Source organism: Allolucifera butyrica (assembly GCF_900476375.1).
In the GTDB taxonomy this organism is placed as follows: domain Bacteria; phylum Bacillota; class Negativicutes; order Sporomusales; family UPPP01; genus Lucifera; species Lucifera butyrica.
The window spans coordinates 1-57,671 of sequence record NZ_UPPP01000105.1 but is presented as its reverse complement, the minus strand read 5'-3'; the positions used below and the strand labels follow the sequence as shown (position 1 = coordinate 57,671).

The following is a 57,671-nucleotide window of genomic DNA, read 5'->3' as shown; positions in this document are numbered from 1 at the left end:
GGATAAAGATACAGCGAAAAAAGCGGTCATGGCTGCCGTGGATGCCCTGGCCCCTGAACTTAAGGAAATCAGTCTCTTTTTGCATCAAAACCCCGAACTGGGGGGAAAAGAATATCAGGCAGCCGGGCTGCTTATGAAAGCAGCCCGGCGCCGTGGCTTTACCGTAACCCAAAATATCAGCGGCTATGAGACAGCCTTTATCGCCGCCAGTGGCAGCGGGGGGCCAAAAATTGCTTTTTTGGCGGAATATGATGCGTTACCGGAATTGGGGCATGCCTGCGGCCACAATCTCATTGCCGCTATGAGCTGGGGCGCGGCGGCCGCCTTTGCCGCCGTAGCCGGCGACCGGGCTGTCTCGCTGTTGATTGGCTGTCCGGCCGAGGAAACCAGCGGCGCCAAAGTGGCCATGGCGGCGGATGGTGTTTTTGACGGCTTAGCGGCGGCGCTGATTGTCCATCCTGCCGACACCAACTGCCTGGGAGGAACCTCCTACGCTACCCATCCCTTACAAGTAACCTTTGGTGGGCAATCGGCCCACGTAGCCGCTAAAACCAATAAAGGCATCAACGCGTTGGATGCCCTTGTCCTGTTTTATCAGGGGATCAAAACCCTGCGCCAGACCTTTACGCAGGAAACCATTCTGGCCGGAATCATCACGCAGGGAGGAACGGCGCCCAATATCGTACCGGATAAAGCCGAAGCCCGATTTACCGTCCGGGCCTTGTCCTCGGACTATTTGGAAGAAACCATGCTGCCGGCGATAAAACGCCTGGCCGCAGGAATCGCTCTGGCTACCGGCACTACCGTTGAAACCGTGCATTATGAACCGTTATTCAAGGAACTGCTGAATAACCGGCATCTTATGGGACTATTCAGGCAAAATATGAACCGGTTGGGTGAAACGGTTATAGAGCTTGCACCGGACGAAGCGGACGGATCCACTGATGTAGGCAACGTCAGCCACGCTGCTCCCACCATCCATCCCGACCTCGGTATCGGCCCTAGTCTTGCTGCCCATACGCCGGAGTTCGCCACGGCCGCAGGGTCGGACCATGCCCAGGAACGACTGCTGATAGGGGCCAAAGCCATGGCAATGACTGCGATTGATCTTCTGGACTAAAGTTAAAAATACCCTCGAATGAATCAATAAAAATGCGGCAAACTATTTTTCGGGAGGTGTTATAATGGGATTAAATCGTTTTCGTTGTAGACGCAAGTCCAATATGGACGAAATGATGGATTCGCCATTATTAAAAACAGTAGCAGTCGGAGCGTTAGTATATCTTGGTACTAAAGCTCTACGGCGCATCCTGGATTGAAAGCACCTCTTATGCCTGGGCTATCCGCCCGGGCATTTTTCTTTACATGTTATTTAGAAATAACCCGAAAAGTTATACTTTCGATTCCATGAAAAAAAATAATTGAGTGAATTTCAATTCCCGTTTTCCGCCATGCTAATAATGGAGGAGGTTGATAAGAATGCCCACGATAGCCGTTGTGTTCTCATCCCAAAAGCAAGCGGAAGGAGCTGCCAATGAATTGTCGGCCAGAGGAATCACCGAAGTTTCCGTTGATGCGTCTCAGAACAACAGACAGCCCGTATACGATGCGTCCAGTGTAGCCGGTATTCCCGTGTTTTCCCTCTCCCCCGCCGATATTACCGGTACGGTACCTGTATCCGGCTTTGTCCTGACTGCTACGGTTCCTGATGACCGCATGGACGAGGTAGACAGCATTATCAAACAGTACACGGATTAAAATCGGGAATATCTTTCTGTCAACTTTCCATACTAAACAATAACAAGGGAGGTGCAGATAACTTGGAAGACAGACTAACCAAAGGATTTACCGCCGGTATTATTGGCGGCATTACTATGAACATATGGGCCTGGATTGCCAGCTCCTTGAATTTAACCACTCTAACGATGGCAGAATGGGCCGGAATTATGATATACGGCCGTACGCCTCCGTTTAATTTTGGCGAAACTGTCTTTGCCCTTTTGGGGCAGGTGCTATTTTCCGGGGCCCTGGGAGTCGCCTTCAGCTATTTAGTCCCCCGGATTTCCAGCCGCAACCTGTTATTTAAAGGGTGGTTCTTTTCCATTATGACCTGGTTTGCCATTTATGCCGTTACCACGTTATTCAAGGTGGAAGGAACCCTTAACCTGCCGCTAAAAACAGTTATCGCCAATTTTACGGCGGCTACCATATTTGGTCTGGTGACGGCCGCCGCCTTAAAGACCTACACGGTAGAAACCGCCCCATCCGCCCGGATGTCCATGGCTCCTGCCATGAAACCCCTGGATACCGAAAAGGATGATGATGACCCGAATACGCTTTAATCTTTATACGGCAACCTGGAATACCCAGCCAGGTTGCTATTTTTATTAAGCTGCATTTCTCAATTTTTCAGCGAATAGCCTTAAATTCCAAGTTTATCTGGGAAATAACTTTTTCGACACATTCTTCCACCGTCAGTTTATCGGTTTCCAGAACAATATCCGGATGCTCCGGTTCCTGGTAAGCATCATCCAGTCCGGTAAACTGGTAAAGTTCCTTATGGCGGGCTTTTTGATACAACCCTTTGGGATCCCTTGTTTCACAAACCAAAAGAGGACATTTAACGTAGATTTCCACAAATTCCCCGGCAGTAAAAAGATTTCTCGCCAAAGTGCGGTCCTCAGAATAGGGCGAGATAAAGGCCACAAGCACGATCACGCCCGCATCGACAAATAATCTGGCAACTTCGGCAACCCGGCGGATATTTTCCTTGCGGTCATTCGCCGAGAATCCCAAATCTTGATTCAATCCCAAGCGAACATTATCCCCATCCAATACATAAACCTGGTATCCATCCCGGAATAAATGCTCCTCCAGGTTATGCGCGATAGTGCTTTTGCCGGCTCCGGACAATCCCGTGAGCCATAAAACCAACGAATGGTGCTGATTGCGGCCGCGGCGGTCCTCTTTCGTAACCGGACCCTGGGTGGGATACAACAGTTTACTGCGTTCCTGCCAAAAATCGCCGGTCTGGTATTTCTCAGCCGGCATGGTGATAACACCGCCGCCGGTGATTTGATAACCATCAACCAGGACAAACCGCCCCATAGCCGGATTTTCATCAAAAACATCAAATATAACCGGCTGATCGGTCATAATCAGGCCTTCGGCGATAAAACCGGCTGGAACGCACTCCGGTGGCACCTCACGCAAACTGCCCGTATCAATGACCCGGTTAAGGCTTTCCATCCAGGCTGCGGTTTCCTGGAATCCCACCTTCAGTTTGTAGCGCTGCCCGGGAACAAGAGGTTGCCGCCCCAGCCAGACAACCCGGGCATAAAAAGCCCGGCTAACCGAAGGGGAACTGTCCGGGGAAGTGATAACCATCCCCCGCTCGGCAAATAAAGGATCGGTAAACTCCAGGGCCGCGTTTTGGCCTGTCAGAATTTGCGTTACCCCGGTTTCCGGCCAGCGCTCAACCGATTTGACCGTTGTCTGCTCACGGGTCGGCCAAATCGTTATCGTCTGTCCCGCCGTCAGCGCGCCTGTTTCCACCCGTCCGGCCAGCAAGCGTCGTTTACCGGAACGGTAAATATCCTGGACCGGCATTCGCAACGGAAACTCCTTCCGGGCGGCCGGTTGAAACCGTTCCAGTTGTTCCAGCAAGGTGGGCCCCTGATACCATTTTATCCGTGCCGACCGGACAGCAATGTTATCGCCGGTATGAGCAGCCGCGGGAATAACATTCTGCGCCGCAAACCCGATGGAGGCAAGAAAGGCCTGATACTCTTGGGCTATGCTGCGAAAAATCCTCTCGTCCCAGCCGACAAGGTCCATTTTATTCACCACTACGGCCAGTTGCTTAACTCCCAGCAGAGTCAGCAGGTAGCCATGGCGCCGGGACTGTTCCTGCACTCCTTCGGCAGCGTCAATAACCAGGACAGCCGCTTCCGCCCGGCTGGCACCGCTAAGCATGTTTTTTAAAAATTCACGGTGTCCGGGAGCGTCGGCCAAGATAAAACGCCGGCCGGACGTAGTAAAACCGGTTTGGGTAAAATCAATGGTAATACCCTGTTCCTGCTCTTCTTCCAAGCCGTCAAGGAGGTAGGCAAACTCAAGATTCCGCCCTTGTTCCGCGGAACGGGCACGGGCAAAGTCCACCCGGTCGGCGGGGACCTGTCCCGTATCATATAATAAACGGCCAATTAAAGTCGACTTGCCGTGGTCGACGTGACCAAGAAATACAACTGTCATTTCCGGTAAGGATGTGACAATGCTTTCCATATTGACTCCTTTCCTGCTTTCCTACATATACCCTTTGGCTCGCAGCTTTTGCATGGCATAGGCATTTGCCTGATCCTGAGCACGGCCGGCGCGCTCCGACTGGCCAAGCGACTTTAGTTCGGCAATAATTTCTTTTACGGTGGCGGCCTCGGAATCAATAGGTGCCGTGCAGGGCCAGCACCCCAAGCTGCGGTACCGTTTGCCGTTGCGGGCAAAATAAAGGGTAACAACCGGTATTTTCTCCTGTTCGATATATTCCCAAATATCCACTTCCGTCCAGGCCAGCAATGGATGAACCCGTACATGGGAACCGGGCGGAAAATCGGTATTGTACTGATTCCAGATTTCCGGCGGTTGTTCTTTGTATTTCCACTCGAAGCCGGCGTTTCGCGCACTAAAAACCCTCTCCTTGGAACGGGATCGCTCCTCGTCCCGCCGTATCCCCAGCAGGATCACGTCAAAACCGTGCTCCTTTACAGTTTGACGCAAGGCCTCGGTCTTTAAGGCGGTACAACATTCAAGCCGGCCTTTTTCCGGTCCCATCCCCGCCTGCAAAGCAGCATCATTCCTGCCGATTATAAGCTGCAAACCCCATTCCCGGACCAAACGGTCCCGATGCTTGATCATCTCCGGTATTTTAAACGCCGTATCGATATGGACCAAAGGGATAGGCGACCGGCCTAAAAATGCTTTCCGGGCCAGCCATAAAAGTACCGTGGAATCTTTGCCGATTGACCATAACATGCCCGGTTTCGTGAATTTGGCATAAGCCTCACGAATAATGTAAACACTTTCTTCTTCCAGCCGGTTCAATCGATCGTCCATTTGCTCTCCTTTTTACTCTTTGTTCCAGTTGCTCCTCCTGCAACAAATACAATTTTATTCGAATGACAGAGGACTGCAAAAAGTGGATATAATACAATATATGAGTTACAAGCTGTCCAAGTGTATACTAAGAAAGACCGCCTAGAGCCTAGGGCGGTCTTTTGGTAATTGGAAATTTGTTTCCCGGCCTGTAAAACTTTAAAAAAACAACGGCAGGATTTCGTCCGGTCTGACAAACTTATGGCTGGCCTCTAAAGCCGGCGTTTTACTTCCCCACAATGCCAGGCCGAAATCAACCCCGGCGCTGCGGGCACACTGTAAATCATATTCCGTATCGCCGATATAAATCGAGCTTTGACGGTCCGCATTGGCAATTTCCAGAAACTTTAACACCGGTTCCGGCTCCGGCTTATGCTTGATTGTATCATCCGCACAGACAATAAAAAATAAATATTTCATCAGCCCAAACGGAGCAAAATCGGTTACCAGCTCAGCTTTCGTTTTGGAAGTTACAATACCGGTCTTCACGTCACGATAAGCCAGGTAGGCTAGCACTTTAGTCATTCCGCGAAATACGCCAACCGTGGCAGAAAAGTCCTTCATATAAGAATTCCATTTTTCACTCGCCTGGGGAATATCATAAATTCCCAGGCGGGGTAATGCCGCTGCTCCTGGAATGCCCAAAACAAAATGCAGTTCCTTCAAATCATAATACCTGCCATAATCGTCATTAAGCATCTTTTGTAAAGAACAAAGCACAGCCCGCTCGCTATCAATTAAGGTGCCGTCCACATCGAAAATTGCCGTCCTGTACATCGGCTCACTCCTTAAAAATCAAAATCAGTTTTCCTGGGCGACAATCAGTTTTATCCCCTGGCCTTCAATGATTTCCTGTAATTCCCCGCCTACCGGCTGATTCGTAATAATCATGCCGATTACCGAAAAGTCCAGTCCCTTGAAAGCGGAATAGCGGCCGAATTTCGTATGGTCGGCCAGAATAATCGCCTCCCCGGACCGTTTTACCAATTCCCGCTTGAAATACATGTCATCTTCGTCATAGTAATAAATTCCTTCATTTGTTATGCCGGCAGCACCAAGGAACACCTTGGAAAACCGGTAATCCTCCAGTTTTTTTAAGGTACCGCAGCCGGTTAGATGCCGTAACTTCCGGTTTATCATCCCGCCTAACAGATGCGTTTGAATCCCTTCTTTATCCAACAAGGCCCAGGCATTATCGAGCGAATGGGTAACAACGGTTAAGGACTGGACATTCAAATTGGGTATCATACAGCGGACTGTGGTGGAAACGTCCAGAAAAATCATCTCGTTCTCCCGGATATAAGAGGCCGCCCTTTTTCCAATATGCAATTTCCCTTCCGGCTCATTTTTCAGACGCAAAGCATACTCTTGCGTCTTCTGAATAAATTTGGCGAGGGCAATTCCTCCATGAGTTCGGACCACAGTCCCTTGTTCCGCCAATTTAACAATATCCCGGCGCGCCGTATCCCGGGAAACCTGGAACAAAGAACAAATATCGCTAACCGCCATGGACTCATGTTCTTCCAGATAATCCATAATTCGAAACAGTCTTTCCTCCTGATAAATAATACCTCACCTCCCTCCTTATTATAAGCAATTATAAGCATAATAACAATCGCATGTAAGTATTTTTATTAAATTTATAAGCACTTGCAATGCAAGAAGACCGCTAACGCGGTCTTTGGGTCCATAGCGCAGGGCTCAGAGCGCAGAAGAATCCGAACGCTACTCTTTTTGGCACCTCCAGGCAGAAGGATCGTCTTGTCAATAAAAATCCCCACGCTTTTAGTGTGGGGTTAATGAACAGCAGTCAATGTCCGGTAACATTTGGCTATCAATAAATTGCCGCAAAATATCATAGCCAACATGGACTACGGACTTTCCATCGGTACTTACTTCATAGTCCGCGGCTTCTTCGTATAAGCAATACCGCTTACTGAGCATACTCATAATTTCTTCAATTCCCTTGCCGTTTAATAATGGCCGGTCATGCTCCTGTTTCAGCCGATTGTAAATCGTCTCAGGGTCCGTTTTCATCCAAACAAGTTTCCCCCCCTTTTTTAGGTTGGACACGTTGACGCTGTTTAAAACGACCCCGCCGCCACAGGCAATCACAGCGTGTTTGGCAGCACTTACCTGTTTAATAATCTCCTGTTCCCGGTCCCGGAAATAAGCTTCCCCATACCTGTTAAAAACTACCTGCACCGACTGCCCCATTTGCTGTTCAATCATATGATCCACATCATAACAGGTAAAGCCGGTGACCTCGGCCAGATAGCGTCCAACCGTAGTTTTGCCGCTGCCGCTAAAGCCGATCAGCACGATGTTGTGCGAAAGAAATTGCCGGCAATGCCCTTGAAATTCATCGAATATCATAATCTTGTCCACCTTTCATTGCAGGCTTTTTTCTACCAGCGGCTGAAGATACCGGATGGTCTTTTCATAAAGTTCCTGCTCCGTTTTCCCCGGTAATACCGAATCGGTCCATATTTGATTGGCCGCCACCGCCTGATAAAACAACATTGGCAGCCCGTTAACAGTCATACAGCCGCGGCGCTTGGCCTCCGCCAGCAATTTTGTTTCAAAGGGATTATAAACGAGATCATAGACAATAGAAAACCGGCTCAAATACGGGGAATCTATGGGGGATACGCTGCGATTCGGCTCCATTCCAAGGGAAGTGGTATTAATCAGACAGTCATATCTTGCCTGTAATTGATGCCAGTCACTTATCACAGTGAGTAGTCCGGGAAAATTGCCGGACAATTCCCGTTGCAGGCTTTTCGCTTTTGCTTCTGTACGATTAATAACCGTAACGCTGCAATGATGCTGCAGCAGCTCGCAAAGAACAGCCCTGGCGGCACCGCCTGCACCAATTAACAGGACCTCTTTATGGGCCATTTCAATATTAAGTTTTTGAAACGCTTTCATAAAGCCGTAGCCGTCCGTATTATAGCCGGTTAATCGCCCGTTATCATTTTTCACGGTGTTCACTGCACCGCACAGCAGCGCTTTCGGCTCAATAACATCCAGGTAATCCATAATGGCCTGTTTATGAGGAATGGTAACATTAAAGCCCCGGAAATTTTCTTTTAAAACTGTAACGGCTTCTTTTAGGCTTTCCGGACGAACGGCAAGGGTAATGTATTTACTATTACACTGCTTGGCGGCAAAAATACTGTTCTGAATAACCGGTGAAATACTGTGGCTGACGGGATAACCCACCAGAGTATACAGTTTAGTTTGGCTGTTAATCGAAGTATCCACGTCGTTCCTCCTTGTAAATTTTCCTGCATCACAACAAGAAAAGAGAAGAGGCTTCCCATGTGAAACCTCTTCTCTACCCTAATTCTATTCATTTGGGCCCCGAGCCATCTATGATGCATATTTCATAGCGAGATTTCTCATATATTCGGTTTTTCCGGGAAAAGCAAAATAACCAACGCTAAAATAATAGCCTTGGTAATAAAAGCTAAACCAGAAATCTCTATGCCCTTGCAATGTTTTTCCCGTCCTGTCCATAATATCCTCCGCTATGAGCAAAGCCGTTATTACTATCTTTGTATAGTATAATATTACTAAATGTGTAAAGATGTCAAGATAAATTCTTAAATTTTCACGCAGCCTGTAAAGCCATTGCAACGTATTCAGGAAATTGCCTATTTTCTTCGCAAAGCATTATATAGTTTAGCCGATTCAGCCGCAATAAAATTGCTGGAGTACTCGTGATCCTGCGTCGCGGTATAAAAGCTGATAAGAATCGGGTCATGACCGTCCTGAACCACACCCACATCACAAAGCACATCATCCAGTTCGCCTACTTTATGAAAAACAGGCGTCAGCATATAACGGGGAATTTCATCGTTATAAATTGTATTGGCCAGTTCGTCCTTTAACTGCTCGCTTTTGTTTTTGTCCAGATATTTGTCTTTATAGATTTTCTCAAATACCTTGGCCATTTCATAAGCAGTTGTCACACTATGATACCGGTATTTATTAAAAGCTTCTTCACTATGGATTTGGGTCCGGTGAAGCCGGAAATCTTTCACAACCTGATTGAGGACCTCCGGGTGGGTAGAATCAAATTCGTTTAACAGTTCTTGGAATGAATTGTTGTCACTAACCGTCATCATTAAGGCAATGTCCTGGTCATATTGGCTGGCCTTAGCCGTTTCCGCCTGCGGATACAAATATTTATAAGTAGCTAAGGCGACAATTAATTTACTTGTTGAAGCCGTGGGAAAAACGTCATCCTGGTTAAACTGTATTGTCTTTCCGGTATCTAAGTTTTTGGCAAAAACCCCAACTTTGCCGTTAAATCCCTGTAAATCATTCTTTATCTCTTTCTCAAGGGAAGATGCCGCTAAGGCATTGGTCGTTACGACGGTTAACACAGTAAAAATCAACATAATCTTTTTAAACATTTAGTTACCCCTTAGGCCAAATTACGGAAAATAGATACATCTATGGTCCCGTTTACCAAAAGGATACTACGGGGTTGTGACAAAACTATGACATTGCCCCGCTATCTACACTCTTACCGGCCGGGGTTCAGGCTCCCTGATAAACAGGGTAAGGACAAAACCAATTGCCGGCAATAAAACCAATATATCAAATACCCAGGTTATTCCCCAAAGATCCGCAACCTGTCCCAAACCTAAAACACCCATGGTGCCAAGGCCGACACTAAAGCCGAGTGTAAATCCGGAAGCCATTCCCACGTTCTTGGGCATCATTTTTTGCGTCAACACTAAACTGCTGGTAGCCGTAGCCGACAGCAGAATATTGGCTAATGCCAAGATTACAAATACCCAAACGCCGCTGGCCGATAAAAACCAATACATTAAAAGGGCAATCGGCAGAATAGAGAAAAGCATGACCTGCTTGCTGCCAAATTTGTCGCTTAAAATTCCCCCGAACATCGTGCCGACGGCTCCGGCCGCCAGATAGACCGTGAGCAGGGAACTGGCGTAAACCTCACTGCCGCCTAAATAAGAAACATAATATAAAGGAACAAAGGTGCTGATCCCCGCCGTAACCGTTGCCCGGGTCAGAATCATTCCCAACAAAGCCAGCAAAGGCCAATTCACGCACTCCCTAAGGGTTCCCAAACTTCCCCGGCCTCTGATTTCAGGCCGTGGGATCTTGGCTATCTCATAAAACAAGGCAATACTAATTACAATGCTGGGTATAGTGTAAAGAAGAATTTGGCTGCTTTGCTTACCCCAAAGCAGGGCCGCCAGAAACAAAGATCCCAGCGCTACTCCGGCATAACCGCCCACCGAAAAGAGACTGACCGCTTTCCCCTTTTCCTTGCCGCCGATAAAGTTCACCGTCTTCGCCGCTTCCGGATGGAAAGCGGCATTCCCCAGGCCGCTGAGGGCAGTGCACACCATTACCAAGTAATAATTGGGCACCAATAACGAAGCCGCCAGAAAAACCCCGGTAATCAAACAGCCGGCCGGCATCAGCCAAAGGCGGTGTTTTTGGTCGCTCAGATAGCCAAACAGGGGCTGACTGACGGAAGAAGCCAAATTCTGCAGCAGCACAATGGCGCTGACTTCGGCATAAGACAGGCTAAACTTGGCTTTCAAAAAAGGCAGCGCCACGTACAGGGCCCCCGGCGACAAATCGGCAACCAGATGGCCGGCAGCGATCAGCCAGATTGCCCGGGGAACGTTTTTAAATAAATTTAGACTCACCAAACCCATTCACTCCTACAGCCGCCTAACGGATCAAAATTTGAAAGCCAGCCTGAAGCTGGCACAAAAATAAAATCAAATTATATTCAACCAGAATCCCGCGGCCTTTCTTTGTAGATTCATTATAATCCCGCCGGTAAGCAGAAGCAATTCCGGTTTTTCAGCGATTATACAGATTTATCCTTACGGCGCGCCGTTGTTTTAATAGGGACTAAAGGAAATCAAACCTTTTGTTTGTCATAACCGCCAAAGACCCGCTGATAGAGCCCCGCACTAATTAATTGCATTACCGCGGTCAGTGTTAATGGCAACGATAATTGACCGGCGTCAAATAAATAACCGGTGATTGTAGGTCCGACAGCGGAAGGCAACCGGTTGGACAGCGCATTGATGCTCGCTGCCAGTCCCCGCCGGGATTCACGGGTGAGGCTGACCGTCAAGGCGGACCGGTTGCCTTGGGTCCCGCGGCTAATGGAGTTCCGCATAATGTAAATCAAGGAAGCCAGCGTAAAACTCGGCACCCATGGCAGGATCAACATCAACAGGGAACCGGCTACTCTCATCCAGGACACGGACTTCACCATGCCGAACCGTTCTGCCAAAAAACCGTTAATAACAGCGAACATTCCTGTCAAAAAGAATCCTGCCGCCATCATTAATCCGATCTCTTGTGTGCTTACCTCAAACCGAAGACTAAACCAATACGCCATCATCGGCCCCGTAAGGCCAATGGCAAGTCCGTTCAGACTATTCACCAGCGCCAATTTAAGCAATGCCCAGTTTTCCTCATACCAGATGATATGCTCTTTCTCCGGATTGGCGCCGGGCTTTTTCTCCGGTCTTTGCTCAACCCCCGGCACAGAAACTTCCGCCGGTTCGTCCCGGTCTTGCATGCTTAGTAAAATGACTGTGCAGAGTAACGAAATCACGGCAATTAAAAAGAAAACCGGCCGGTAAGCCAATAGGGGAGACCCGGAATTATATAAGCCCGGCAGTCCCCCGATCACAGCACCCAAAGCCATCCCGGCAAAACCCACGGCAGTATTTAAACTAAAGATTTGACCGCGGCGGGATTGTTCTGCATAGCAGGACAGCCAGGCCTGTTCCGCCGGGCTGAACGGACCGGCGGCACCGCTTTGCCCGCGGCCGAATCCGGTAATAACAATTGCTAAAATAAGCACAAGCGTTTGCGTTGTAAAACAAAGCCAAAGGGCTGAAAAAAAGGTAATCAGCTCATATAAAACCAGAAACCGTTTCCGGCCAAACCGGTCGCTCAGTATTCCCACCAGCAGAATGAGCAGGGCGCCAAAAAGGCCGGCGGCCGACGTAACACTGCCAATTAAAGAACCGCTCCATTGGAGATCCTTCAAATACAGCGTCAGGTCCACTACCATCGCCCCTTGGCCGATGCTGCGCAATCCACGGATTGCAATCAATTTGGCGGCCGTATTGTGAATCATAAGTTTCATGAATTTTATAGCTCCATTAATAATTTATATACTTTCTTCCACATAAAGACCCCTTGGGTCCGTGCCCTATCTTTTTCCTATTACCAAATTCCTATTACCAATTACCGAAAAACCGCGTAGCGGTTTTTCTTATCAAGCTTCACACTCGGTCAGCCTTTTCAGCATCGCCCGGTAAACCCACAGGGCATTTAGCAGCAGCAAGGTGCTGGTAACAAAAAACACGTAATGAATCCCGTAGGCAGCCGCTATCTGCCCCCCCAGCACCGAACCGGAGAACATTCCTAAAAACTGGGCGGCCTGGTTATAACCAAAAGCCCGTCCGGCAACCTCATCCGGCGTGTTCCGTTTCAGCAGTGTGTTAATGGACGGCAGCAGGGCGGCTGTAACAATCCCCAGCAGTAACCGGAGGCCACCCAACTGCCAGGCGTTTTGCACCCAGGCCTGCGGAATGAATAGTAAACCGCCGGCAATCAGAGCTGTCAGAATTACCTTTTGCGGACCGATCCGGTCGGACAGCTTTCCCAGCCGGGGAGCAGCCAGCATGCTTGCGAATCCGGAGGCGGCGAAAACCGTGCCCGAAATCAGAGCGATATGCGCCGTGTTTCGTGACAACTGTCCAATGTAGACGGTAATGATCGGTTCTATGGAATACAAGGCCAATTGTAAAACGAACGTAGTGACAAACATGGCAACCAAGAGTCCGGGATTCGGCAGCAGCCGCCAGACCTCCTGAAAACCAAGCACCTTTCCCTGGGAAGCGGTGAAATCTTCCTTCACAAACAATAAAGATAACAGGAATGCGACCAGCAGTAATGCGCCGATTGATAAAAATACACTGCGAAAACCCATGGTTTCCGCCAAATAGCCTCCCAGCAGCGGCCCTAACAGCGTGCCGCCCACCGCTCCCGTTGCCAGCGTTCCCAACGCCCAGCCGGCCCGTTCCGTAGGCGTTTGCGTTGCAATCAGGGTAATTGAACCGGAGTAAAAACCGGAAATGGTTCCCTGCAAAAGACGCAGTCCCAATAATTGATAGACATTCTGAACGAAGCCCATGCTGCTGATAACGAGGCACATTCCCAAACTCGCTCTAAGCAGCATGGGTTTCCGCCCATACTTATCGGCCGCCCAGCCCCAAAGGGGCGAAACCGCCGCCATAACCAGCGTTGTAACCCCGAACGTGATACCGGCCCACTGTTCAATTTTCGCGGTATCGTGAATCCCCAGATGGGCTATATAGAGCGGCAAAATCGGCACAATCTGACTCAGCCCCAGGGATGTGACAAAAACACCGAACCAGCAAACAAACAAATTCCGTTTCCAAATTTCCATTTTAAATATCCCCACTTATCATTAACGTAAATTTCCAGTTCCAAGGCCCGCCCGAAAACCAGTCAGGCGCAGTCTAAAGACTCGATGCCCCGGATAAAAGTTTTAATTAACTGGGTATAACTCTCATCCCGGTCCACCGGAGCGGCAAACCAGCCGGCGGCTTCCAGCGCGACAAAGCCATGCATGATGCTGCGTAAACCCCGGACGGCGTGCCGGGTATCGTGGCCGCTGAAATTATACGGCTCGATGACAGCAGCAATGACCGCCATCAGGCTTTTTGTCGCCTTCCCCATGGCTGGGTCACCCCGGTCCGGTGTGGCCACAATTGCCCGGTACAGCCCCGGACGCCGATGGGCAAACTCCCGGTAGGCAACAGCTATGGCCATGACCGCATCCTTTTTGGCTTTGCCAATGGCTGCCGCGCCCATGCTGTTTTTCAACTGTTCTGTGCCCCAGATTGCCAAACCCCGCCTTAATTCGGGCAGTCCGTTTATATGATTGTATAAAGAAGGCTTGCGCACTCCCAGGTGTTCGGCAACCAGTGTCAGCGTAATATCTTCCAGTCCGCTCCGGTCGGCAATTTCCGCCGCCGCTTCGATAATCATTTGATAATTTAAGCCAATCCGTGACAAGTTATCACCGCTTTCCACCAAAAATAATGTGATGTGTTCAAAGTTATTCTTCCTTAAACCGGGAAACTAACAACATTAATTTTAAAACTAACGATATTAGTTTGTCAAGACAAAAAGACTGCTTAACGCGGTCTTTCGGCTCGTGGTGCAGGGCTCCGAGCGCTGGATAAGACGGGCATAACAAAAAAGCATCCCCCTGGGGAATGCTTTCGTAATTATAGTGGCAGCTTATTTTTCCACTTTTACCAAACCCTTAATTTGACCGCGCCAAACCCGGTATCCGGCATCACTCAGATGCAGACCGTCGCTGGTATAGCGGGCGGGCAGCCGGCCGTCGGGACCGCTAAAAGCGGGAACCAGGTTAATATAAGGATAATCATACTGCCGCGCCAACTGTTTAATATCCTTGTTCAGTTTCCGGATATTGTCATTCGTGCGCAGAAGGCGGGAAGGAAAGATGGTATCATTAAACGGCAGCACGCTCTGGATATAAACTTGAGTCTGCGGCAGTTCCGTCTGGAACCGGGTCAGAATACGGCGATAATTCGTTACGATATCAGGAAGCGAACGGCCAAAACAAAGGTCGTTCGTACCGATCATCAGAAAAATCTGGGACGGTTTCAAGGCAATGACTTCATCCAGCCGGTTCAGAACCCCTAATGTGGTATCGCCGCCAATGCCCCGGTTCTCTACCGGTGAATTAGGAAATAATGCCGACCAGTCCCCTTCATCAGTAATGCTGTCTCCCAAAAAAACGACCGGATGCGTTTCATGGGGGTCAACAGAAAAATACAGTTCCCGCAGACGGTAGTGTAAACTGAGATAAGGCGGGTCGTTCGGCTGCCGGATCATATCATTCGCCCATAAATATAATTTTTCCTCACTTTTCTGCGAGGCTGCGGTCAGGGTATGGTTCCAAGGCAGCGTAAATAATACAAAAGTAGCTAAAATAACTGGAAGCAAAATTTTTCTCATAAACTGCAACGTCTCCTAAATAAAAATTGATTATCTACTTTTGTTTATTTACGACAAATAACGTGGCTTTTCCTCCCTTATTGCAGGAATTCAAGCTTCTTACCAATTGTCACTTTCTCCGGGATAAGCGCTAAGAAACTTTGTGCCTATTCGGCCTGAAGCCCTTTTCGCGTCAGCGGCGAATTCTCAGCTTGCGGCCGTGTGGCCAGATATACGCCCGTAATAATAATAGAAGCGCCAATCAGTTTATAAAAGGAAAAGGATTCGCCTAACAGAAAGACGGACTGAATAATGGTAAAGACCGGAACCAAATTAATAAACATGGCCGCCCGGGCTGCGCCAATGTGTTGAATGGCAACCATCTGGAACAGGTAACCCAAAACAGAAGCAAACACGCTCATGTAGACAATCGACATCCAGCCGCCCAGGGTCGCAGACAACAAATAGGTTGCCGGGTTCTCCCACACCATGAAAGGAACGGCAAGAATGACGCAGATAAAAAAAGTATAGGCGGTTACCATAAAAGGAGTCAGTCCATATTCCTTCATATAACGCCGGCTAAGCAAAGAATAGACCGCCCAGCTGCAGACCGCCAAAAGCATCAGCAAATCGCCCCCGTTGAAACGAAAATCGCTAATCAGGCGCCAATCGGCATTGGTAATGACCAGAAAAACCCCGCAAAAAGACAGGATAACACCGGTAATTCGCCGTGGCGTTAGCTGTTCACTAAAAAATAAAGCAGCCAGCAAAGTGGTAACCATAGGGTTCATTGCGCCGATAAGGGAAGAATTAATCGCCGTAGTATATTGCAAGGCGGTAAAAAACAACGCGTGATAACAAAATGTGCCGACAAATCCCAGGATGATGAGCGGCCGCCACTGTTTGCCGCGCGGCAGCATATTTTCCGGCTCTCGAATGTATAAAATGGAAAAAATAAGCGGCAAGGCAAACAGAAACCGGAAAAAAGTAAGCGCAAAGGCAGGAAATTCCCGTACCGCTATTTTTCCGGTAATAAATGCACCTGACCAGAAAAGAGCAGTCAACACCATAAGCAAATTAATCCGTCTTTCAGACATTTACAGTCCCTCCTATTATGTTTGACCCTTGTATCCTGTTCTTGCCAATCCGGACGGCAGCATCTTTCGATTAAAAAAATCCTCCATCTGGGGCAGGATCCAGTGGTCAAGCTGTTCCCCCTGTTTCTCTACGAGCCGGTTCACCAGCACGTCATGCCAAACGTAATCTTCCAACAAATAAATATGTACCGCATCATCCGTATAAAAGGCATTCCCGTCCCGCTCAGCCGAGTGCCCGTATAACAGTTCACGGCGGTCAACAGAAAGGATGAACCAGTTTTCCGCCCGCAGCGTGGACATATATTCATTTAGGCGATGATTATACAGCCCTGCCAGGGGCCGGGAAACCTCGAAGGTAATGCCGCGCACCCGGCAGCCCTTTTCCACTGCCTCCTCCAGGTCCGGCAGCAGTTCATTGTACATGGGATTCCAAATGGAAAGCATGATTTGCTGCCGTGCCCGGCGAATCAAAATCCGGCAAAAAGCCAGAATGTTATCCCTGCCGCGCAGGGTCGAGATGTAATTATCCGGTTTGCCCCCCTGGCTTTCCAGAGATTTCAGTTCTTTCTCGGCGAAAGAAAAATCCGCCAGCCAGCTATTGCGCATTCTTTCAAGAAAAACGCTTGCCGGCAAACAGGTATATGTTTTTGCCCCCTCCGCACTTTCCTCCGTCATTACTATCCCTTGCTCAACCAGGGATTCCAGCGTGTCATAAATTCTGGCCCGGGGAATTCCGGATACTTTGCTGATATAGGACGCATTGGACGGCCCAATGCCAACCAATGCCTTATAGGCCTTTGCCTCATACTGGGTAAACCCGAATCGCTGCAGAATTTCACAAAGTTTCTCTTCCATTGCCAACGGCTCCTTTCTTACCCGGACAATTTTAAATCCCGCTAATGATACTACTGCAGTAGTATCATTAGCAGGATTATACCAGCAGACACCGTCCTTGTCAATATAAGGAAAGACCGCATTATCGGTCTTTTAGTTTATGGCAAGGTCTCATAACTTCGGGTTATCTGGTCACGATAACGATTCCGGACTCTGTCACCGTATAGCCCTTGCGCTTATCTTCTTCATGATTATAGCCGATTTCCGTACCGTCGGGAATTTTAATATTTTCATCAATAATTGCTTTATTAATCTTGACATACCGGCCTATTTCCACATTATCAAACAAAATTGAGTTTTCAACCAGACTATAGCTGTTTATTTTACAACGGGGTCCGAGAATGGACCGGCGTACCGTACTGCCGCTGATGATGCAGCCGCCGCAGATATAAGAATTGATGCTCTGTCCCCGCCGTCCTTCTTCATCAAAAACGGTTTTCGCCGGCGGCAGATTGCTCTGATTGGTAAAGATTGGCCATTTGTAATTATAGAGATTTAATTGGGGCACCACGTTTACAAGGTCCATATTCGCCTCATAATACGAATCAATGGTTCCCACATCCTTCCAATAGCCTCTTTCTCCCGGACGCATGCCGGGGACTAAATTGTCGACAAAATTGTAAGCAAAGACCCGGTCCCCCCGTTCAAGCATCATCGGAATTACGTGCTTGCCAAAATCAAGGTCGGCATGTCTCTTTTTACCTTCCTTTAATACTTCGATAAGCTTCCGGGTAGAAAAAATATAATTACCCATGGAAACAAAACAAGTATCCCGTTCAGGAATGGTTGCCGGTTCTTCCGGTTTTTCCTCAAAGGCGGTCACACGGCAATCTTCGTCGACGGAAAAAACACCAAAACGCTTTGCCTCCTCAACCGAAACTTCCAGCGCCGCCAGCGTGATATCCGCCTTGTTCAAAATGTGATAGCTTATCATCTGGCTGATATCCATTTTATAAATATGATCCCCGCCAAAGATCGCCACATAGTCCGCATCAGTGGCCTCGATGCAGTGCAAAAATTGATAGATTGCATCGGCAGTACCCCGAAACCATTCTTCGCCGGCATTGTTTGTTTCCGGCGAAATCGTGTCATAAAATTCCCCCATGCCGGTCCACTTGGCCCAGGAATCCTTGATGTGTTTATTTAACGAGTAGGCCCGGTATTGCGTCAGGACATAGACTCGCTTAATCCCGGAATTAAAAAGATTGCTTAATACGAAGTCGATTATTTTGTATTTCCCGCCAAACGAAACACAAGGTTTGGGCCGGTTTAAAGTAACCGGACTAAGCCGCTCCCCTTTGCCGCCTGCTAAAACCATAGCAACCGTATTTCTCGTGACATTTCCCATTTGGTACATAACCATCTTCCCCCTCCAATTAAAATCCAATCACTGCCGCTTTTCCTATTCCAATTAAAGATGCCTTACTGCCAAAACTGTTTCCTGATTCAGTCCCTATATATAAATTGGCTAAATTTTCAAACTTTTCCTGCTTTGTCCGCAAAAATTTTCACAAACAGTTAAGAAAAAAAGAGTGTCGAAATCCCTCAGGACTTCAACACTCTTTGCACTTCTTAATTGATTCTATTACCGCTGTACCCTGCCGGATCCGTCACCGGCCATCAGGGTTTTCACTTCACTAACGGTTACATGGTTATGGTCGCCTTCGATAGTGTGCTTCAGGCAGGAGGCCGCTACGGCAAATTCCAGGGCATCCTGCGCCGGGTAGCCGCTCAGCAGGGCGTAAATCAACCCGCCGCCGAAGGAATCGCCGCCGCCAACCCGGTCAACGATATGGACCGGATATTTCCTGGAAAAATGATAGGCGCCGTCTTTATACAGCATCGCCGCCCAGTTATTATCGGAAGCGGAAATGCTTTCCCTGAGCGTTATGGCCACGGCGCTGAAATCAAAACGGTCCGCAAGCTGCTTCGCCACCTGCCGGTATCCTTCGTGGCTTAATTTGCCGCCCGTAATATCCGTATCCGCCGCTTTTATGCCGAATACTTTTTCCGCGTCTTCTTCATTCGCGATACAGACATCTACATACGGCATAAACCCGTTCATGACCTTGCCCGCTTTTTCACTGGTCCAAAGGTTTTTCCGGAAATTGAGATCGCAGCTGACGGTCAGTCCCATCGCTTTCGCCGTCTTGCAGGCTTCCAGCGTGGCCGCCGCCACGTTGTCTCCCAGCGCCGGCGTTATGCCGGTAAAGTGAAACCATTTGGCACCGGCAAAAATCGTTTGCCAGTCAAAATCGGCCTTGTCTGCCTGCGATATGGCCGAATTGCTGCGGTCATAAACCACTTTGGACGGACGCTGTGACGCTCCCTTTTCACAAAAATAGATGCCCAGCCGCTCTCCGCCCCGTTCCATATAGCGGGTGTCCACGCCATAGCGGCGCATTTCGTTAATTGCCGCCTGGCCGATCGGATTGGCCGGCACTTTCGTGACAAAGGCGGCGTCGAGACCATAATTGGCCAGGGAAACGCAGACATTCGCCTCCCCGCCGCCATAAACCGCTTCGAAGGAATCGGCCTGTTCAAACCGCAAATAACCCCCCGGAGCCAACCGCATCATAATTTCACCAAAACATACTACTTGCGCCATTTTTATGTCCTCCCTTTATAGCCCCCGCGCCTGGCGGATCTTAGCAATAAACTGTTTGGCAATCTCCGTAATCGACTGATAGTCGCCCTTTTTCGCGCCGCCGGTCAAATTGCCGCCGGCGCCGACAGCCACACAGCCTGCTTTGATCCATTCACCCACGTTATCCAGGTTTACGCCCCCCGTCGGCATAAGAGGAGCCTGGGGCAAGGGCCCTTTTACCGCTTTAATAAAGGACGGACCGACCGTTTCCCCGGGAAATACCTTAATCACGTCGGCGCCGGCTTCCATGGCTTCGACAATTTCCCGGATGGTCATACATCCCGGCATAACCGGAACCTGATAGCGGTTGCACAGCTTTACCAGCTCCGCATTAAAGGCCGGGCTTACTACATACTGGGCCCCGGCCAGAATTGCCGTCCGGGCCGTTTCGGCATCAAGCACCGTGCCGGCGCCGATAAGGATCTCGCCGGAGGAATAGGTTTTGACTAAATCTTTAATTACCTCCACCGCTCCCGGTACGGTAAAGGTAATTTCAATACCGGCCACACCGCCGGCAATACAGGCATCGGCAATTTTGACGGCCTGTTCGGAGTTTTCCGCCCGCACTACGGCCACCAGACCGCATTCCATTATTTTTTGCAGCACTTGCAATTTCGGTATCATGTTGATTCCTCCCGGTATTCTTTATAGATATTTTTGCAAAGTTGTTCTCACTGCGCCGGGTCCGGCGATCATTTCCCGGAAATACCCTTCTATTTTTTCCCCCAGCCCAACACGGTAAAGATCCAAACCAAACAGGTCCGTATTGGCCAGAATCGCCCTTAAACGATCTTTTACCGTTCCGGTGTCACCCAGTTTGATGTCCGCTACCGAGGCTTGCAGGGTACTTAATAAAGGATCGGCGCTCAAATTCATTTCCCGGCCTTTATCATCCAGGCCCAGCAGGTAGCGGCACCAGCCGGCAATCACCAGCGGAATATAGGTAAGCGATTTCGCATCCAGATCCGGTCTTTCAGCGTAGGCCTTCAATGTCTCGCCAAACCGGATGCCCACCTTTTGCGAGGTATCCGTCGCGATCCGCTGCGGCGTATCCGGTATATACGGGTTGGGAAAACGCACATCAATGACTTCACGGATAAAGGCTGCCGGATTTAAAATCTGCGGATTCACGACTACGGGCATTCCCTCTTCGCCAACTTTTTCCACCAGCTTCTTCAGCTCTTGATCTTTCATTTCGTCGGCAATCAGGGTATATCCCAGCAAACAGCCGAAAACAGCCAGCGAAGTATGCAGCGGATTCAGGCAGGTACACACTTTCATCTTTTCAACCCGGTCCACAGTCTGCCGGTCGGTAAAAATCACACCGGCTTCCTCCAGCGGCATCCGGCCATTGGGGAAATGATCTTCAATTACCAGATACTGCGGTTTTTCCGCGTTAATAAATGGTGCAATAAAGGTATTTTTGCTGGTGCGAACAATTTCCGTGCTGTCAAAGCCGCTTGCCTGCAAGGCGTTTTTTACACTTTCCGCCGGCCGGGGCGTAATTTTATCAATCATGCTCCACGGGAAGGATACTTTCGCCGGATTATTGATATAAGCGGCAAAGGCTTCTTCCACCAGCCCTTTTTGAACCCACGCAGCGGCAATCGCCGCTACGGCGCTATACAGTTTATCGCCATTGTGGGAACAATTATCCATGCTGACAAAGGCGATAGGCAATTCGCCGTTTTTAAACCGCGTATAGGCAAACGACGCAATTTTCGCCATAACACTTTTCGGCTGCCGCGGGCCCTGGTCCATATCTTCCTGTACATCCGCCAAATAATCACCGGCCAGGTTCTTGAGATTATATCCCTTTTCCGTTATCGTAAAACTGGCCATCTGCAGGGAAGGACTGGCAAATATGGTTTGCAGCCGCTGCCAGTCATTTTGCCTGGCCGGGTCCCCCACCAGGCTCTCGCTGATACTGCCGACAATTTTCTTTTCCAGGCTGCCGTCCGTATTCATAATGGCCAGTAAGCTTAAATTATCATAAGGAGTATAGATTTTATCAATAATTTCATAATCGTAAGTCTCTACGGCAACAATTCCCGCAGCCGCTTTCCCCGCATTCAGAAGATTTTGCTGCAACACGGCGATGAAACCGCGAAAAATGTTGCCGGCGCCAAAATGAACCCATACCGGGTTTTCCCGGGACGAAGACATCATTTGTTCATAATCGAATTTCAGGGTCTCAATACCGGCTTGTTCCCACAACCTGCTATTCTTCATACTTTCCTTGTTTAAATTCATTTGCCCAAACCCTTTCTTTCATAATCTGATATTCATCCGGTCCAATTAGGAATAGAGTAAAATCATAGCAACACTATAATTCTACTCTATTCCACCAAATTATCCCTTTTTTATTTTCGTGTTAGGCTTTGACTCCCAGATAACTCTTGATGTTATTAAAACAGATCCCTTTTATTATATCACCCAAAAACACTAAATCAGGGTAAAAGCTGCCCCTTTCAACCCAGCCGCCGACAAGATTGCATAAAATCCGGCGGAAATATTCATGTCTGGGATAAGAAAGAAAACTCCGGGAATCCGTCAGCATGCCGACAAATCTTGAAAGCAGCCCTACATTAGCCAATGCTTTCATTTGGTCCAGCATACCGTCTTCATGATCATTAAACCACCAGGCCGAACCAAACTGAATCTTGCCCGGTATATCACTTTGGAAATTGCCCGTCATTGCCGCCAGCAGATAATTATCGCGGGGATTCAAACAATATAGAATTGTTTTGGGAAGAGAACCGGAACTGTCCAGCCCATCCAATAAATTAGCCAGCTCCTTGGCAAAGTTGGCATCAGCGATTGTGTCAAAGCCGGTATTGATGCCGATAGAGCGCAGCATTCCGGTATTGACATTCCGCAGGGCGCCAAAATGGATCTGCATGGCCCAGTTGCGTTTTGCATACTCTCCGCCTAAAAAGAGCAGCACCGCCGACCGGAATTTTATCTGTTCTTCCGCCGACAAAGATTCGTGAGCCAATCGTTTTTTAAATATATCACTGATTTCCTTTTCATTGCTTTTAAGATAACTATAGTCCGACAACGAATGATCGGACAGCCGGCAGCCTACCTGGTGAAAGTCATCGATTCTGGCCTTTAAGGCTTGCCGGTAATCGTCAAACGTTTGAATTTTAATACCGGTTATCGTTCCGAGCTGGCCTGCCCATTCTTCAAACCCTTTCTGGCTAATTTCCAATGCCCGGTCCGGCCGAAAGGTCGGCAACACCTTCACATCAAAGGTATCGTCGGCTTTCAGCCGCCGGTGATAATCTAACGTATCTATGGGATCGTCCGTTGTGCACAGAGCCTTCACATTGGAGCGTTTAATCAGATTTCTGGCCGAAAAACTTTCCTGTTGCAGCATGGCGTTACACTTTTCCCAGATTGTGTCCGCTGTGGACGGATTCAAAATATCCCGAATGCCAAAATAGTTTCTAAGTTCAAAATAGGTCCATTGAAACAAGGGATTTCCTACTGTATAGGGAACAGTTTCCGCCCACTTGCGAAATTTTTCCCGGTCGCTCTGCTTGCCGGTGATATATTCTTCGGCGACACCGTTGGCCCGCAACGCCCGCCATTTATAATGATCCCCGCTCAGCCAAATCTGGGTCATATTCTCGAATCTCTTATTTTCGGCGATTTCCTGAACCGGAAGATGGCAGTGGTAATCGAAAATCGGCATATCTTTTGCGTAATCAAAGAATAGTCTTCGTGCCGTTTCGGTCTCCAGTAGATAATCTTCACCCATAAACGCCAGCATAACCAATCATCTCCACTTTTATTTTACTGAACCCGCTTAAAAAGCGCATCTACGTTGTTGTGGCTGCGCGTTCTCACTCAACGTACGCCTGAGTACGCCCTTCGTTCGAATGCTCGCCGCGCCTAGTATCCACATCTTTTTAAGCAGGCTCTATTAAAAATATAGGGTTTAAATAAATAAACAGGGGGGCAGACTTTCGGATTCCCCCCCCCAACTCTTCCGGATGCGCTTATATCGGTTTTGTTTATGCCACTACTTCTTTTTTAGCGTCAGCCGGCGTTGCGTTGACAAAGAAAGCCACCGCCAAGGCGCCGATCATTGCCAGACCGGCCGCCAACACGAAGGCACTCGTAAATTTACCGGTGGTTTCTACCAGCCATCCCGTGATAGCTGGTCCAAAAATTCCCGACACGTTAGCCACTGCATGAATAAAACCACTGGTGCCGCCAACTTTTTCACTCGGTACAATGTCCTGGATAATAGCCCAATAGGTCGTAGCTTGCAAATACAGGAAGCAAATACCAATGGTCATCAGCGTTACCGCACCGGCAGCCGTGCTGGCAAAACCGGTAAAACCAACGCATAATGCCGCGAACATCAGACAGACTACCAGGACAATCTTCCGTGAATAAAGTAATTTTCCCGTTTTCCGGTAAATATAGTCGATAATAACACTGCCGGCAACTTGTCCAACCGCACCCGCTATCCACGGCAACATAGCGGCAAAGCCCATTTGAGCGATACTCAGGTGTCTCGCATCCACCAGATACGTTGGGAACCAGGTAAGGAAAAAGAAGAGCGTATAATTGTAACCGAACATTCCCACTAATAAAGCCCAAATCCGGCTTTGTTTTAAAACGGAGAGCAGGGAAACCTTAACCGGCGCAGCCGTTGTTTGCGGCCCGGTTACCAGATCGTTCCTGCCGGCGTGGATTTCCGCCACTTCTTCCGCCGATACCTGAGGATGCTGTTCCGGCTTATCGGCGCTTACCCGCCACCAGATCAGCGTCCAAATGATTCCGATTACGGCTAAAGCGAGAAAGGATGCCTGCCAGCCCCATTTCAACGAAATGAAGGCGACGATCGGCGCGGAAAGCGCACCGCCAACAGGAGCGCCGCCATTGCAGATGCCAACGGCGGTCGCCCGCTCTTTCAGGGGAATCCAGTTATTCGTTGTCTTATTGGTAGTAGAGGTAAGGGGGCCTTCCCCAAACCCAAAAATCAAACGGACGGTAAACAGGGACACAAAATTAAAGGTTCCTGCCGTCAGGCCGCAAAAGACCGACCAGACCGCCATAGCGTAACCCATAACCTTTTTGGGTCCCTTAATGTCGGAAAGATAACCGCCGACAAAATTAAAGAGAGCATAACCGATAAAAAAACTACTCAGAATTAAACCGGTTTCAAAGGGGTCTAAATGAAATTTTTTGTTCAATACAGGCAAGGCGACAGACATGGCTGACCGGTCAACATAGTTAATGGCATTGGCTAAAAATAGCATAAGTACAATATTCCATCTATACTTGCGAAACATTGATGACTCCCCCCAAATAATTATTCCCCTTAAACAAGTGATGCTTACGGCCGTTAAATACTATCTTCCTACCTTCTACCCTTATATTACCTCCTCTCTCATTCCGGCCGCCTTCCCGGCAGCAACCGTCCTTCTTATTTTACCGCCCTTCCTGTCGGCAGATTGCATCCCAAAGGCCCTGCAGGTAATTCGCTCCCAGCGCCCTGTCATACAATCCGTAGCCCGGACGGCCTGTTTCCCCCCAAATCATCCTGCCATGGTCAGGACGGATCGGACCGGTGAAACCAATATCATAAAAAGCTTTCATAATTTCATACATATCCTGGGAACCCTCAGCCGCCTTATGAGCTGTTTCATTGAATAAACCGGGTTTATGAATTTGAATATTTCTTACGTGACCAAAAGCCACCCGGCCGAGCTTGCCAAAATAACGAATGATTTCGGGCATGTTATTCTCGGGATTTGAGCCTAAAGAACCGGTGCAAAGGGTTAAGCCGTTGCTTGGACTGTCGACTAAATTGACGATCCGTTCCAGGTTCTTCTTGGAAGTCACAATTCTGGGAAGACCAAATATGGACCAGGGTGGATCATCCGGATGAATCGCCATCTTAATGCCGCATTCCTCGGCGGCCGGAATGATCCCCTGCAGGAAGTAGCGCAGGTTTTCAAACAGTCTTTCCTCATCAATATCCTTATATAACGCAAAAAGCCGCTGCAGTTCTTTCAGGCGCGATTTTTCCCAGCCCGGCAGTTCAAAGCCGTTTGAGCCTTTGTACATTTCTTCCACCAAAGTTTCCGGCGTCAGACCGCGCAAAACCGTTTCGTCAAACGACAGGGCATTCGATCCGTCACTGAGAACTTTAGCCAAATCCGTACGCAGCCAATCGAACACAGGCATAAAATTGTAGCAAACTACCTTAATCCCGGCCTTGCCTAAATGGCGCAGCGTTTTTACATAATTTTCAATATATTGATCCCGCGAAGGAAGCCCCAGTTTGATATCCTCATGCACATTGACACTTTCAATGGTTTCTAACAATAGCCCTTGTTCTTCGACCTCGCGTTTTAATTCCAGTATTTTTTCCAGGGGCCATACTTCACCAACCGGAACATCAAATAACGCACCGACAATTCCCCTCATTCCGGGAATCTGACGGATATACTGCAGCGGTATGGAATCATGCTGCTTACCATACCAACGGAACGACATTATCATGGTACCGCCTCCAATTAAATTAATAGAACTGTAAATTCTGCAGTTTTGCATACATCTTTTACACTAGTTATGCTACCATACTAGTATATTAGTGTCAATATTATATTTTCAAAAAATTTTTTATTGGGCGAATAAAAAAACAGCTGCCTCATAATTGAGAGAGGCAACTGTTTTTTCTCTTAAAACGCTACATCTTTACGGTTGGTTTAAAATAATGGGAATAATCGCTCATTAACTCCTTGATGTCAATTTTTACTTTGTTTAAGTGAAGCTCAATGGTCCGGCTTCCCAAGACTACATCCTTTTCCCGGATCGCCCGGACAAGATCCTGGTGTTGCTGCAACAGCAGGATTAAATCATGACCGCTGGTTACATTCAGCAATCTGACCCGGTTGTAATGGGTGTTCATTTGTTGAATCACCGACCAGACCCGTCCTTTCCGGCAGCCCGCGAAAATCGCGCTATGTAAGCTTTCATCCAGTTCATAGAATTTAACATAATTTTTTTCCTGCAGACATAGTTCCTGGAGTGTGACATAAGATTGCAGTTCAAATAATTTTTCCCGGGGAAAATCGGTACAGGCGAGAGCAATCACCGCCTTTTCCAGCGTTTCCCGCAAAAATCTGGCTTCTTCCACATTCTCTACTTCAATGAGAGAAACATAGGTTCCTTTTTGCGGCATAATATCAAGCAAATATTCTTGCGAGAGCTGAATAAACGCTTCCCGTACCGGAGTCCTGCTCACATTCAGCAGCACAGCGATTTCCTTTTCCGACAGGGCACTGCCGGGTAACAATTTTAAATTCATAATATTTATTTTTAAAAACCGGTACACATATTCGCGGGTCGACTCCTGCGGCAGCCGCTCTACCCTATAAACGTCCATCATAAACCCCAATCCTTATATTCAATACTACTTTTCGCAGTCCTTTGTCAGTCATAAATTCATCGGACGCGAAATGTAGTTCAATACTACTATACTAATGTACTAATGTGGCAGTGTCAACACTAACCCTTCCAGCAGTCATTCCTTCCCGCTTATGATTTATAATCCAGGGTTCCTGCGTATAGTTGATTCCTTTAAAATCATGGATAAACGCTTCCAGGGGAGTTAAATTATAAGTTCCGGTGGAAAAGCTGTCCATCGCCACGATGGCTCCTGTCCTTGCATCGTAAACCGTCTGACTTACGGTAATATAATATAAGTGCTGTTCCCGTTTTAATGAGGTGACGCTAAGTTCAGGCACCACCACCCAGTGATAACCGGCGGCAGCAGCCTTTCCCGGCCAGTCATCCGTATCCCCTTCGGGCGCCAGCGTACAACCGGGTAACTTCTCACGGTATTCATCCTGCAACGCTTCCTGCATATACCAGAACTCGGCCCGTAACGGCTCCGGGAGAGTATCTTTCAGGGGCGCAATATAAACTTTTTTGCCGCTGCCATGTTCCACAGCCACCGGCTCGGCTATCTCCACTCCCGCCTGGCGGGCTTCCCGGCGCTTGTCAAAATAATTCTTCAAGGCTAAGTCTACATATTCGGTTACCCTGTGAGGCTGATCGGCATAGTCCGGTAAAAACCAGCGTATTTCCCGGCCAAATTGCTTGTAGCCTCCAATCAGATCCTGCAGAACACCGGTTACGGGATCACCGGAAATAACAATTCGCGTCAAATTAAGGGTTGGGGCGAATTTTGCGGCAAATGCGGCATTGCCGACAGCCGGAGCCCCGAAGGTAATCACTTTAATTTGCGCCGGGTTTACACCCATACTGATCATTCCGGCTCCGGCCAGGGTAGCCGCGGCACCGCCCAGGCTGTGGCCGGTAAGATATATTTTACTGTCCTTGTCCTTCAAAAGAATGTCGGTCAGCAACCGGGGCGCAGGACCCGCACTTCGTGTTTTCGCCGCCAGCCCCTCGGCTACAAATTCGAAAAAGCCCCGGTGAACCTTCGGTTCGGTATCCGGTATGTTTTTCCTGGCGGCATTGGCCTTAAATGATTCTATACTGTTACCGTCAAAGTAAACCTTGCCTACTTGCAAGTCATAATTAATATCCGCCGCGTTTTCGGTTCCCACAAACGCAAGGATGTATGTAGTTCTCCCCTCGCTGTCGTCTCTTTTCGCCAGGAGAAACCGGGCGCCGTCATGCCCCTGCGTTTGGACATAACGGTCAATTTGCCAGCCGTTATGCTCAAGATAACGGCTGGCTATTTCGCCAATCCGGTCGCTATAGGCAGCCACACTGGCGGCAGCTGCAATCGATATATCATGGGCGCCTTCATAATCTTCCAATGCGCCGGCCCGGCTCACTGCCGGTATCGCCAAAATAACCACACACCATACCACAACCAGCAACCGTTTCACAATATCACACCCAGCATTTATTCAGAATTATATCCACGAATTCTTCATTTTCGACCTGTTTCTTTCTTTATTTTACATCGCCGTCTAGTTCTTTGTCTATTTAAGTATTAATCGGAAATATTTATCATCCAAATCAAATCAGGAATGCCACCGTTCTTCCACATGGCCAAACTTCCATATACTATAGGATATCGCCCAGGTGAATACAAACAAAGCAACCAATATATACCCTAACGATCCAAAGTCCAAATCCCGGATCCATTGCCAAATTCCGCCCGTTAAACCGAATTTTCCAATCATTACTTGCGTCAGCTCAATGATCCCGATAAATAAAGCCGCTACGACCGACAGACTGGTAATGGTAAGATTGTAATATACTTTACGCAGCGGTGTGCTAAAAGCCCAGTTATATGCAGTGGTCATGAAAATTCCGTCGGCCGTGTCCAAGAGGCTCATACCGGCGGCAAATAAAACAGGCAAAGCAATGATTCCGGTAATTTCAACATGGTTCTTAGCCGCCCCGGCGGATATCGCCAGCAGGGCAACCTCGCTGGCCGTATCAAATCCTAAGCCTAAAAGAAAACCAACCGGATAGACATGCCAGCTTTTATTAATAAATTTGAAAAAAGGATTTAAAAAACGGGCCATGAAACCTCTGTTATGAAGCAATTCCTCCAGCTTGTTATTATCATACAGGCTGTGCCGCATCCGGGAAAATACTTTATAGATATCGTGCAAAACAATTAAATTCAGCACACCGATCAAAATTAAAAACAAACCGGATACGGAGGTGCTGATCACGCCACCCGCATCTTTTATCTGCGGGAGGCTGGTTTGTACCCATTGGGCCGTAAAAGCAGTCGCTAGCGCCATCAGAAGCACAACCGTCGAATGCCCTAAAGAAAAGTAAAAACCAACACCCATCGGGTTCTTTTTCTGCTGTAATAATTTTCGTACCGTATTATCAATGGCGGCAATATGATCGGCATCAAAGGCATGCCGCAAACCCAGGGTATAAGCTAAAAAACCTAAGCCCAGGAGAGTTGGATGACTCCGCATAGAAAAAAGCAAACTTCCAAACCCGATAATGTGCAATATAACGAGATTAATACCATAACCCAGCCAGCTATATGTAGCAGTTTTACTAACCAAAATAACACTCCCCCGGTAATAAACATTACAAGAAAGACCTAAAGGGTCTTTAAGTGGAAGGAAAGTATTTTACTTTTCGGCTTTCTTAAGAAGAATGTGTTATTTTAGAAACAACCCGAAAAGTTATACTTTCTGATCCCATAAAAAAACCCCTGCGTTTTTCACACAGGGATAATTTTACAGGTCGAACCCCCTCCTCATCGCTCGTGAGTAAAACGGTGATTATCAGACAGGCAGTTCTTCTGACTTGGGTTCATAACAATTCCTGCGCCTTCCCAAAACCATAGTTTCAGTGACATAAATTGCAGGTTTGCTCCCCTTTACAGCGGCGGGACCGTGCTGGCTTCACACCAGTCTTCCCTATTAAGCCTTTCGGCACCTATCCTTCTATTTGCAATTGTCTTAACAAAATTCATGATAACTTGTCCTAAAAAAAATGTCAAACAAAATTACGGCTCAAACCCATAATCCCCGCTGCTCTAAAATGCGCCGCACTTCACCGGTGGTAATCCAGGTGCGCGGATCCTGCAAAGAATAGTATTTTTTCAGAAGCTTTTCCAAAATAGTGGTAATCGCAAAAAATTCTTTAGTTTTGGCTTTATGATAGGCTTCTACTATTAATTCTTCCATAACGTTCTCCTTCTTCCCTTAATTACATAGGTCCATTTTTATCATATCAGACCATTGTGAAGAAGCTATGAAGAACTTATAATAAACGGGATTTTTTTTATTCTTTCAATTCCTTTTTTATCTGCTGATACTCTTCTCTGGTAATTTCACCTTTGGCATACCGCGTTTGCAATATTTCCAGGGCGCCGTTTCTACCTTCCGTACGGTTTCCGTTACGGAAAACCGCCTTATACATCCAGACTACCGCCAGGATAACCAGAGCGGTAAAAGCAAGCTGAATGATCATGCCAAATCCCATTCCCAGCCAGGTCAACGGACCGCCGTAGCCGTAACTATATCCCATCATCATTTCGCTGACACCTCCTTTTGTTTCTATTGTAACCAATTCACCGGTAGAAATAATTCACTAATTTGACGCACCAGGTGTTGTTCAGCCGGTCGAAAGGATTGCTATTTTTTTTGATTTCATTTCATTTTTGGTTAAATATTCCAAAGGTGCACTCTGTTTCGTGTCGAATTTTTTAACAGATTGTTGTCAAAACTAACCAACACAACGGAAGGATGCTGTTGTTGTGCTAAAAAAACAATTTAATCCACGACTTAACATATTATTCTGCCTTATGCTGTTTGTCTTTATCTCACTGATAAGCCGTTTGACTTATTTGCAGATCCTTCACGGTGCCGAATACAAACGGAAAGCCGATAGAAACAGTATCCGCCTTATGCCGCTTGTTGCTCCCCGCGGTATTTTTTATGACCGCAACGGCGTGCCGCTGGTTACGAACCGGCCCGGGTTTTGCGTTTCCCTGTTTCCTATTTCCGGACCAATATCCGACGATGTCATCAATCGTCTGAGTGCTATTCTAAATATGAATCCGGCCGACATCCGGAAGAAAATCGAACAACATGGCAACTCACTTCAACCCATTCGGGTCAAAAACGATGTAGGTCCGGATATTGTCACTGAGATTGAAGAGCGGCGCAGTGATTTACCTGGCGTAATCATCGAAATCCAATCGGTCCGGAATTATATTTATAATGATTTAGGGGTTCACCTGTTCGGATATATTGGCGAAATCAGTGAAACAGAACTCCAAAAAATGAAAGCGGCAGGTTATAAAACCGGTGATATTATCGGAAAGTTCGGGCTGGAAAAAGTCTGGGATAAAGAAATCCGCGGTATTGACGGCGGAACCCAGGAGGAAGTTGACGTTACCGGTCATCCGGTGAAAATGCTGGCTAAAAAAGAACCGGTTATGGGCAATAGTCTGGTGCTGACCATTGATGCCAAAATCCAGGAAGCGGCCGAAAAAGCGGTGGATGACCGTCTGAATTATCTTCAGAAAAAATTGGGCAGGGTTAACGCCAAAGCGGCCGCCGTAGTAGTAATGAACCCCCAAACCGGTGAGATCCTGGCCATGGTAAGCCGCCCGGCCTTTAATCCGAATCTATTCAATGGCGGCATTTCTGAAAAAAACTGGCAGACAATCAGCCATAATCCCTTTGATCCAATGGAAAACCGGGCCATTGCCGGCGAGTATCCCCCCGGCTCCACCTTTAAAATAATAACCGGTACGGCGGCCCTTGAACTGGGAAAAGTAACACCGGAAGAAAAAATCTTCGATAGCGGTCACCACTGGCTTATCCCTAAAGGGAATGCCAATGGTGAAGCACTGGGCTGGATTGATTTCAAAACGGCTTTGGCTAAATCAGACAACGTATTTTTTTATGAGATGGGCAACCGCGTAGGAATCGATAATTTGGCAAACTACGCCCGGATGTACGGACTCGGAGTCCGCACGGGCATTAACCTGCCGGGAGAAGCTACCGGACTGGTCGCCAGCCGCGAGTATAAAGAAAAAGTCTATCACCAGCCCTGGTATCTCTCGGAAACCTTCGACGCCGCCATCGGCCAGGGATTCCAGCTGGAAACACCGCTGCAGATGGCTATGGTCATGAGTGAAGTAGCCAATGGCGGTCACCGTTACCGCCCCTATCTGGTAAGCAAAATTCTTGCGCCGGACGGCAAGGTAATCCGTACATTTGGACCGGAAGAGACCGGCAGCGTTCAAGTATCTCAACGCACTCTCGATATAATCCGGGATGGCCTGCATGAAGTGGCTTTGCCGGGAGGTACCGCCGGCGACGTATTTGACGGTTTTCCCATCTCCCTCGCCGCCAAAACGGGTACGGCGGAAAATCCGCACGGTCAGGACCATGGTTTATTTGTAGCTTACGCTCCTTTTGATAACCCAACCATTGTTGTAGCCGTTATTGTGGAACAGGGCGGTTTTGGCACGGATTCGGCGGCACCGATTGCCAAGAAGATTTTGGAAGCCGCTTTCCATATTCCGCCCAAAAAAGATGCCGCGAAAACAAAACTCTCAAACAGCACTGAGGTAAAAGACTAAGAAAACGATAATCTTATGAAAACTAAAATTAAATCGGCAAAAGGAGGCTGAGAATGTGTCTCAGCCTCCTTTTGCCGGATATTACGGTCTTTCATTAATTTTGTAACCAACCTCGAATTTGTCACAGACGCAGCCAGATGGCAATTGTCCTATTCAGCATATTCCCGTATTGCCCGCTGACTGTCACTCATATGTTTATATCGATCGTATAATTCAGCTTTCTTAGCATCGTTGAAATTATTTATATTGCTCAAATATCCGGTAATACGCCGGACTCTCATTATGGGTGATTTTTCAAATGCTTTCACAATCACTTCATTGCCGTCTAACCTCAGCACAACCCGGTTTAGCCTTTTGCCTTCAGCCTGCCAGCGTTCAATCTCTTCTTCGGCATACTGCCTGGCTTCTTCTTGCGACAAACCGCCCGCCGCTTCAACCAGTACACCATCAATCATCATCATTCATCATCCCTTCATTTGCATTTTGAGCCTTTTGTTAATTCTCCATAAAAGGATGATTTCCTTGCAAAATATACAATATATAGTGCAAGATTTACAAAACACAACAAAATATCGGAATATCAATCACCGCCATACTTTTTCAATACGTACCGGCGATACTCGGCAAGCGCCTTGCATCCTTCTTTGGCGGCATAATCCGATCCATTGGCATAGCCGGTAACATAACCGAACCAAAAAGCTAAAAGTAATAAAGGGATTCCCCAGACAACATACTCATTCATGGGCTTTTCCTCCCTATAAGCTTATCCAGGGCGGGTGCCGGCCACCCCGGCAATCATTGCTTTATATTGCCGCAAACCACCCCCAGACATGGTATATTCTCCGGCTTCGGCTTATTCTTGCAGCCATTTTTGTTGTATACGCAGTTCGTTTTACTTCCCATAATACAATTCATATTCTATCTCTCCGTTTCGTTGTATATATTCATAGTGTTCCCGTCTTCCATCCCCGGTAAAACTTGCTATTATAAATATTATAAGCTTGGTGGCTGAAAATAAGAAAAAACCGCTAACGCGGTTTTTTAAAAATTGGAATTTGAAAAAAGAACAACGGTCCATAAAAAAATATTATGTTATATCCCGGCATTGGAAAGAAGCGGATTGTTGTTATTTTCTAGTGCCGCAATTTGATCAAGCCGTTTTTGATGATGACCGCCCTGGAATTTCGCATTCAGCCATGTATCAATAATGGCTAAAGCGAGTCCTTCGCCGGTCACCCTGCCCCCCAGACAAATAATGTTGGAATTATTATGTTCTTTGGTAGCCCGGGCAGTAAAACAGTCGCCAACAACAGCCGCTCTTATACCATGAATTTTATTCGCGGCTATGGCTATGCCGACTCCCGTCCCGCAGCAAAGGATTCCTTCCGTACACTTCCCAGCTAGTATGCTATGGGCAACTGCCACCGCATATTGGGGATAATCCACGCTGGCTTCGGAATCCGTGCCAAAATCCTTGTATTCGATACCCAGCCCTTTTAGATGATTTTTTATGCTTTCTTTTAATTTATACCCACCATGATCCGCGCCTAGAGCAATCACGCCCACTCACTCCTTTGTAGCGTCTACAATCTCTGCCGCCGTTAACTTGTAATGCTCTAAAAGTTCACCCGCTTTTCCTGAGCGGCCGAAACAGTCCTTTAGCCCCAGCATTTTAATCTTTACAGGACATTCCTGGGATAAGACCTCGCACACCGCCGAACCTAAGCCGCCGATTATGCTATGCTCTTCCGCGGTTACAATTTTACCGCACTGTTTAGCCGCTTTGACAAGCAGCGCCCTATCAATCGGTTTAATGGTATGAATATTGATTACGGTGGCGGCGATGCCGTCCTTCTGCAGTTGTCCGGCCGCTTCCAAAGCCTTACTGACCATAATGCCCGTCGCAATGATGGCAACATCGGCGCCTTGCCGCAATACTTCTCCCTTTCCCAGCTCAAATTTGTAGTTGTCGTCATGGATTTGCGGCGTGGCCGCTCTCCCCAGGCGAATATATACCGGTCCGTAATACTCTGCGGCGGCTAAAACCGCCTGCCTGGCTTCGATGGCATCGACCGGATTCAGCACAACCATATTGGGAATGCTGCGCATAAGCGCCATGTCTTCGACCGCCTGGTGACTGCCGCCGTCTTCCCCCACCGTAACTCCCGCATGAGTGGCGGCAATTTTTACATTCAAACGCGGATAGGCCACGGAATTACGTACCTGCTCAAAAGCTCGCCCCGCGGCAAACATAGCAAATGTGCTGGCAAAAGGAATTTTGCCGCAGGCGGCCAAACCGGCGGCCGTTCCCATCATATCCTGTTCGGCGATTCCCATATCAAAAAACCGCTCCGGGCATACTTTCTTAAACTCAATTGTTTTGGTCGCTTTCGCTAAATCAGCGTCCAGAACCACAACATCCGGATTATGACTCAACTCAATTAAGGCCTGACCATAGGCTTCCCGTGTCGCAACACTCATGCTAACAAGCTCCTTTCCAGCTCGGCCATTGCCTGCCGCCGTTGTTCCTGATTGGGCGCAGAACCATGCCATCCCACCTGGTTTTCCATAAATGAGACGCCTTTGCCTTTTACCGTCTTGGCAATAATAGCAGTCGGTTTATTTTTAACCGTTTTGGCTTGCTCAACGGCCGCCGCAATTGCTTCCGGGTTATGGCCGTCAATCGCCAAAACCTGCCAGCCAAAGGCGGCAAATTTATCCGTAATAGGATTCACGTTCATAACCTCCTGATTGGTTCCGTCAATTTGGAGTCCATTGCAGTCGACAAACGCCGTCAAGTTATCCAATTTATAATGAGCCGCGGTCATGGCGGCTTCCCATATCTGCCCTTCCTGCAGTTCGCCGTCGCCAATCATCACATATACCCGATAAGCTTTGTGATCCAGCTTGCCCGCCAGTGCCATGCCATTGGCGGCTGACAAGCCTTGCCCTAAAGAGCCGGTGGACATATCAACCCCCGGGATTGCTTTCATATCCGGATGTCCTTGCAGATAGGAGTTTAGTTTTCGCAAACTCTTCAGATCTGCAACCGGAAAATAGCCGCGCTCCGCCAATACGGCATAGAGTCCCGGCGCTGCATGCCCTTTCGACAAAATAAACCGGTCCCGGTCTTCCCAACGGGGGTCATCAATGTGAAGATTCATTTTATCAAAATAGAGTACGGTCAACAGATCCACAATTGACAGGGAACCGCCGGGATGTCCCGATCCTGCCTCGGCTATCATGTCTATAATATTCATCCGGACCTTTATGGCAATTTGTTCAAGTTCCAACCTGGTCATTTAAATCACCTTCCTGCAATTCATTTCAAAAGTAATTGGTGAAATCAATATAAGCTATTTACCTTTTGGCCGCCAAGAATTTGAATCGCGCTGCTGGTGCCAATTCGCCCGGCACCGGCTTCGATCAGCTGACAGGCGTCTTCATAGCAGCGGATACCGCCGGCCGCTTTGATGCCAAGCTTATCACCAACAACAGATTTAAGAAATTTTACCTCTTCCACCGTTGCGCCTCCGCCGTTAAAACCGGTGGCGGTTTTAACAAAATCGGCTCCCGCTTCCATAATCAACGAACAGGCGGCAACTTTTTCTTCCCTGGTCAGCAGCGCCGTTTCAATAATCACTTTCGTAGTCAACCCCTGGGACGCCTTGACAACTTCGGCAATATCCCGCTCAACGGCCTGATATTCTTTCGATTTTAACGCCCCAAGATTGATGAGCATATCCACTTCCCCGGCGCCGTTGGCAATTGCCTCCGTTGTTTCCGCCACCTTTATTTTCGTCGTTGCCCCGCCGAGGGAAAATCCAATGGGAACCCCGACCTTTACCCCGGTTTCCTTTAATAATTGGCTGGCAAAGGAAACATAATACGGATTAACAAAGATTGTCTTAAATCCATATTGTATGGTTTCTTCGCAAAAAACCGCAATATCGGCTTTCGTAGCCGCCGGTCTTAACAAGGTATAATCCATTATTTTAATAAGCTTATCTTTCGTAATCATCATTGCTTTACTCCCTTGGGCCGCGCTAAAAATGACTGCCGGCTTACGCCAGTCTTACGAAAAGCGTAAGCCGGTAATCAATGCGGCAGAAATTCACCCTACCGTTTGTCCGCAAACTATGTTAATATTATTTATGCTTATACTTTTAATAGTTTTTCTTCTATGGGAGCCAGCACTACTTTAATGGCTTCCCCTTTTTTTATTGTCTCATAAGCTTTATCCCACTCAGTAATTGCAAACTGGTGAGATACCAAATTCTTAGCCTTTACCGAACCGGTATTCATGAGCTGCAGCGATGGCTCCCAGTCACTGGGTTTCTGGCTGCGGCACCCCATCACTTTAATTTCTTTTTGAATAATTTTCTCAAAGTCCGCCGCTACTTCTTGGGCCGGAAAAATCCCCACCTGTACGTATACTCCCTGTTTTCTTAAGAGCGAGAGCCCCATATTCAGAGAAGGCGGAGCGCCGGTGCATTCAAAAAGGATATCCGCGCCATATCCGTCGGTTAATTTCTGTACAAGCTGTTCGACACTTTGATTTTCGATATCCACGGCAAAATCAATGCCTAGTTCCAGAGCCTTATCCAAGCGCCCTTTATCCTTTGCCAATCCGGTAATAATCACTTTAGCACCGTAATGCTTGGCAATTTGCGCGGTAAACAGGCCAATCGGTCCGGGCCCGAGGACAACTGCCACATCCCCCGGCTTCACGTTACTTTTGGCCACGGCATGATGGGCACAAGCCACCGCCTCCGTCATGGCCGCCGAGATATAATCAACATTTTCCGGCAGCTTGTGGACACTTTCCCGCCGGGCAATAATATAATTGGTAAAGGCACCATCCTGCTGATTGCCCAACCCTTTGCGCTGGCTGCATAAATTATAATCCCCGGTTTGACAATACCGGCATTTGCCGCATACCGAAAAGGTAGTTTCCGAAGTCACCCGGTCGCCAACGGCGAACTCGGTGACATTGTCCCCAACTTCTACCACCTCGCCGGCAAATTCATGACCTAAAGTGACCGGCGCTTTGACATTGTATTTACCTTCGTAGGTATGTAAATCAGTACCGCAGACAGCGGCATATTTTACCCTGATTTTTACCTGTTCCGGCCCTACTTTGGGATTCTCCCTGTCGATCACGTCGAACCCGCCAGGGCCTTGTTTCGTTTTTACTAACGCCAACATTCCCCTGTCCTCCTGAAATTGTTGTTTATTTTGCTGAATATCATCAAGGGATAATCAGCATTTTATTGTACTCTTCCTTTCCTGACCCAATCATTGCAAAAGCTTGCTTAATTTCGCTAAGCGGATATCTATGGGAAATTAATTGTTTAAGGGCCAGTTTTCCTTTTTTGGCATATTCAACACTCATAGACCATTCTTTTCCCGGAAAAGGGGCCGAATAAGAATTAAAATAGCCTTTTACAGTTAATTCCTTGCGAAAAATCCCTTCAAAGGCATTTTCCTTTAAAAGCACATCCGAATGCGCGATACCAATATAAGCGACTTTCCCTTTCTTTTTAGTTATAAGCAGGCATTGCTCTTCCGTGATTTTGGACCCGGCGCATTCCATTGCGATATCAACACCCAAGTTATCGGTGATTTCCATTATGCTTTGGATTAAATCAGCCTTGCTTGGATTAATTAAATAATTGGCGCCTAAGTTTTTCGCAGTTTCCAATTTCCGGTCGGAAATATCAACGGCAATGATATGATTGACACCGACAATTTTTAGCCACTGAATCGTTAACTGGCCGATAATGCCGGCCCCCATCACAGCGACGGTATCTCCCAGCAGAGGTTCAATTCCTAATACGCCATGGGCAGCCACCGCCAGCGGTTCGATCATGGCAGCCTCTTCAAAGTCCATATCATAAATCTTAACTAAATTGGCTGCCGGCACTTTTATATATTCCGCAAAGGCGCCGTATGTTTTTGAACCTAACATTCCATAGTGATCACACATTGCATAAATGCCGGATTTGCAATAATAACATTGATTGCAGGGAATGAAGGGAGCTGCCGAAACCCGTTCATTTACTTCATGGGTCAGAACATTCCTGCCTTTTTCAACAATAACACCGGAAAACTCATGACCGGCAATGGCCGGCATGGGATATTTCCAATGCCTTAACATTCTTGGCGGGTCGGAACCGCAAATTCCGCATGCTTTTACTTTTACTATGACAGAATCGTCGTCACAAACCGGATCGTCAAAGTCGACATATCTTATATCACCGGTTTTGAATAAAACTCCAGCTTTCATTAAGCATCCATTCCTTTCACTATCAAGGCACAAAGTATAGGAAACGGCTTCACTAATTCGCTACCGGCTTTAGAATGTACCCGTAAATACCTGGAATACCTTGATTACCAGCCAATTCAAAAAGTTGCCGCCCAAATCCAGGCTGGAAATCATCGTGGTTCCCTTCGGCATGGTAAATTGAGCCATTCTGGCAATTTCGGTATGGAACGAGGCAATATTCGTTGCCATTAATAAGCCTAAGCCCATTACCACGGCGCCGGATATAACCGAATGAACAATATTGCCCCGGGTGGATCCCACTATAAAGGAAACGTAGAAACAAATCGTAGTTAAATCCCCAAAAGGCAAAACCTGGTTGCCGGGCAATATGACTGCCAGGAAAATCGTTATCGGAACTAAAACAAGGGCGGTTGCAATGACTGCCGGATGACCGACCGATACCGCCGCATCCAGGCCAATCGTCAGTTTTCTGTCTTTGCCGAAATTTTTCTTTTGTAAAAACTCTCTAACTGACTCAGAAACAGGAATTAATCCTTCCATTAAGATCTTAACCATCCGGGGCATTAAGAACATAACGCCGCCCATTGCAACCCCCAGTTGCAGCACTTTACCAATGTCATATCCGGCTAACAGGCCAATAATTGCCCCAAGAATTAATCCGATCATAATGGGTTCACCGAAAATACCAAACCGTTTCTGAATGGTTTCCGGATCCGCCTTTAAGCTTTTAATGCCAGGAATCATACCGATTACCTTTGCTATGGGAATGCCGATCAGACCGCAGGCTGCCGTGGAACCGGTCGGCAAGGATACCCCTTCCAGATCAAAGAAATCCTGTACCATGGGAGCCGTCCAATCGGCAATTTTAAGAACTGCAATTTCATACAAAATGCCGGCCATAATCGCCATGGCCCAACTGCCATGAGTTAGAGCAAATACGGTTGCGCCTGCTGCTGTAAAGTGCCAATAATTCCAGATATCAATATCAACTACATTGGTTGCTTTTAATAACAACAGGATCAGGTTTACCAGCATGGCAATCGGTATCATGATCGCTGCGATCGGGGAAGCCCAGCTAATTGCGGCCGCCGCCGGCCAGCCAACATCAAGAACATTTAAGTGAAAGCCGAATCGTTCTACCATTTGTTGAGCTGCGGCTCCCAAATTACTGGTAAGTAAGCCGACGACTAAATTAATGCCGACAAAACCGATACCGATGGTAAGACCCGATTTAAAAGCTTTCTTAAAGCCCTGGCCGAATATCATGCCGATTATGGTAATGGTAAGCGGCAGAATTACAGTTGGTCCCAGATTCAAAATATATTGGACGACATGTAATAACATAGCATTTCCCCCCATGTAATTTTTTTGGGCAAGCGCCAGAGTTTGTCCCGTTTATCCGTTTAGCGCATCAAGGATCGCCTGGTCAACTTTTTCCGTATTTAGGTTGGTCAAATAGTTCATGGCCTTAACTACGGGAATTTTATAGTTTCTTGATGCAATTGTGGTTGTTACCAGTAAATCGGCTCCCTCCTCATACCCTGCTACCTCCGCGATCTTACACTGGATCACTCTGGCGTTTATCCCGTGAGCCTTTATTAAATCCTCGACTCTTTGCGACACAACAGTTGATGTTGCTATACCCGTGCCGCAGGCGACCAATACCACTTTTTGCCGGTTCATTATATCACCTCCTCCCATAAAGTCTGCCGGTTTGTTATAAAGCGGCGTATTATTGTCCCATAATTGCTTATGAGATAATAAACTGAGAATCAATGCCCGGCGGATTTCATCCCGCTAAGTTTAATTTCCGGCTTATAATGTCTTTTATTTTTGCTTTCGATTTCTCGTTCGCTAAACAGTTTAAGGTTTCTCGCTCCTGAAAGATCTGTGTCAATTTTTGCAACAGTTCCAACTGCGTATGCGCGGTATTCATGGCCAGCATAAAAACCAGCTTTACCGGCACGGTGGCGGTTTCTTCCCCCATGATGCCAAAAGGAACTTCTTTTTTCAGAATACCGAAACAGATTGCCGCCTTCGCTACATGCTCAATATCAGTATGCGGTATGGCAACACCACAGCCTTCCGTCGGCAGGCCGGTGGCAAATTTCTGTTCCCGGGCGATAACAGCCGCGGCATAACTTTCTTTCACAAATCCCTTATCGTGCAAATTGGCTGCCATAAACTTCAGTACTTCCGCATAGCTGTCAACCTGTAAATCAATTAAAATCAATGTTTCATCAAAACTAATTTCACTCATTGAGTAGAACCCCCTTAAATTCTTGTTCTGACTGTGACTGCTTAAGTTTTAGCAAAATATTCTGATCTTTAAATTTGTTGTATAAATACCGCACCCCGTCTTTTCCATGTATATCTAAGGCTAATAGACATACAATGGATACTTTATTATTTCGGTCCCATAAAACCGGTTCTGCCATTTTGGCAATCACGACGGTCGGACGGTTCACATAACTACTATCCGCGTGCGGCAAAACAACCTCCTGATTGATAATAAAGCTCCCCATTCGTTCCCGCTTTAAAACCGCTTCATAATATCCCTTTTTCACATACCCTTCTTTGAGCAGCCGGTCGCAAATATTCTTTATTACGTCCTGCTTGTTTTTGCTCTGTAAATTCAGGGTAATCTGTGCTTCCCGCACTACTGCCGGAACCAAGCTGCTATTGACGGCACTGCTCCGGCTATCGCCCGAATACTCAAGTAACCGCAAGATACGTTCTTTACTGTTGTCATGATACAGATCATCTAAAGAAATATAGGGAATGCCGGGATATTGCGGATCGATGCTGCCAATAATAGCAACAATGTCATATTGATTACCCAAACTCTGGATTTGCTTATACATATCCAATTTCCCGATAACACCCATATTAATTAATTTGATGCCAATTAGTTGATTGCCAAATATTTTTTTCAGATAGCGGCTGCAATGCAGGGCAATCCCTTCCCCGGTCAGGCAAATGGTAATTATCGCCTGAGGCCGTTTTAAAATTCGCCGGTTGACGCGGCCTTTCTTGGAAATATAATTTAAATTTTCAATCGCACTTACTACATCACTTAATTTAGACCCCGGCAATATGCTGCGGCGAATGCCTTCAATAACCATCACCGTATCCACCCTTTCAATGGTTTCTATGGTGATGCCCGTACGTTCGCCGATAATTTCACCAAAGGTAAGGAGGGAGCCCATATCTACCAGCAGCAATACTCCTTTCCCTTCCTCAGCGGCTTCCGCCAACGTAATCAGTTGTTCCAAAACATCCGTCGGACTTTCCTCTAAAGCCATCGCCAAGGCTTGCCCGTGATTCACATTTAAAAGCTTATTGGAGATTTCCAGCATAGCGGCGCCGGCGTTGCCATGCGTCACTACCAGAACGCCAACCTTACCTTCATTCTCTTTCTTATTTCCCTGCAGATACAATGTAATATAGCCGACTTCATCATCCGGCAAATCAATACTCCATTGATTTTTCAGGTATTCTACCATCTCCACGGCCACAACATATTCATTCCGGAACTTTTCTTTTATCTCATCTAAATTCGGGTTAACAATTTCCCGGCCTTGATCTAAACGATTAAAAGTGGCATGTAAATGAATCGCCAGACAGTAAAATATGGATGTATCCAATTCACCTAACCGTTTCTCGGCTATCTTTAGGATTTCTTCAACGATTGCCGTAATTTCCGCCCCTACAACTTTAGCGATTTCTTCCCGGGAAATCGGTGCGCCATTATCTTTCACATGTTTTATGACGCTTTGCAATTTTCTTTCAATTTCACTGCCAAGAATCCGGTTAATTTCTTTGGTATTTAAGCCTTGCTTCTTATAAGTGACGTAAGACTTTTCAATATAACTATAAAATTCTTTCGGAAAACTGTAGATATCGTTATCAATTTCGTTCGCATCGAGATACCGGTCAGGGCGGAAGATAAAATCCTGCCAAATTAGGGCTTCCATTTCCTGACGTTTATGGGTTATCTTCATCAGCCCTTTTTTGACATGGATACTTAAGTCGGCCACTTCCACCTTGACATATTCGTCTTTGTCCATCACATAAGTAAGAAAACTTTTCGCACAAACCACCTGGATGTCGCTCTTTAACTGTCCGATATTGCCTAAACAGTCATATAATAACAGAGCCTTAAGAACATCGAGACGCACCTGAATCGGCGCATTCATCCGCGTAGACTCATAACCGAAAAACCGGGTGATCAAATTTAACCGTTCCCGCAACGGCCGTTTATTTAATGAAGGAAGTTCAATGATCATCGGTATACGGCGTTTAAATGTCGCTAAAAGGGTTGTTTCCGTATTTTCCGTAGTGGCGGCAATGAGCTGCACCTTTGCCATACGGACAAACTCCGATTCCCCCAGCCTTCTGAACTGGCCCTTATCAATTAACTGAAACAGCATCTCCTGACCCTCGGAGGTCAGCCGGTGTACCTCATCCAGAAACAGCACGCCTCCGTGAGCCTGTTCAATAAGACCTTTCCGTTCACCAACGGCGCCGGTATAAGCGCCTTTAACGTGACCGAATAAGTGAGACATCAACAGTTGCGCATTTTCAGCATAATCGGCACAGTTAAAAACGATAAACGGAGAATCGCTTTTCAAGCGACCGGTTTCCACCGCGAATTTATACATGGCTTCTGCCAATTCGCTTTTGCCGACTCCCGTTTCTCCCAGAATCAGACAATGCAAACCGTTGGGCGGATAAATCATCGCGGCTTTGGCTTGCTGAATAGGTACTTCCAGACTGCCCGTACTGCCAACCAGATTGGCAAAAGCCTGATAGGTTTCGCTTTCTCTTTCCGGCTGCCCTTCCGGCATGATTTCCCTGCCTTCGGCCCGGCTGTCTTCCCCCCGGCTGCTGCGTACCTCATCGAGATACTTGTCGAGTAAATAGCGGGAAAGGCCATAGCCTTTCTCCTTCATAATCTGCGATAGCTTACGGTAGGAGATGGTTGGCTGGGAATTCAATATTTCCTGGATCTCGGTACAAATATAGAGTTTTTTTCGTTCCCGTGAATCGGCAATGTTTAGTTCCTTTCTCAGTAAAGTAACGTACTCGCGGCTTACTGACATCCTCTCACTTAGCTCCATATCGGTATACGGTTCTTTCCGGCTCTCTAGCGAAATGATATCCTGGAGTTTGTTTTTCACAGTTAACCCTCCTGCCCATTATTATCGCAAGTCCTATGCCAAGTTTTTTTAAATTTTGGTAGTATTACAGTAAACCTCGCTCCCGGCTATTGTTTATTATCCCACCGTCCGGCATTGCTGTTGTTTATTGCTCCTCCTAACCATAAAAGGCCGTAGCGTCTGATATTCGTAAAATATAAGTTATATCCTCTAGATAAATTTACAATTTTCATAAAGGACTTACTATTTTCGTATTTTATTACATTTTTTGTCCCGCTCCGCCATTGAAAATTCACAATTTTTCGTCATCCAATTTTCATTAAAAAAAATAAACATAACCCGCAGCAATGTTACGGGTTATGTTTATCTCAAACGGCTCTGTCAGTTGTAAAAACTCGAATCCTTCATTTGCATAATTATAGCAAATTCAATTCATAAGTCTGTTCAATCAGAGTCTTTCCCCAGGTGTTATTTTCGTGTTCCGCCACTTTTCTAAACCCTGCTTTCCGATACATCGCAATCGCCGTCTTCTGATCTTCCGTAGTCTCGAGAAATACCCGCCCGACTCCTTTCTCCCGGCAGTATTGCAGGGCCTCACTCAGCAACCTGTTGCCAAGACCCCTGCCTCGAAATTGAGGATGCAGAATGAACCATCGCAACTGCGCCTTTGGGGACGAATGTCCGACGATTGCAACCGCACCAACTATTTCTCCGTTCGCTTCCGCCAGCCAGAGCCGGTCCTTATTCGGATTGTATGCAACAAGAAATTCATAGAAAGTCTTACAGACGTAGCCTTCGAATACACTGTTATAACCACATTCTTCGGCATAAATCCAGCCGTGCAGATAAATTAGCCAGCCTGCATCTCCCGGTTTCAGCTCCGACCGGATAATAACCGATTCTTCGGCAAGTACCGGCTTTGCCGCTAACGCCGTCTCAATGGTTTTCATCCCATTTATAAGCTCTTTTTGCTCTTCTGCCGCCAGCCGGCCGATCATTTGCGCAATTTGCCGGTCCGACAGCGCATCCAGTTTGGAAAGAGCCTTCTTTCCTTGCTCCGTCAAATAAAGATAATACAGCCGGCCGTCTTCCAGCGACTTTACCCGGTATATAAGGCTATGCGTCTCAAAGCGTTTTATCATTCGGCTTAAGTAGCCCGGATCCATCCTTAGTTCCTCAATCAGCTTGGTCGCAGTACAATTTCCGGTATGTCCAATTTCGTATAGTACGCGGGCTTCGGACAGCGAAAAATCACTGTCCGGCATATGTTGGTCCAAAAGACCGAGAATATTGGTATAAAACCGGTTAAATCGACGGATGCTTTGTATCAAAGGGGTAGCGGCAGAATCCATACGAATGCCTCCTCCGTTGCCATATTACTGTTATTATAATAAAATTACTTGACTCAGTCAACCACCTGTCTAAAAGAATGAGCTGCGGATTTTCTCCCCAGCTCATGCTGATTTCAAGCGGAAAATCGTTTAAACAAGTCTTTTTTGACACCGCAAACAGGACAATAATCCGGCGTCTCACCATCCCCGGTATAGCCGCAAACCGGACAGACATATACTTCTTTCAGTTTCATATCCTTACCGGTTTTCGCCGCATCCTGAGCGGTCTTGAACATTTTCGCGTGAATTTTCTCCGCCTCCAGGGCATAACGGAAGGAACGCTCCGCGCCGTTTTCCTGCTGAAACCGGGCTGTCTGCAAATATACCGGATACATTTGCTCAATTTCATGAACCTCTCCGTCGATGGCTCCCTGCAGATTCTCGGCCACGGAGCCGAAACCGAATACTGCGCCCGAAGTCACAGCCGCCCCGCCCGGCAGCTCGCCCAACTCCTTAAAATGATTGGCGGCATGAACCTGCTCGGCAAAAGCAATGGCGCGAAATAGCCGGGCAATATTGGGCATCCCCTGTTTTTCCGCGTGATCACCCCAAATCAGATACCGCATATGGGCCATCGATTCTCCGCCGTAAGCAGAACGCAAAAAATCAGCAGTCATGTCATTTTTAACGGGCATATTATCACTCCTTATATATCCATCATTTTATATTTATTATTATTTAACTTCAATTTGCAATTAGTTTTTCCTGCTGTTTTTGCCATCGATTAGCAAAAATTTTTTTCTCTAAGAATTTGATTGCTTTACACAGTTTCCCCGTTACTGGCAATTACCTTTTGATACCAGTAAAAACTGTCTTTCCGGCTTCTTTGCAGCGTTCCGCTCCCGTCGTCATCCTGGTCGACATAGATAAATCCATACCGCTTCGACATTTCGGAAGTAGAAAAACTAATCAAATCAATCGGCCCCCAAACCGTATAGCCGATCAGTTCCACGCCGTCGATAACGGCTTGTTTCATTTGCTGAATATGCTGCTTCAGATATTCAATCCGGTAATTGTCATGAATATTGCCGTCCTTTTCCACGGTATCAAAGGCTCCCAGACCGTTTTCCACAATAAAAAGCGCTTTTTCATACCTGTCATATAGCATATTCAACAAGGTGCGCAGACCGGTAGGATCAATTTGCCACCCCCAGTCGGACGCATTTAAATAGGGATTCTTTAATCCTGTAAAGAGATTTCCCGGTGATTGCTCGCCGGCCGTTTCAGGACGGGCGGAAACGGTGGACATATAATAACTTAGCGATATGAAATCAACAAGGTTTGCCTGCAAAAGGGCATCATCACCCGGCTCTTTTTCAATTACAATTCCATTTTCGGCAAATAATCTTGCCATGTAGGCGGGATAATGGCCCCGCGCCTGAACATCGGTAAAAAACAGCGTCTTTCTTTGATCCTGCAGCGCCGCCAGAACATCCTCCGGATGACAGCTGTTAGGATAATTAATCATACCTACCACCATGCAGCCAATTTTTCCGTCCGGAATGACCCGGTGGCAAATTTCCACCGCCTTGGCGCTGGCCACAAATTGGTGATGCGCCGCCTGGAACTGGGCTGCAAGCAGGTCTTTCTCCGCCACTTGATCCCGCAGAACTCCCGCACTAATAAAGGGACTCATTAAAATCGAGTTAATCTCATTGAACGTAATCCAATATTTGACCTTGTCCTGATAACGCCGGATGACCGTCCCGGCAAAGCGCGCAAAAAAGTCTACGACTTTACGGTTTGTCCAGCCGCCATAGACTTGAGAAAGGTGCAAGGGCATCTCATAATGCGATAAAGTGACAACAGGCTGCATGCCATTTTGGCTCAGCTCGGCAAAAAGTTTATCATAAAATAAAAGTCCGGCCTCATTGGGTTCCAGTTCGTCTCCCCGGGGAAAAATGCGGCTCCAGGCAATAGACACCCGCAGCGCAGTAAATCCAAGTTCCTTAAATAAAGCAATATCCTCCTTATACCGGTGATAAAAATCAATCCCGTAGCGTTTGGGATACAGCTTGTCATTCCGGTCCGCTACCGCCGTTGCTACTTCCCGGGAAGTAGGAAAGGGCAGTTTCAATTGCTTGCGTTCTTCCGGCGCTACCCGTTTCACTATATCGGTAATCGCCCAGCCTTTGCCGTCGACCTCAAAAGCGCCTTCCACCTGATTTGCCGCAACCGCGCCACCCCACAAAAAATTTTTTGGAAATTTTCTCATCATAACTGTATGCCTCTCCTTCCATTTATTTTACAATCGTCAATAGTAACTCGCCCGCTTGGGTGTTTTTTTCGTCCGCCGGAATTACATCCAGATAACAATCCGAATTGGTAATAATAACCGGTGTACTTAAATCATAACCTGCTTTCTCAATTTCTTCCATATTAAATTGCAGCAACAAGTCTCCTTGTTTAACGGCAGATCCCTGCTCCACCATAACGTCAAAAAACTGGCCCACAAGCTGGACCGTATTCAATCCCACGTGAATTAACACCTCGATGCCGTCTTCCGCAGTAATTCCAATGGCATGGCCCGTAGGGAATACCGTAGTAACAATTCCATTGACCGGCGAAAACAACTTGCCCTCTTTCGGAAAGATCGCAATCCCCTTGCCCAGCGCCCCGGAGGCAAAAACCTTATCCTTCACGTCCCTTAAAAGGAGCAGCCTTCCCGTAAGCGGACTGGCGATATTGCCTTTATTGAATAATACGTCCGGCCTGACGCCGGCAGCCGCTTCTGCGGCCGCAGCCTGTGCTTCTTTTTCATCCTTATAACCAAAGAAATAAGTTAAAACCGCAGCGAGTCCAAACGCCAGCGCAATCCCGCCGGCAAACATGCCAAATCCCTTGCCGAAAAATACGGGCAGGGTCATTAACCCGGGAATAGCAAAAGCCAAAGCGGCCGCACCGGAAAGTCCGGCCACACCGCCGCCGATGGCGCCGGCGATACTTCCTAAAATAAACGGTTTTTTATATCGCAGGGTGATTCCATAAATAGCCGGCTCGGTGATCCCAATAATGCCGGATAATGCGGCGGGACCGGCGATTTCCCTGACTTCCCGCTGCTTGGACTTCAGCCAAACCCCCAGCGCTGCTCCCGCTTGCGCAAACACGGCCGGTGTTATCAAAGTCGCAAACGTATCGGCGCCATATTGCGTTAAATTGTTGATCATGATCGGCACCAGCCCCCAATGCAAGCCAAAAATAACGAAGGTTTGCCAAAACGCTCCCATAAAGATACCGGCTAAAATAGGACTGCCTTCATAGATAAAAGAGTATCCGGCACCAATCCATTTACTTACATAGGTTCCAAAGGGACCAAAGACAATCAGGGTCAGCGGCACAATGACGACTAACAGGATCAAGGGAGTTAAAAAACGCCTGACACTGGCATGAATCCGCTGATTCAAGAGCGGCTCCAGTTTTGACAGGGCGTAAACGGCCAGAATAATGGGAACCACGGAAGTTGCATAATTTGTTAAAACCACCGGAATCCCCAGGAACGAAAGGGAAATCCCTTTATTCAACGCCGCAACCAGTCCCGGATACAGCAGGGTTCCTGCCACAATAACGGCTACGTAAGGGTCCGTATCAAACTTTCTGGCGGCTGTAAATGCCAAAACAAGCGGCAAAAAATAGAACAAGCTGTCTGCCGCGGCAAAGAGAATTTGATAGGTTCCCTCTGCTGGCGTTAACCAGTTCAGGGCTACCGCCACGGTCAAGAGCCCTTTCAGCATACCCGCGCCGGCCATGGCCCCCAGCAGCGGGGTAAAAATTCCCGAAATTAGGTCAATAGCCTGATTCAGCAAGCTGCCAGCCGGTTTGCCGGTATTTTTTCCTTCGCCGGTGAGGTCAAGCCTGGTCATTTTAGCAATCGCACGATAAACATCGCTGACTTCGTTGCCGATAACAATTTGAAATTGTCCGCCGCTTTCAACAACCTGCAGCACACCCGGCAGATTTTTAATCGCTTTTTTATCGGCGTCATTTCGGTTTTTTAGCTTAAATCGCAGGCGGGTGGCGCAATGTACAAGAGAGATCACGTTTTCTTCTCCTCCCACATTGCAGATAATGTTCGCAGCCAATTGAGAATAATCCATTTTCCGTCTCCTCTCCGGTTTTAAATAAAATAAAAACCTAAATTGAACCTCTGTAACAAGCAGGTAAAATTACCTGCCTGCAGGGTTATCAACTTAGGTTTTGCCTAAACATAGTAACAATCCCATTGCTATATAAAATTTACTCTTGCCGGTTCGTAACCCGCTGAATATGCAGGGTTAAATAGATCTTTTCGTCACAGGAAAGCCGGCGGTTATACGTTTGTTGTATATATAAAGCAATCTTGCCGCTGCATTGAAAGGCTTTGGCATATTTCGTCTTCACTTGCTCAAAGAAAAAATCGGCTTCCTCTTCGTATATTTTGCTATCCTTACGGGTTAAACGCAAGGCAAAAAAACGTAAATGGGTCAGAAACCGTTCATAGCTGACGGTTGTTTCATTCAATTCCATCTGATAATGATACTTTACAATATTCAGGATATGACTAATCATACCGGTAATTTCGGCCATCGGCTCCATACCTTTGCCCGGAAATTGGCTATTGACCAGGTGGATCGTAATAAACCCCGCTTCATCCTCCGGTAATTGGATTCCTGTTTCGGCCGCAATAATCTTCAGTGCTTTCAACCCGACTTTAAATTCCTCTTTGTAAAACTTTCTGATTTCCCAAAGCAAGGCATTTGGCAAATGAAAACCCTGCTTATGACGGCTAATGGCGAAGCTTAAATGATCCGTCAATGCGACATATAAATAATCATCCAATTTATTATTCAACGCCGTTTTGGCATAGGAAATAATTTTATCGGCAAGTCCCAAATACTGGTCGGACGTTTCCTTTAGTAAGTCGGCAATTTTTTCCGAAATCCCCTGCCGTTCCAAAACAAAAGTTTTTTCAATCCCGGCAGGATCAATCCAGTCACCGGTCTTTTTTTGAAAAGCAAGCCCGCGCCCCATTACTACCATTTCCATTTGCTTTTCATTCTCTGCCAGGACTACGTTATTATTAAATACTTTTTTTATTTCCATATTCTCTCGCCCAGCCGCAAATTATTATAATAAAAAACCTAAGCAATGCAAGAATAGCATAATGCTATTCTTACACAGATTAGGTTTTGCCTGCCAAACAGTAACAATCCTTGTTATATAAATGTCTTTAGAAGATATTTATATTTGACCATATTTTTTCATAATTGTCAAACATTATTATTAGTTATTCCTTTATGTCCTGGAAATTCTTTTCTTCTGCGGACTTTCTCCCCGGGTACAACGTTTTCATTTTGACGGTGACTTTTTCCACCACGACAAACAAAACGGGGATGAGGAAGATTCCCAGGGAAGTCGCGGTAAACATGCCGCCGACTACGGCCGTTCCCATCGAATTTCTGGCGCCGGCCCCGGCCCCGGTGGCGATAGCCAGCGGAAGGCAGCCGATAATAAATGCTAAAGACGTCATCAGAATTGGCCGCAGCCGGATTTTCGCCGCTTCAATGGCCGCCTGAACCGGATGCATTCCTTTATCCACCCTGACCTTGGCAAATTCGACAATTAAGATGGCGTTTTTGGCGGCCAGGCCGATCAGCATAACCAGGCCGATCTGCATATAAATACTGTTCTGCAGATTTCGTAGATACTGAAACAAAAAGGCGCCAAAGATTCCCGTCGGCACAGCCAGCAAAACGGCAAAGGGCACGCTCCAGCTCTCATAAAGCGCCGCTAAGCACAAAAAGGCAAAAGCAAAAGCCATACCAAATAAGATCGGCGCCTGATTGCCGGAAACCTTTTCCTCCCGGCTCTCACCGGCCCACTCATACGTGTAACCGCTGGGCAAGGTTTGCTTCGCCACTTCCTCCAGGGCGGTCATGGCTTGGCCGGAACTGTAGCCGGACGCCTGGCTGCCGCTGATTTGTATTGCCTGAAACCCGTTGTAGCGGCTAATGATCGGCGCACCTTTTTCCCGTTTGGGCTTTAATAAGGTGTTTAGCGGCACCATGGTACTATTGGAACTTTTCACAAACAGGTAGCGCAAGGCGTCGGCATCGTTGCGGTAGGGAGCTTGCGCCTGCACGATCACCTCGTAGGTCCGGCCGAATTTGTTAAAGTCGTTGACATGCAATCCCCCAAGAAAAGCCTGCAAAGCTGTAAATACGTCGTCCACGGCTACCCCCATTTTTTCGGCCTTGGCCCGGTCCACTTCAAATTCATACTCCGGCGTACTCACACTGAAATTGGAGGTAATGGACCCGATTTCCGGCCGCTTTTTCGCCGCCGCAACAAACTCTTGCGCTACCTTGTCCAGATCCTCCAGGCTGCCGCCGTTTTGGTCCTCCAGCATCAGCGTGAAACCGCCAACCCTTCCCATTCCCGGCAGGGAAGCCGGCTGAAAGGCAAGAACCGTCCCTTCCGGCAAATGCGCTCCCTCCATAAACGTTTGCGCGATTTCGCCATTCACCTTTAATTCCGGTTTTTCCCGCTGCGCCCACGGCGCAAGGGAAACAAACATGGTCCCGCTGTTCGATTTCGAACCCCCGCCTAATAAATCCATGCCGGAGATCGCCATAACGTTGGTGACTCCCGGCTGCGAACCGATCTTCTGGGTAAGTTCCTTCATAGTGTCCATTGTCCGGTTCAGGCTTGCCGCCTCCGGCAGAGTAACCGATGTAATATAATAGCCCTGATCTTCATCCGGCACAAAAGAGGACGGCACCAATTTATACAATCCACCGAGACAAATCAGCAAAACAGCCAATAGCGCCATACACAGGCGGGCCTTGCCAATCACTTTGGCCAGCCCGGCCCCATACCGCTCGACATTTCTCTCAAACCAGCAATTAAAGGCGGCAAAAAACCGGCCAATCAGTCCATTATGGGCTTCCGGGTCATAAGGTTTGAGCAGCAGCGTGCAAAGGGCCGGCGTAAGGGACAGTGCCACCACCGCCGACAGGGCCATGGAAATAGCAATGGTTATGGCAAATTGTTTATAGAGAATCCCCATCATCCCGCCAAAAAAAGCTACGGGAATAAAGACGGAAGCTAACACAAAGGCAATGGCCACGACCGGTCCGGACACCTCACCCATAGCCCGCTTAGTAGCGTCCAAAGGCGTCAGCCCGGAATACCGCATATGATGTTCCACCGCCTCAATTACCACAATGGCGTCGTCAACGACCAGTCCGATGGCCATTACCATAGCAAATAAAGTTAAGGTATTGATCGTAAAACCCAGTGCGCTGAACGCCCCAAAGGTGCCCAGCAAGGAAACCGGCACCGCCAGCATCGGAATCAGCGTGGCGCGCCAGCTCTGCAGGAAAAGGAATACCACAATGACCACCAGCAGCAGCGCTTCGGCAAAGGTTTTCACCACTTCCAGCATGGATTCGCGAATAAATTGGGTATTATCGACAACAATTTTGTATTGCAGATTAGCGGGAAAATTTTCCGCCGCCTGGGCCAGCACTTTTTTCACATTGCTGATGGTCTCCAGGATATTGGCGTCACTGGTCAGCTCAACGCCAAACCCCGCCGACCTATGGCCGTTCACCATCGTGCTATAGGTATAATCCTGACTGCCCAATTCCACCCGGGCAATGTCCCCCAGGTGAATTACCGACCCGTCCGATTTGGCTTTTATAATAATGTTTTTAAACTCTTGCGGCGTAGAGAGACGGCCTTTTACTTTGGCCGTATATTGAAACTGCTGGCTGGAATCCGCCGGCATTTGCCCCAGGGACCCCGCCGCTGCCTGGACATTTTGCGCTTCGATAGCATCGGTTACTTCCGTGGTCGAAACCCCCAGCTGCGCCATCTTTTCCGGCTGCAGCCAAATTCTCATGCTGTAGTCGGAACCGAATGCCATTACATCCCCGACCCCTTTAACCCGTTTAATGGCGTCGATAAGGTAAATCGTCCCGTAATTTTTTAAAAAGTTGACATCATAGGCGTCATTCGGTGACCAGAGATTAAAAACCAAACCCATAGCATCTGAATTTTTCCGGGTAGTAACACCTGCTGTCTGAACCGTACTGGGCAGCGACGCATTTACTTCCGCCACCCGGCTTTGGGTCTGAATCTCGGCAGTATTCGTGTCTATACCGGACTCAAACTGGACCTGGAGCGAATAGGACCCGGAATCAGTACTGTTGGAAGACATGGAGGTCATCCCTTCCACGCCGTTGACTTTATCCTCAATGACCTGGGCCACGGTTTTGTCAACCACATCGGAATTGGCCCCGGTATAAGCTGTACTGACGGTAACCGTAGGGGGGGCAATTTGCGGATATTGGGCTACAGGCAGGTTTACCGCCGCAGTTATACCGATTAGAGTAATCACAATAGATAAAACGATGGCAAAAACAGGGCGGTCAATAAAAAATTTAGCCATATAAGATCCCCCCTATTGTTTCGCCGGAGTCTGCAAATCATCCGGATTTATTATCGTTACATTTAACACCGTTCCCTGTTTCGCTTTGTCGATTCCTTCCACAACTACGCGGTCACCGGCGTTAAGACCTGCGGTTACGACTACCCACGCCGTCCCGATTTTGTCCCCAAGCTTTACGGGCCGGCTTTCCGCCTTATTCTCGGCGGTCACTACAGTAACAAAGGTGTCGTCCAAAATTTGCTTGACCGCTTTTTGCGGCACCAGCAAAGCATCCTTGAGCATCGGCCCCTGGGCGGTTATCTGCGCAAACATTCCCGGCAGCAGCATTTTTTGCGGATTATCAAACGAGGCTTTTAACGTAATGGTGCCGGTCGTGTCACTTATGCCTTTATCGATTTGCTCAATATGGCCCTGTAGAGGGTAGGCCGCTCCATTGCTCAGCGTAAGTTTAAGATTATCCCTGAAACTTGCTGGTAATGCGCCATTGCCCTGCTGCAGTAAATCCAAATATTCATTTTCACTCATACTAAACTGAACCCAAATCGGATCCAGGGAAGATACCGTGGCCAGGGTCGTCGACCCCGCCGCAGCATAAGCGCCGATGCTTAGGTCATTCACATCCATCCGGCCGTCCACGGGCGAACAGATTAAGGTATCCGCCTCATTCTCCTCGGCCTGCTGCAAATTGGCCCGGTATGTTTCCACACTGGCAGCGTCTTCTTCTTCCTGGGCCATTTCCGCATCCAGGGTTTGCTGGGAAACCCCTTGGATCGCCGCTAGCTGCTGGTATCGATCCACATCTTTCCGGACATTATTCAGCGTGGCCTCCGCCTGGTTTAAGCTGGCCCGGGCCGATAATATGGCCGACTTGTATTGCTTGTCATCAATGCGGAACAGGGGCTGTCCTTTATAAACAATATCGCCGCCCTTCACCATCTTGGCCACAATGTTGCCGGCTACTTTCGAGATAATTGCTACTTCATTTTTAGATTGGACTTCACCGACAAATTTATAGCTTTGGGCCGTATCCTGCTTGACTACCTGCATGGCTTTCACATCGACCGCCTGCGGCAGCGGACCCGTTTGCATTTTGGGCGCTAACCCTTTGTATACGGCTGCACTGCCGGCCAAAACAGCCAGGATGAGAATTCCCCAGTACAGCTTTTTGGAATGTTTTATATTCACTAACTCGTCCTCCCACTTATAAAAATGCATGTTCACAACACCATAAACGCCGTTATTTCACCGGGATTCCCATGGCCTGTTCCAGTTCCGCCCGGTAGGTGTTAAAGTCGTACAAGGCCTTAATCGCCGTTTTTTTCGCGGAATCCAGGGACAGTACCGCATCCCGCAGGTCCAGGTTGGTATCGACCCCGACTTTATACCGTTCTTTTTCAATCCTTAGATTTTCTTCCGCCTGATTCACCGAAACTTTGCTGGTCTCAATCCGTTTTTCCGCTTCGCCCATGCTCAGATAATACTGGCGGACATTTAGCAGGATTGAATCGCGTTCTTGCTTCGCCTGGTCCGATACCATGTCCACATTATGCTGCGCCTGTTTCACCTGGGAATCGGTCAGTCCGGTATCGAACAAATTAATAGATGTCGTCAGTTTGACCAGCCAGTTGCTGTTTTTGGCTCCGGGCAAATGGCTATCATACCAACCCTGCTCGGCCGTCAAATCGACGGTTGGCAAATAGCCGCTCTTGGCAACTTGGATAGCGTCTTTGGCGCTGGTGACTTTGGCTTCATACTGCGCAATTTCGGGCCGGTGCTCTTCGGCATATTGCAGACATTGCTCCAGGGTCAACGGATATTTTTCATATTTAAATTCATCTTTTAAAACCAGTTCGGTCCCATGGGACAGGCCAATAGCATTGTTCAGAGTAGCTACCGCATTATGATAACTATTTTGGGCCTGAATCAGCGTATCCTGGGCATCTGCCAAATCAACCTGGCTCGTCAGTACATCCGTTTTCGCCACCATGCCGATATCAAATTTCGCATTAACTAAGTCCAAATGTTCCTTATAGTTGTCTACGGTCGCCTGGTCCACCGCAGCTTCGTTGCGGTATTCCAACACGTTAAAGTAGTCGGTGATGACATCGAGCTTAAGCTGCTGCTTCGCCACAGCCACATCCAGGTCGGCTTCTTTGAGAGCAAGATTGGCCTCATCAATCTCACCTTCCAATTTTTTCCCGGAATAAATGGGAACACTGAGGGCTACGGTGTTGTCAAAATCGTTGGTATATGTATATGAGTCGGTACCGTACAGGACAGAAGGCGGCGTATTATAGCGTTCGTCGGTATGCGTGTAAGTTACGGAAACGCCCTTATTCTTCTCCGCTTCCTTCAGGGCCCAATACGATTTTTCTCTGGCCGAATTATAGTATTTAATGTTGTAATTATTTTTTAGGGCCAAAGCAATGCTCTCATCGAGCGATAACTCAACAGGGGCTGCAAGCACTACCGGAGTCAGTGCCGTTAACGCAATAATGGGTATAAGTATTGACACACAGCGTTGAATTTTGTTCATAAAAAAAGGACCTCCTAAAATTTCGGTTTCTTAATTATACAAACCGAACTTTACAAGTTTGTTACATTTCTATGTCAATTTGGCGCTATTTCCGACTCTCCACTGAATTGCCGGTTTTTCCGAAGTAAATCGCCAAAGCCGATCTGTTCAAAGCATAGGCCTTAAAGATTAATCCCTGATTAGACTCTGATTAGAATTTGGTTAAAAATGGAAAATATAGACATGGTGCTACTATCGCTAAATTATAAAAAAAAACAGCACAGAATAAATCTGTGCTGTCTAATCCGCTGGAGCGGGTGAAGGGAATCGAACCCTCGTAGCTAGCTTGGAAGGCTAGTGCTCTACCATTGAGCTACACCCGCGATATAAAGTTGGTGGCGGCGCAGGGATTTGAACCCCGGACACTGCGGGTATGAACCGCATGCTCTAGCCAACTGAGCTACGCCGCCGGATATCTAAATGAGATAATGGGGTGACTAGAGGGGTTCGAACCCTCGAATAACGGAGCCACAATCCGCCGTGTTACCACTTCACCATAGCCACCATAGTAGTTTGTTCCCTCAAAACTACCCAGAAGAAAGATGAGCAAAAAATGAAGTCAAGCCCTCGACCGATTAGTACCAGTCAGCTTCATCCCTTACAGGACTTCCACACCTGGCCTATCTACCTTATCATCTCTAAGGGGTCTTACTAGTCTACACTATGAGAGACCTCATCTTAAGGCTGGTTTCACGCTTAGATGCTTTCAGCGTTTATCCGTTCCGGACGTAGCTACCCAGCTGTACCCCTGGCGGGATAACTGGTACACCATTGGTCCGTCCACTCCGGTCCTCTCGTACTAGGAGCAGTTCCCTTCAAGTCTCTTACGCCCGCGATGGATAGGGACCGAACTGTCTCACGACGTTC

At 47.6% G+C, this 57,671-nt stretch carries 50 protein-coding genes, 3 tRNA genes, 1 rRNA gene and 1 riboswitch (1 of these 55 running past the window's edge); of the genes, 4 read left to right on the top strand and 50 right to left on the bottom strand.

Going from position 1 to position 57,671, the window contains the following annotated elements:
- The 3 genes from LUCIF_RS21105 to LUCIF_RS21095 all read left to right on the top strand — a co-directional run.
- Nucleotides 1–1,120, top strand: the 3' portion of a protein-coding gene (locus LUCIF_RS21105) for an amidohydrolase (protein WP_122629811.1). The gene continues 2 nt to the left of window position 1, outside the view; 1,120 of the gene's 1,122 nt are visible here — the last part of the coding sequence; its start codon straddles the left edge of the window (only 1 of its three bases is visible, at nucleotide 1); its stop codon occupies nucleotides 1,118–1,120.
- Nucleotides 1,121–1,479: 359 nt separating this feature from the next.
- Nucleotides 1,480–1,758 carry a hypothetical protein gene (locus LUCIF_RS21100; RefSeq protein WP_122629810.1) on the top strand — a complete coding sequence of 93 codons (279 nt, stop codon included), beginning with the start codon at nucleotides 1,480–1,482 and terminating at the stop codon, nucleotides 1,756–1,758.
- 62 nt (nucleotides 1,759–1,820) lie between these two features.
- Nucleotides 1,821–2,342: a hypothetical protein gene (locus LUCIF_RS21095; protein WP_122629809.1), complete on the top strand. Its 522-nt coding sequence runs from the start codon at nucleotides 1,821–1,823 to the stop codon at nucleotides 2,340–2,342.
- Between the two features lie 67 nt (nucleotides 2,343–2,409).
- Here the strand turns inward: LUCIF_RS21095 and cysC are convergent, their stop codons facing one another.
- The 26 genes from cysC to LUCIF_RS20965 form a co-directional block, all read right to left on the bottom strand.
- The gene (cysC, locus tag LUCIF_RS21090) at nucleotides 2,410–4,254 is read right to left on the bottom strand and encodes an adenylyl-sulfate kinase (protein ID WP_165866096.1); all 1,845 of its coding nucleotides are present in this window, start codon (nucleotides 4,252–4,254) and stop codon (nucleotides 2,410–2,412) included.
- Between the two features lie 51 nt (nucleotides 4,255–4,305).
- Complete coding sequence (gene cysD, locus LUCIF_RS21085; protein WP_122629807.1) at nucleotides 4,306–5,109, bottom strand: sulfate adenylyltransferase subunit CysD; 804 nt, start codon at nucleotides 5,107–5,109, stop codon at nucleotides 4,306–4,308.
- A gap of 198 nt (nucleotides 5,110–5,307) precedes the next feature.
- Nucleotides 5,308–5,925, bottom strand: coding sequence for an HAD family hydrolase (locus LUCIF_RS21080; protein WP_122629806.1), 618 nt, complete (start codon nucleotides 5,923–5,925; stop codon nucleotides 5,308–5,310).
- A 24-nt stretch (nucleotides 5,926–5,949) separates the two neighbouring features.
- Nucleotides 5,950–6,684, bottom strand: a complete 735-nt coding sequence (locus LUCIF_RS21075; RefSeq protein WP_122629805.1) for a DeoR/GlpR family DNA-binding transcription regulator — start codon at nucleotides 6,682–6,684, stop codon at nucleotides 5,950–5,952.
- A 249-nt stretch (nucleotides 6,685–6,933) separates the two neighbouring features.
- Entirely contained in the window at nucleotides 6,934–7,524 is a 591-nt protein-coding gene (locus tag LUCIF_RS21070; protein WP_122629804.1) for a shikimate kinase, read from the bottom strand.
- A gap of 15 nt (nucleotides 7,525–7,539) precedes the next feature.
- A complete protein-coding gene (aroE, locus tag LUCIF_RS21065; protein WP_122629803.1) occupies nucleotides 7,540–8,415 on the bottom strand; it encodes a shikimate dehydrogenase in 876 nt (291 codons plus the stop codon).
- A gap of 392 nt (nucleotides 8,416–8,807) precedes the next feature.
- Complete coding sequence (locus LUCIF_RS21060) at nucleotides 8,808–9,572, bottom strand: serine hydrolase (RefSeq protein ID WP_122629802.1); 765 nt, start codon at nucleotides 9,570–9,572, stop codon at nucleotides 8,808–8,810.
- Between the two features lie 105 nt (nucleotides 9,573–9,677).
- On the bottom strand, nucleotides 9,678–10,850 hold the full coding sequence (locus tag LUCIF_RS21055) for an MFS transporter (protein ID WP_207858225.1): 1,173 nt from the start codon (nucleotides 10,848–10,850) through the stop codon (nucleotides 9,678–9,680).
- Between the two features lie 221 nt (nucleotides 10,851–11,071).
- Nucleotides 11,072–12,319, bottom strand: a complete 1,248-nt coding sequence (locus tag LUCIF_RS21050) for an MFS transporter (RefSeq protein WP_122629800.1) — start codon at nucleotides 12,317–12,319, stop codon at nucleotides 11,072–11,074.
- Between the two features lie 132 nt (nucleotides 12,320–12,451).
- On the bottom strand, nucleotides 12,452–13,648 hold the full coding sequence (locus LUCIF_RS21045) for an MFS transporter (protein WP_122629799.1): 1,197 nt from the start codon (nucleotides 13,646–13,648) through the stop codon (nucleotides 12,452–12,454).
- Nucleotides 13,649–13,710: 62 nt separating this feature from the next.
- The gene (locus LUCIF_RS21040; RefSeq protein WP_122629798.1) at nucleotides 13,711–14,298 is read right to left on the bottom strand and encodes a TetR/AcrR family transcriptional regulator; all 588 of its coding nucleotides are present in this window, start codon (nucleotides 14,296–14,298) and stop codon (nucleotides 13,711–13,713) included.
- A gap of 210 nt (nucleotides 14,299–14,508) precedes the next feature.
- Nucleotides 14,509–15,255, bottom strand: coding sequence for a GDSL-type esterase/lipase family protein (locus LUCIF_RS21035; protein ID WP_122629797.1), 747 nt, complete (start codon nucleotides 15,253–15,255; stop codon nucleotides 14,509–14,511).
- Nucleotides 15,256–15,401: 146 nt separating this feature from the next.
- The gene (locus LUCIF_RS21030; protein WP_122629796.1) at nucleotides 15,402–16,331 is read right to left on the bottom strand and encodes a DMT family transporter; all 930 of its coding nucleotides are present in this window, start codon (nucleotides 16,329–16,331) and stop codon (nucleotides 15,402–15,404) included.
- Nucleotides 16,332–16,346: 15 nt separating this feature from the next.
- Nucleotides 16,347–17,186, bottom strand: a complete 840-nt coding sequence (locus LUCIF_RS21025) for a TrmB family transcriptional regulator (RefSeq protein WP_122629795.1) — start codon at nucleotides 17,184–17,186, stop codon at nucleotides 16,347–16,349.
- A gap of 163 nt (nucleotides 17,187–17,349) precedes the next feature.
- Nucleotides 17,350–18,582: a glucose-1-phosphate adenylyltransferase gene (gene glgC / locus LUCIF_RS21020; protein ID WP_122629965.1), complete on the bottom strand. Its 1,233-nt coding sequence runs from the start codon at nucleotides 18,580–18,582 to the stop codon at nucleotides 17,350–17,352.
- 228 nt (nucleotides 18,583–18,810) lie between these two features.
- Nucleotides 18,811–19,833 carry a sugar kinase gene (locus LUCIF_RS21015; protein WP_122629794.1) on the bottom strand — a complete coding sequence of 341 codons (1,023 nt, stop codon included), beginning with the start codon at nucleotides 19,831–19,833 and terminating at the stop codon, nucleotides 18,811–18,813.
- Nucleotides 19,834–19,848: 15 nt separating this feature from the next.
- Nucleotides 19,849–20,496 (bottom strand): bifunctional 4-hydroxy-2-oxoglutarate aldolase/2-dehydro-3-deoxy-phosphogluconate aldolase, encoded by a 648-nt coding sequence (locus LUCIF_RS21010; protein ID WP_243638773.1) that lies wholly within the window; start codon nucleotides 20,494–20,496, stop codon nucleotides 19,849–19,851.
- Between the two features lie 21 nt (nucleotides 20,497–20,517).
- Complete coding sequence (locus LUCIF_RS21005; protein WP_279386977.1) at nucleotides 20,518–22,104, bottom strand: mannitol dehydrogenase family protein; 1,587 nt, start codon at nucleotides 22,102–22,104, stop codon at nucleotides 20,518–20,520.
- A 142-nt stretch (nucleotides 22,105–22,246) separates the two neighbouring features.
- Nucleotides 22,247–23,650: a glucuronate isomerase gene (uxaC, locus tag LUCIF_RS21000; RefSeq protein ID WP_122629792.1), complete on the bottom strand. Its 1,404-nt coding sequence runs from the start codon at nucleotides 23,648–23,650 to the stop codon at nucleotides 22,247–22,249.
- A gap of 244 nt (nucleotides 23,651–23,894) precedes the next feature.
- Nucleotides 23,895–25,184, bottom strand: a complete 1,290-nt coding sequence (locus LUCIF_RS20995; protein ID WP_122629791.1) for an MFS transporter — start codon at nucleotides 25,182–25,184, stop codon at nucleotides 23,895–23,897.
- 139 nt (nucleotides 25,185–25,323) lie between these two features.
- Nucleotides 25,324–26,400 (bottom strand): mannonate dehydratase, encoded by a 1,077-nt coding sequence (gene uxuA, locus LUCIF_RS20990; RefSeq protein WP_122629790.1) that lies wholly within the window; start codon nucleotides 26,398–26,400, stop codon nucleotides 25,324–25,326.
- A 187-nt stretch (nucleotides 26,401–26,587) separates the two neighbouring features.
- Nucleotides 26,588–27,289 carry a GntR family transcriptional regulator gene (locus LUCIF_RS20980; protein WP_207858223.1) on the bottom strand — a complete coding sequence of 234 codons (702 nt, stop codon included), beginning with the start codon at nucleotides 27,287–27,289 and terminating at the stop codon, nucleotides 26,588–26,590.
- 91 nt (nucleotides 27,290–27,380) lie between these two features.
- On the bottom strand, nucleotides 27,381–28,763 hold the full coding sequence (locus LUCIF_RS20975; protein WP_122629788.1) for a lipase family protein: 1,383 nt from the start codon (nucleotides 28,761–28,763) through the stop codon (nucleotides 27,381–27,383).
- Between the two features lie 138 nt (nucleotides 28,764–28,901).
- On the bottom strand, nucleotides 28,902–29,915 hold the full coding sequence (locus tag LUCIF_RS20970) for a HoxN/HupN/NixA family nickel/cobalt transporter (RefSeq protein ID WP_207858221.1): 1,014 nt from the start codon (nucleotides 29,913–29,915) through the stop codon (nucleotides 28,902–28,904).
- A gap of 215 nt (nucleotides 29,916–30,130) precedes the next feature.
- Nucleotides 30,131–30,313: riboswitch (cobalamin riboswitch) on the bottom strand.
- Nucleotides 30,314–30,371: 58 nt separating this feature from the next.
- On the bottom strand, nucleotides 30,372–30,545 hold the full coding sequence (locus LUCIF_RS26240; protein WP_165866094.1) for a hypothetical protein: 174 nt from the start codon (nucleotides 30,543–30,545) through the stop codon (nucleotides 30,372–30,374).
- Nucleotides 30,546–30,642: 97 nt separating this feature from the next.
- A complete protein-coding gene (locus LUCIF_RS20965) occupies nucleotides 30,643–30,894 on the bottom strand; it encodes an SHOCT domain-containing protein (RefSeq protein WP_122629787.1) in 252 nt (83 codons plus the stop codon).
- 223 nt (nucleotides 30,895–31,117) lie between these two features.
- Here LUCIF_RS20965 and mrdA point away from each other — a divergent pair, with 223 nt between their 5' ends.
- Nucleotides 31,118–32,956 carry a penicillin-binding protein 2 gene (gene mrdA, locus LUCIF_RS20960; RefSeq protein ID WP_122629786.1) on the top strand — a complete coding sequence of 613 codons (1,839 nt, stop codon included), beginning with the start codon at nucleotides 31,118–31,120 and terminating at the stop codon, nucleotides 32,954–32,956.
- Between the two features lie 149 nt (nucleotides 32,957–33,105).
- Here the strand turns inward: mrdA and nrdD are convergent, their stop codons facing one another.
- The 24 genes from nrdD to LUCIF_RS20845 all read right to left on the bottom strand — a co-directional run.
- Nucleotides 33,106–33,417: an anaerobic ribonucleoside-triphosphate reductase gene (gene nrdD, locus LUCIF_RS20955; protein ID WP_122629785.1), complete on the bottom strand. Its 312-nt coding sequence runs from the start codon at nucleotides 33,415–33,417 to the stop codon at nucleotides 33,106–33,108.
- Between the two features lie 119 nt (nucleotides 33,418–33,536).
- A complete protein-coding gene (locus LUCIF_RS26235; protein WP_165866093.1) occupies nucleotides 33,537–33,698 on the bottom strand; it encodes a hypothetical protein in 162 nt (53 codons plus the stop codon).
- A gap of 350 nt (nucleotides 33,699–34,048) precedes the next feature.
- Entirely contained in the window at nucleotides 34,049–34,516 is a 468-nt protein-coding gene (gene rpiB / locus LUCIF_RS20950) for a ribose 5-phosphate isomerase B (RefSeq protein ID WP_122629784.1), read from the bottom strand.
- Between the two features lie 6 nt (nucleotides 34,517–34,522).
- On the bottom strand, nucleotides 34,523–35,437 hold the full coding sequence (locus LUCIF_RS20945; protein ID WP_122629783.1) for a transketolase family protein: 915 nt from the start codon (nucleotides 35,435–35,437) through the stop codon (nucleotides 34,523–34,525).
- The gene (locus LUCIF_RS20940) at nucleotides 35,434–36,258 is read right to left on the bottom strand and encodes a transketolase (protein ID WP_122629782.1); all 825 of its coding nucleotides are present in this window, start codon (nucleotides 36,256–36,258) and stop codon (nucleotides 35,434–35,436) included. Before LUCIF_RS20940 ends, LUCIF_RS20945 begins: the two co-directional genes overlap by 4 nt.
- A gap of 44 nt (nucleotides 36,259–36,302) precedes the next feature.
- Nucleotides 36,303–36,980: a deoxyribose-phosphate aldolase gene (gene deoC, locus LUCIF_RS20935; RefSeq protein ID WP_243638771.1), complete on the bottom strand. Its 678-nt coding sequence runs from the start codon at nucleotides 36,978–36,980 to the stop codon at nucleotides 36,303–36,305.
- A 134-nt stretch (nucleotides 36,981–37,114) separates the two neighbouring features.
- Nucleotides 37,115–38,164, bottom strand: a complete 1,050-nt coding sequence (locus tag LUCIF_RS20930) for a zinc-binding dehydrogenase (protein WP_122629781.1) — start codon at nucleotides 38,162–38,164, stop codon at nucleotides 37,115–37,117.
- Nucleotides 38,165–38,207: 43 nt separating this feature from the next.
- Nucleotides 38,208–39,245: a galactitol-1-phosphate 5-dehydrogenase gene (locus LUCIF_RS20925; protein ID WP_122629780.1), complete on the bottom strand. Its 1,038-nt coding sequence runs from the start codon at nucleotides 39,243–39,245 to the stop codon at nucleotides 38,208–38,210.
- A 69-nt stretch (nucleotides 39,246–39,314) separates the two neighbouring features.
- A complete protein-coding gene (locus LUCIF_RS20920) occupies nucleotides 39,315–40,589 on the bottom strand; it encodes a PTS galactitol transporter subunit IIC (protein WP_122629779.1) in 1,275 nt (424 codons plus the stop codon).
- A gap of 51 nt (nucleotides 40,590–40,640) precedes the next feature.
- The gene (locus tag LUCIF_RS20915) at nucleotides 40,641–40,928 is read right to left on the bottom strand and encodes a PTS sugar transporter subunit IIB (protein WP_122629778.1); all 288 of its coding nucleotides are present in this window, start codon (nucleotides 40,926–40,928) and stop codon (nucleotides 40,641–40,643) included.
- 106 nt (nucleotides 40,929–41,034) lie between these two features.
- Nucleotides 41,035–41,505, bottom strand: a complete 471-nt coding sequence (locus tag LUCIF_RS20910; RefSeq protein WP_122629777.1) for a PTS sugar transporter subunit IIA — start codon at nucleotides 41,503–41,505, stop codon at nucleotides 41,035–41,037.
- The gene (locus LUCIF_RS20905; protein ID WP_122629776.1) at nucleotides 41,498–44,428 is read right to left on the bottom strand and encodes a sigma 54-interacting transcriptional regulator; all 2,931 of its coding nucleotides are present in this window, start codon (nucleotides 44,426–44,428) and stop codon (nucleotides 41,498–41,500) included. Before LUCIF_RS20905 ends, LUCIF_RS20910 begins: the two co-directional genes overlap by 8 nt.
- Nucleotides 44,429–44,823: 395 nt before the next feature.
- Entirely contained in the window at nucleotides 44,824–45,759 is a 936-nt protein-coding gene (locus LUCIF_RS20900) for a bifunctional helix-turn-helix transcriptional regulator/GNAT family N-acetyltransferase (RefSeq protein ID WP_122629775.1), read from the bottom strand.
- Nucleotides 45,760–45,872: 113 nt separating this feature from the next.
- Nucleotides 45,873–46,433: a rubrerythrin family protein gene (locus tag LUCIF_RS20895; RefSeq protein WP_122629774.1), complete on the bottom strand. Its 561-nt coding sequence runs from the start codon at nucleotides 46,431–46,433 to the stop codon at nucleotides 45,873–45,875.
- Between the two features lie 125 nt (nucleotides 46,434–46,558).
- Nucleotides 46,559–48,016 (bottom strand): glycoside hydrolase family 1 protein, encoded by a 1,458-nt coding sequence (locus LUCIF_RS20890; RefSeq protein WP_122629773.1) that lies wholly within the window; start codon nucleotides 48,014–48,016, stop codon nucleotides 46,559–46,561.
- A gap of 22 nt (nucleotides 48,017–48,038) precedes the next feature.
- A complete protein-coding gene (locus LUCIF_RS20885) occupies nucleotides 48,039–49,892 on the bottom strand; it encodes a beta-glucoside-specific PTS transporter subunit IIABC (RefSeq protein ID WP_122629772.1) in 1,854 nt (617 codons plus the stop codon).
- Nucleotides 49,893–50,031: 139 nt separating this feature from the next.
- Nucleotides 50,032–50,877: a BglG family transcription antiterminator LicT gene (gene licT, locus LUCIF_RS20880; protein ID WP_122629771.1), complete on the bottom strand. Its 846-nt coding sequence runs from the start codon at nucleotides 50,875–50,877 to the stop codon at nucleotides 50,032–50,034.
- Between the two features lie 184 nt (nucleotides 50,878–51,061).
- Nucleotides 51,062–54,229 (bottom strand): efflux RND transporter permease subunit, encoded by a 3,168-nt coding sequence (locus LUCIF_RS20875; protein WP_122629770.1) that lies wholly within the window; start codon nucleotides 54,227–54,229, stop codon nucleotides 51,062–51,064.
- 12 nt (nucleotides 54,230–54,241) lie between these two features.
- Nucleotides 54,242–55,414, bottom strand: coding sequence for an efflux RND transporter periplasmic adaptor subunit (locus LUCIF_RS20870; RefSeq protein WP_122629769.1), 1,173 nt, complete (start codon nucleotides 55,412–55,414; stop codon nucleotides 54,242–54,244).
- A gap of 52 nt (nucleotides 55,415–55,466) precedes the next feature.
- Nucleotides 55,467–56,765, bottom strand: a complete 1,299-nt coding sequence (locus LUCIF_RS20865) for a TolC family protein (protein WP_122629768.1) — start codon at nucleotides 56,763–56,765, stop codon at nucleotides 55,467–55,469.
- A 288-nt stretch (nucleotides 56,766–57,053) separates the two neighbouring features.
- A tRNA-Gly gene (locus LUCIF_RS20860) sits at nucleotides 57,054–57,127 on the bottom strand.
- 10 nt (nucleotides 57,128–57,137) lie between these two features.
- A tRNA-Met gene (locus tag LUCIF_RS20855) sits at nucleotides 57,138–57,214 on the bottom strand.
- A gap of 19 nt (nucleotides 57,215–57,233) precedes the next feature.
- Nucleotides 57,234–57,308 (bottom strand) — tRNA-His (locus LUCIF_RS20850).
- 51 nt (nucleotides 57,309–57,359) lie between these two features.
- Nucleotides 57,360–57,671, bottom strand: a 23S ribosomal RNA gene (locus LUCIF_RS20845); the annotation flags it as partial.

What these genes read in the sequence shown, in the direction of transcription:
- LUCIF_RS21100 (WP_122629810.1), top strand. Translation starts at nt 1,480, where the DNA reads ATGCCCACGATAGCCGTTGTGTTCTCATCCCAAAAGCAAGCGGAAGGA.
- cysC (WP_165866096.1), bottom strand. Translation starts at nt 4,254, where the DNA reads ATGACAGTTGTATTTCTTGGTCACGTCGACCACGGCAAGTCGACTTTA.
- cysD (WP_122629807.1), bottom strand. Translation starts at nt 5,109, where the DNA reads ATGGACGATCGATTGAACCGGCTGGAAGAAGAAAGTGTTTACATTATT.
- LUCIF_RS21080 (WP_122629806.1), bottom strand. Translation starts at nt 5,925, where the DNA reads ATGTACAGGACGGCAATTTTCGATGTGGACGGCACCTTAATTGATAGC.
- LUCIF_RS21075 (WP_122629805.1), bottom strand. Translation starts at nt 6,684, where the DNA reads ATGGATTATCTGGAAGAACATGAGTCCATGGCGGTTAGCGATATTTGT.
- LUCIF_RS21070 (WP_122629804.1), bottom strand. Translation starts at nt 7,524, where the DNA reads ATGATATTCGATGAATTTCAAGGGCATTGCCGGCAATTTCTTTCGCAC.
- LUCIF_RS21060 (WP_122629802.1), bottom strand. Translation starts at nt 9,572, where the DNA reads ATGTTTAAAAAGATTATGTTGATTTTTACTGTGTTAACCGTCGTAACG.
- LUCIF_RS21050 (WP_122629800.1), bottom strand. Translation starts at nt 12,319, where the DNA reads ATGAAACTTATGATTCACAATACGGCCGCCAAATTGATTGCAATCCGT.
- LUCIF_RS21045 (WP_122629799.1), bottom strand. Translation starts at nt 13,648, where the DNA reads ATGGAAATTTGGAAACGGAATTTGTTTGTTTGCTGGTTCGGTGTTTTT.
- LUCIF_RS21035 (WP_122629797.1), bottom strand. Translation starts at nt 15,255, where the DNA reads ATGAGAAAAATTTTGCTTCCAGTTATTTTAGCTACTTTTGTATTATTT.
- LUCIF_RS21030 (WP_122629796.1), bottom strand. Translation starts at nt 16,331, where the DNA reads ATGTCTGAAAGACGGATTAATTTGCTTATGGTGTTGACTGCTCTTTTC.
- LUCIF_RS21025 (WP_122629795.1), bottom strand. Translation starts at nt 17,186, where the DNA reads ATGGAAGAGAAACTTTGTGAAATTCTGCAGCGATTCGGGTTTACCCAG.
- glgC (WP_122629965.1), bottom strand. Translation starts at nt 18,582, where the DNA reads ATGTACCAAATGGGAAATGTCACGAGAAATACGGTTGCTATGGTTTTA.
- LUCIF_RS21015 (WP_122629794.1), bottom strand. Translation starts at nt 19,833, where the DNA reads ATGGCGCAAGTAGTATGTTTTGGTGAAATTATGATGCGGTTGGCTCCG.
- LUCIF_RS21010 (WP_243638773.1), bottom strand. Translation starts at nt 20,496, where the DNA reads ATGATACCGAAATTGCAAGTGCTGCAAAAAATAATGGAATGCGGTCTG.
- LUCIF_RS21005 (WP_279386977.1), bottom strand. Translation starts at nt 22,104, where the DNA reads ATGAAGAATAGCAGGTTGTGGGAACAAGCCGGTATTGAGACCCTGAAA.
- uxaC (WP_122629792.1), bottom strand. Translation starts at nt 23,650, where the DNA reads ATGCTGGCGTTTATGGGTGAAGATTATCTACTGGAGACCGAAACGGCA.
- LUCIF_RS20995 (WP_122629791.1), bottom strand. Translation starts at nt 25,184, where the DNA reads ATGTTTCGCAAGTATAGATGGAATATTGTACTTATGCTATTTTTAGCC.
- uxuA (WP_122629790.1), bottom strand. Translation starts at nt 26,400, where the DNA reads ATGATAATGTCGTTCCGTTGGTATGGTAAGCAGCATGATTCCATACCG.
- LUCIF_RS20980 (WP_207858223.1), bottom strand. Translation starts at nt 27,289, where the DNA reads ATGATGGACGTTTATAGGGTAGAGCGGCTGCCGCAGGAGTCGACCCGC.
- LUCIF_RS26240 (WP_165866094.1), bottom strand. Translation starts at nt 30,545, where the DNA reads ATGGAAGAATTAATAGTAGAAGCCTATCATAAAGCCAAAACTAAAGAA.
- LUCIF_RS20965 (WP_122629787.1), bottom strand. Translation starts at nt 30,894, where the DNA reads ATGATGATGGGATATAGTTACGGCTACGGCGGTCCGTTGACCTGGCTG.
- nrdD (WP_122629785.1), bottom strand. Translation starts at nt 33,417, where the DNA reads ATGATGATGATTGATGGTGTACTGGTTGAAGCGGCGGGCGGTTTGTCG.
- LUCIF_RS26235 (WP_165866093.1), bottom strand. Translation starts at nt 33,698, where the DNA reads ATGAATGAGTATGTTGTCTGGGGAATCCCTTTATTACTTTTAGCTTTT.
- LUCIF_RS20945 (WP_122629783.1), bottom strand. Translation starts at nt 35,437, where the DNA reads ATGAGTGTTGCGACACGGGAAGCCTATGGTCAGGCCTTAATTGAGTTG.
- LUCIF_RS20940 (WP_122629782.1), bottom strand. Translation starts at nt 36,258, where the DNA reads ATGACCAGGTTGGAACTTGAACAAATTGCCATAAAGGTCCGGATGAAT.
- deoC (WP_243638771.1), bottom strand. Translation starts at nt 36,980, where the DNA reads ATGATGATTACGAAAGATAAGCTTATTAAAATAATGGATTATACCTTG.
- LUCIF_RS20930 (WP_122629781.1), bottom strand. Translation starts at nt 38,164, where the DNA reads ATGTTGGCGTTAGTAAAAACGAAACAAGGCCCTGGCGGGTTCGACGTG.
- LUCIF_RS20925 (WP_122629780.1), bottom strand. Translation starts at nt 39,245, where the DNA reads ATGAAAGCTGGAGTTTTATTCAAAACCGGTGATATAAGATATGTCGAC.
- LUCIF_RS20920 (WP_122629779.1), bottom strand. Translation starts at nt 40,589, where the DNA reads ATGTTATTACATGTCGTCCAATATATTTTGAATCTGGGACCAACTGTA.
- LUCIF_RS20915 (WP_122629778.1), bottom strand. Translation starts at nt 40,928, where the DNA reads ATGAACCGGCAAAAAGTGGTATTGGTCGCCTGCGGCACGGGTATAGCA.
- LUCIF_RS20910 (WP_122629777.1), bottom strand. Translation starts at nt 41,505, where the DNA reads ATGAGTGAAATTAGTTTTGATGAAACATTGATTTTAATTGATTTACAG.
- LUCIF_RS20900 (WP_122629775.1), bottom strand. Translation starts at nt 45,759, where the DNA reads ATGGATTCTGCCGCTACCCCTTTGATACAAAGCATCCGTCGATTTAAC.
- LUCIF_RS20895 (WP_122629774.1), bottom strand. Translation starts at nt 46,433, where the DNA reads ATGCCCGTTAAAAATGACATGACTGCTGATTTTTTGCGTTCTGCTTAC.
- LUCIF_RS20890 (WP_122629773.1), bottom strand. Translation starts at nt 48,016, where the DNA reads ATGATGAGAAAATTTCCAAAAAATTTTTTGTGGGGTGGCGCGGTTGCG.
- LUCIF_RS20885 (WP_122629772.1), bottom strand. Translation starts at nt 49,892, where the DNA reads ATGGATTATTCTCAATTGGCTGCGAACATTATCTGCAATGTGGGAGGA.
- licT (WP_122629771.1), bottom strand. Translation starts at nt 50,877, where the DNA reads ATGGAAATAAAAAAAGTATTTAATAATAACGTAGTCCTGGCAGAGAAT.
- LUCIF_RS20875 (WP_122629770.1), bottom strand. Translation starts at nt 54,229, where the DNA reads ATGGCTAAATTTTTTATTGACCGCCCTGTTTTTGCCATCGTTTTATCT.
- LUCIF_RS20865 (WP_122629768.1), bottom strand. Translation starts at nt 56,765, where the DNA reads ATGAACAAAATTCAACGCTGTGTGTCAATACTTATACCCATTATTGCG.